Raw genomic sequence first — 57,671 nt, 5'->3', positions numbered from 1 at the left:
TAAAAAAGGGGAAGTGTATTCACGCTCGCGCTTGCTGGATTTTCAGCGCAGCTTGCAAAACTCGGCTTATTTTGCGACTGTGGCGGTAGGCATTGATCCTGACCCTGACAAAGCCGATGCCATACCAGTGGACGTGACAGTGCTAGAACGCCAGGCCCGTGACTTGAGCTTTGGCCTGGGTTATAGCACCAATACCGGCTACCGTAGTGAGATTGCTTATCGCGACCGCAATATACTTGACCCGGCCTGGGATTTGCGCAGTGCCCTCAGGCTGGAGCAACGTCGACAACTGGGTTATGCAGATATTTACCTGCCACCGAGGGAAAGCAATGTCCTTGATTCTTTTGGGGTGCTGGTAGAGCGCGAGAATATTGCCGGTGTGCGTTCAAGCCGTAATGCTCTCGGCGTCAAACGTACCAGCACTCGTGGACATCTGGAGCAGCGCCTGGGCTTGAATATGGTCAGGGAAAAAATTGCTTCAGAGGGCGAAGCGGAAGAAGTCAGCAAAGCCTTGGTTGCCAGCATAGGCTGGACCTGGCGTGATGTTGACCAGGCCTTGGATCCACGCAAAGGCGAGATTTTGCAATTTGATCTTGCAGCCTCGGAAAAAGCTTTGTTGTCTGACCAGCGTTTCATACGCAGCTATGCGAAATATCAGCGCTGGATACCAGTTCGCAAAACCGATACCGTCATCTTGCGTGCAGAACTTGGTGCCGTTTTTTCCAAGGATGAAGAAGGCATTCCTGAAGATTACTTGTTCCGCACAGGCGGCAGTACGACAGTGCGTGGTTATGGCTACCAGACTCTGGGCATACAGCATATAGGCAGCACCCGTGGCGGGCGTGTCATGGCAACGGCCAGCGCAGAATATGTACACTGGCTGAACCAGTCCTGGGGCGCGGCCACCTTCCTGGACGTGGGTAATGCGGCAGACAACTGGCGTGAATTGAGCTTGAAGCAAGGCATGGGAGTAGGTGCCAGGTATAAGACCCCGGCAGGTCCGATCGCGCTAGACCTGGCCTATGGTCGCCAGACCAAGAAAGTGCGCCTGGATTTCTCCATCGCGATTGCGTTCTAAGATGAGCACAGAAGAAAAACAAGTCGAACAAAAACCAGCCGCGAAAAAAAAACGGCACCCTTTGTCACGCCTGTTTTTTTTCATAGTGAAGCTTGTATTGCTGCTTGTCGTCTTGTGCAGCATCGTACTGGTATGGGCTTGCAAGACTGAAACCGGAACACGTAGCCTGTTCACCCTGGCAGAAAAATTGAGTGCAGGCAGCCTCAAGTTTGACGGCGTGCAGGGTACGATAGGCGATGAACTCAGGCTTGAGCAATTCAGTTTCATCTCCCATGATTTGCATATAGATGCCAGCACGGTTGCTTTGCAATGGCATCCAGCCGCATTGTGGCAAAAGCAGGTGGATATTACTGCGCTGGAGATAAGCGCACTGAACATAGCCAGCCGTCCAGGCAAACAGGCTGCCAGCGTGCCCACAGACTTGAGCCTGCCTGTAGGCGTGAATGCACCCAGGTTGGCACTGGGACGCTTGCACATCGCAACATTGAGCGAGCATGGCAAACAAGTAGAAAACTTAAAACTCAGCGCGCTGACAGGCAGTTTTGCCTATCAAAACCAGCAATTCAAAGCACAGGCTGCAGCAAGCAGCCCCTGGGGTGATTTAAAGGCTGTGGCCGACATGGGCAGTCTTAGCCCATTCAAACTGAATAGCCAGTTGAGTCTGCAAGGCCAGGTCCAGGAAGGGATACCGCCTGTCATCTTGCAAGGCAAAGTCTCTGGTAGCTTGCATGATATGCAAGTGGCAGTAGAGGCTGCCCTCGATCATACCGCCGACAAAACTCTGCAAAATAAAAACCTGCAAGGTCATGCCAAGGCTGGTATCAGCGCATTTACTGCGCCCTATGTCAAAGAGCTGGATATCGATGTCCAGAATTTCGATCCATCTGCCTGGCAGGCGGGCGCACCGCAAGCAAACTTGCGCATATTGATGCAATTAAAACCAGTCGGTGAAGACAAGAAAAAGACGGCGGCATTCGGTTTGGCTGGCCCCATTCAGATACACAATGCTCAGGCTACCAGCATAGACAAGCATGGTTTGCCAGTGCAGTCGCTGACCACCAGTTTATTCTGGCAAGGCCAGCACCTGAGTTTGAAAGACCTGGCAGTGCAACTGGCAGGTAATGGCAAGTTACAGGGTGATGCAGACATCAACTGGCAAGCAGCGCAGGTGCAGGCAGATTTAAAACTGAACCTGGTGAACATAGACTTGCATCAAATTGATCAGCGCCTGCATGCCAGTAATATACAGGGCAAATTCTCTGCGCAGACAGCCAGAGATAAAAGCATCAATCTGCAAGCACAATTGCAAGATACCCGTGCCAGCCTGAAAGCAGAAGCCAGTTACCATCATGAGAAACTGCTGCTGGATTTGCATAAATTTGAGTTGCAAGCTGAAGACGCACATCTGCAAGGCGCGGGTGATATCAGCTTTGCGGGCAAGCAGGCATTCAAGCTCAAAGCCAGCCTCAAGGACTTTGATCCGGCACGCTGGGTAGCGACACCTGCTGGTCGTATCCAGGCAGAATTCAGCGCCTATGGCCAACTCTCGCCGCGCCTTGATGTGCAAGTCAGCTTGCAGCAATTGCAAGGGCAATATGCCGGGCAGACTGTGCAAGCTGGCATGGATGTGCGCTGGCTGCAAGACCAGCAAATACAGGTCAGGCAACTCGACCTGCATCTGGGTAAAAATACCCTGACAGGGCAAGGCAGTTGGGGTGGCGCAGATGACGTTTTAAAACTCAATCTGGATGCCCAGGACCTGAGTCACCTGAACCCCTTGCTCAGCAATTGGCAACTGGCCCTGGGCGGCAATATGAAAGCCGATGCCACTTTACGTGGCCGTTTCAATGAACCTGCAGGCAATCTTGAAGCTCTGGCACAACAAGTCAGTATCAAGCGTGGTGGCCAACAATTCAGCATAGCGCGCTTGAAGTCCAGCCTGAATCTTGCCAATGGTGCCAAAGGACAATTTGACGGCGAGATTGTGGCCCAGCATGTCGGCGGTGATTTGCCTGCATTAAGTAGCGCGGCCAGCACTACCAACAACAACCCAGACAAGCTCGAGCAACTGAGCTTGAAATTACAGGGTAGGCGTGACGCGCATAAACTGAGCCTGGAAACCATCTTTCCTGGCAAACAAACACTGAGCCTGGTCGCCAATGGCAGCATGCAGTCGGATGCGAAAAACGACACTGCCTGGTCATGGAATGGCCAGTTGCAGGCCTTGAATTTAAATGGCCAACCTGATTTGCGCTTGCAAAGTTCGGCACCCTTGCAAGTATCTGCACAATCGGTGCGCCTGGGCAGCCTGTCAATACAAAGCACACTAGGCAAGTTGAAACTTGATGAACTGGAATGGACACCTGCCGCACTTAAAACCAGCGGACAGCTCAGTGATGTCCATGTGCTGGAAATCGCTAATCTGGTTTACCCTCAGCATGCCGTCAGCGGCAATCTGCGCTTGAACGCGCAATGGAAATTACAATTAAAAGACAGTGCGCAAGGCGAGATCAAGTTGCAGCATCAAAGCGGTGATTTGCGCTTTAATGATCCAGAAGGCACAGGTACTTCAGTGGCTCTGGGCATACGGGATGTGCAATTGCAGATGAAGCTGGGTGGCGTGGTCCCCGGTAGTGCAGGTGATAATGTGAGCCTGAATTTGATGGCAGACGGTAGCCGTCTGGGGCAATGGCAAGTCAAGGCCAATACCCAGCTCAGCAAACAAAATGATGCCTGGACCATACTGGCAAGTGCCCCCTTAAACGGACAGGTCACGGCAGCCGTGCCCGACTTGCAATGGCTGGGGCCTTTCATCAATCCTGGCCTGGTATTGAAAGGCAAGCTGAATGTCGATGCCCGTCTGTCTGGCAGCATAGGCAAACCTGGCTATCTGGCCAACCTGGCCGGACGTGAGATGGAGATCGCTTTTGCTTCCGAAGGATTATTATTGCCAAACGGCAGCCTGGATGCGCAGATAGAAGACAAGCATCTGAAAGTGACGAACCTGCAATTCTCCAACACTGTCACCAATATGCCGCGCCATGCACAATTCCGCGATGAAAACTGGATAGGAAAAAAAGGCGAATTCAAAGCCAGTGGCGATATCGACATGGGCAAAGAAACTGGCAGCATACAGGCACAGTGGAACCAATTCCCACTCTTGCAACGCAAGGATAGATGGCTGGTGGTTTCCGGCCAGGCGAATATCGTTGAAGCCAATAATATCTGGAGCCTGACCGGCAAGGTACTGGCTGATGGCGCCTACTTCAAGTTACCTAAATTGCCACCTCCCAGCCTTTCCAGTGATGTCGTGGTGATACGCAAGACAGATAAGGCCGTGGCGAAAGCTGCAGAAGCAGACAGTAACCGTAAAGGCTTGAAAACCCGCGTCGATGTCAGTTTTGACATGGGGCCACGTTTTGTTTTCGTTGGCCGTGGCCTTGATACTGGCCTGGAAGGTAGCCTGCGCTTGCGTTCCAGCGATGGCAGCCCCTTGCAGGCAAATGGCTCAATACGCACCGTGAAAGGGGCGTATGAAGGCTATGGCCAGCAATTGGCCATAGAGCGTGGTATCTTGAATTTCCAGGGGCCGCCATCCAATCCAGGCTTGAACATACGCGCCTTGCGCAAGGGTTTGCCGGTTGAGGCAGGCGTGGAAGTTGTCGGTACTGTCAGTGCACCACAAGTCCGCCTGGTGTCAGAACCTGCCGTGCCAGATGCAGAAAAACTCTCGTGGCTGGTATTGGGGCGTGGTTCGGATCAGCTCGCCAGTGGCGATGCCTCGTTGCTGATGTCCGCTGCCACAGCTATCTTTGGTGGCGATGGCAGCCGCAATGTGCCACGTGACATAGTGCAAGGCCTGGGCTTTGACGAATTCTCCATAGGCTCGTCATCGAATGGTTCCTCCAGCCGTTTGCCCGGGCAAACCATCGCCGGTTCCACAGGCACCAGCAATGCCACTACTGACCAGGTTGTCAGTGTCGGCAAGCGCCTCATGCCTGGTCTGGTATTGTCGGTAGAGCGCGGTTTGTCAGACGCCAGTGGTGGCATCAAACTCAGTTGGCAGTTGACGCGCCGTATCAGCATCATAGGCCGTACCGGCACTGAGTCAGCGGTGGATGTGAATTACACTTTCTCTTTTAATTAGCACCATATTAATAGCAAGCTGATAAGATCAAGGGGAGCTCATCTTGCTACAGATGAGCTCCCCTTGATGGTGATGGCGGGTCTTATTTACTTTCTTGTTTTTGCTCAGGATACATGACGATCTGCGCATAATTCTGGAAGTTGAAATAACGCTGGGCAGCTTCCTTGATTTGTGCCGGTGTGATTGCCTTGATGCGTTTTTCTACCGTCAATATAGACTCAGCTTCAGTCTTGTAATAAATGGCATTTTGCAAGTGATTCAACCAGTTCTCATTGCTGAGCAATTCTTGCTGGTGCTCTTTTAACCAAGACTGCTTTACCTTGTTCAAGTCTTCCACTTGTGGGCCAGATTGCTGCAACTTTTTGATCTCGGCAAACAGGGCTGCGATGACCTTGTCGACATTCTCAGGGCTACAGGGCAATTCTGCATCTATGCTATATCTATCCTTGGGTATGCGTTCAAAAGAACCACTCATGCCGCCGCTGTAAATCAAACCCTGTTTTTCGCGCAACACATCAATGATCTTCAGGTTCAGAATATCCACCATGGCATGGAAGCGGCCATTTTCTTCCCGTGTATAAGTCGAAGGTCCGTTGAAACTCAGTACTACGGTACTCTTCTCTTCATTGCCAGCGCGCACTTCTTTCTTGACCACCCCCTGTACCGGGTCGATATGCAAGTCCTGATAGGTGGTTTTGATATCCGTGTTTGGCAAGCTGCCCAGATAAGTGGCGATCAGCGGTTTGATTTTGTCCAAATCAAAACTGCCAACGAAGATGAAATGCATATCCTTGGCGCTGCCATAGCGTGACTGATAAATCTCCATGCTGCGGTCTAGCGAGATCTTGTCAAAATCCTCAACCCTCGCCTGATGTGGCACTCGTGGATTATCTTTATAGATCGTCGTTGTAATTGCTTCAGAGAAGACCGCTTCAGGACGCGCCCAGTTATTCCTGGCCATTTCCTTTTGTGCGCTAATCAGGGTCTGGAACATCACCTCATCCTTGCGTGGAGCGGTCAGGCGCAGATACAGTAATTGCAGCATGGTTTCTATATCGCTGCTGCTCGACGCTCCGCCTATGCTCTCAGAATAATTGTCCATGCTGGTTCTGACATTGGCGGATTTGCCTGCCAGTGTTTCCTGCAAGTCCTTTTGGCTGAAATTAGCCATGCCCATGCCCCATACTACCGGATTGCTGTAATAACTATTGAAATAGTCAGCATCGGCGAACATAGACAAACCGCCAGCGCGGCGTGCACTCATCAGGACTTGGTCATTCTTGAAATCCGTTTTCTTCAGCGTGACTTTGACGCCGTTGGATAAAGTCAACTCCACCAGGCCGAGTAGCTTGTTTTCTTTATCATCAACGATCTTCCCAGGTTTGGGCAGTGTCGTCATGAGGTTTGCCGTGGCTACTTTTTCTACTCTGGCTTGCACGGTTTGTTGCTCTGCCTTGGCAGCCATGCCCAGCAAATCTGCAGTACTGGGTATGGCTTCGCCTTCCTTGTTTGAACCCACATAAAACATCAGTTTGACACTGTCATCCGGCGTCGCCTGTCTGGCGAAGCGGTTCATTTCTTCCAGCGAAATACCGTCGGCGAATTCCTTGAAATACAGGTATTCATTCTTGATGCCAGGTATAGGTTCATTTGTCAGGAAATTGCGTATATATTCTGCAGCAAAAGTGGCAGAGTTGGATTTGCTGCGCTCGTTGAACATGCTCTCATATTCACGCGCTTCAATTTTTTTTGCACGCTCAAATTCGGCAGCTGTAAAACCAAATTGACGTATGCTGTTTTTCTCTTGCATCAGGGCATCCAGGGCTGGCTGTATGCCTGCCTGCGACAACATGGCAGTCGAAATAAAAGAATCATAGCCTGCCACCACCTGTTCGTTGCCGGCAGACGCACCGAGGAAAGGTGGTTTGGCCTGCTCAGTCAGGGCACCCAGGCGGCGGTTCAGCATGGATTTGTAGAAGCCGCGGATAATATCCTGACGGTAGTCGGCAATGACATCATGTGCAGGCTGTTTTTCCAGAGGATAGCGCAGCATCAGCAAATTATTGCCAGCTTCCTTGTCAGTAATCACCATCGCCTTGGATGCGGTATTCTTGGGGATATTGATTTCTGGCCTGGCGCGCTCAGGCTGGGGATTTTGCAGGCCTGAGAAATACTTGCGCAGCATTTTCTCCGCTTCTGCTGGCTGTACATCACCAATGACCACGACCGCCATCAAGTCTGGCCTGTACCAGTCTTTGTAAAAACGGCGCAGCGCATCATGCTTGAATTGCTTGATGGTGTCTTCCTTGCCTATGGGCAGGCGCTCGGCATATTTGGAACCATTGAATACCTCAGGCAGCAACTGGCGTGTCATGCGGTCACTGGCACCTTTGCCCAGGCGCGCTTCTTCCAGAATAATGCCACGTTCCTTGTCGATATCGATGCCTTTCATTTCCACGCCTTGCGCCCAGTCGGCCAGTACCTGAAAACCTGTTTTCAGGTAGGCAGGTTTGTCGGTAGGGATGGGCAGGATATACACGGTTTCATCAAAACTGGTGTAAGCATTCAAGTCAGCACCAAATTTCACACCTATGGATTGCAGGTAAGAAATCAGTTGATGCTTTTTGAAATGCTTGGAACCATTGAAAGCCATATGCTCAGTGAAATGCGCCAGGCCTTGCTGATCATCATCTTCCAGCACCGAACCGGCTTTTACCACCAGACGCAGTTCCACTTTCTTGCGCGGCGTATCGTTCTTTTGGATATAGTAAGTCAGGCCATTTTCCAGTTTACCCATTTTTAAATCAGGGTTGATCGGTATGGGGTCGTTCAGGCGTATCTCTGCCAGGGCTGGCAAGCTCAAGGGCAGGCTGATGGCTAGCAAAACCAGGCTGGCGATCAGTCTTTTACCCGGTGTGGATGATTTTATGGTCAAAGTAGGTAGGGTATTCGGCATAAATAGCGGTGCAGGCTAGATAAAAATGCCAGTGTACCCTGTTGGCGAGATACAGGTGGAACGGGCTTTGTATCGATTTGCTACAAAAAGCGTCTGGTCGGCAGATACCAGATGCTTAACCACCACAACCTCCGCCACAGCCACCACCGCAACTGCTGCCGCAGCCAGATCCGCCCCCATCGCAGCCACCGCTGTCGGCGCTGCCGCCACCGCCACAACTGCTGCCGCCACATGAAGAACCGGATTTGGCTGCCTGTGCTTGTTTACTCAGCATCTCTTCATAAACCAAAGCTGTTATCAAGCCGGCGGCCAACAGCTGGCTGGCGTCAAAGCTCGCGGGGTAGTGGGGTTTTCCTATAGCCACGCCGCGTGCGTTCATATTTTGAAAGCCTATATTAACGGTATTGGCGAAGTAGGCATAACCGTTGGGCATATGCAATTGGCGGTCCAGGGCAAACAGGCGAGGGACAGACGGCCTGCCTGGCCATATACCTTCTGCTCTTTGCGCAGTGACCAGACAATTGGCCAAGGCGACGTCGATACCGCTAGCCATATTTTCTGCTTCCACATGCGGTATCGTGCTACCGAAATGCTTGCCACAGAAGTTGTCCAGATTGATGGAAGACCAGCTGTTCCAGGCATGCCAGACAGAGTCTGCTGCCTTTGAAGGCAGGGCACAAGCCAGCTTGCTGCGGCTGATGCAACTGAAAAACATCATCAAACCTTCTGCCGCACGGATAAAAAAAACGGCATCACTAGGGATGCCGGGAAATTCAACTTTTGCTGTTGCCTGCCAATGCAAGAATACTGCATTCGGTATATCAACCAACTGACGCCTGTAGTCGGAAAATTTAGTAATATTCCTCGCCCGCATCATTTGGTATTTTTGTTTTAATTTACTTAACATCGTCTTTAATCTCCTTTTCTCTTTTGTTTTGATGATTTCATCTTAGAGAGGATTTATGACAAATGCATGACAAAAATGATGAGGGGAAATACGTATATGGCTTAGCTCCAACTTAATAGAAAATTCTGTTTTATGCCCTGGCTAAAACTGCAGGTGCAATAACTTTGTGCGCTGGCCCCACAAAAAACATATACGCTCGGCCCAGATTATTATGCACATGTACCACGGTGCTGAGTGCAATAAAAGCCTGGCCATCTCGGTTTTGTTTGGATACCGATACCTTGACATCCAGATGCTTGTCAGAATCGCAGAGTATGACTTCCTCATCTGACTTGTACACCAGAGAAAATATACCCGCCTTATCACCTACCTGGTAGGTTTCTGGAGGTTTGCTCTTGTCCATATTCTTCATCCTGCCCACATTTTTTAAGCCAAATAATGTCACCACGCGATTACGTATGCCCATCAAGGCATTCACCCAGTCTGGCGTTTTAGCAAAAGTATCCATATAGATTTGCATGGCGCTCAAATCTTCATGAGGGAAGGGCGTTTGGTAGCAGTCGTAAAAATAGGCACCGGGCACATCTTCAGCGATTTTGCTATTGGCTGGGATTGCGGTTTCTTTCACTTTGGAGTTCATGATCATGTTGTCACCGGGCTGAATGTGAAGCTACGGAATATCAAGGCGAACGCTGGGGGAAATGCCAGCCAAAAACCAGAGTTGGGCATGAGTATGACGCCGACCACGCTGAGTAATAAAATGCTCCAGTCCAGCTTATTGCTAGTGTCGAAATTACCTGATTTTTCCAGACGCGTAATCGCCGCGCCCAGCATCGCGAGAACAGGCCCGAATAGCAGAAACCAGACAGCCAAACCTATCATAGGATCTCTGCCTACCGAATTGAACAATCCTTTTTGCCACATCCTGATGAATACATCACCAAAAAATATACCCGATGCAATGGTATGCAAGCCTGCGACGGCAATCAGCCAATAGCCAGTCCATGGTTGGCCAGATTTAGTGTTCATTTGTATTTCTCCCTTTGGTCCAGGCTATTTCGGTGTTGACGACAGCTCCCATTCTCCTGAGCATATTCATCAGCCCCAGGTAGGCGCGATCAAAATAAGGTACATCTTCATGCCAGCCCGCCAGGATGCCTGACAGCAGCTTGCTATGTTCTGCGTTGATGGTCTTGGGGTAGGGCGATTTATTGCTGAAGTCAAACTGGCTGCTTTGAAATGCTTCCATCTTCCAGGCATGCAAGTCGGCAAGTGCAGTCATGACGCTATGATCAAATTCATCTTGCGTGACTGCATCAGAAAACAGGCCCAGATCGATATAAGCCAGGCGCAAGAGGCGATTACGCTCCACTTGATCCTTCATCAAAAGGGCGTGCCAGCTACCTGCCATGGCATGACAAAAACGATAAGACATTTTATTCGTACAACCAAAGTCCAGCACCGCCAAACGCCCATCTGGCATGAACAAAAAATTACCAGGATGCGGGTCTGCATGCACGCGGCCCAGTTCACAAACGCTGTACCAGAACCAGTCAAACAGCAATTGCCCGAAGTGATTGCGCTGGGCCTGGTCAGGCGCGGTTGCCAGCCAGGCATCCAGGTGAAGGCCTTCGATTTTTTCCATCGTCAAGACCCGCGCGCTTGACAACTCGTCCAGGCATTTGGGAATGACAATGCCAGGCAAATTCACATTGGCATGAAACCAGGTAAGCTGCATGGCCTCGTGCTCATAATCGAGTTCTTCTCCCATCTTGACTTCCAGCTCACTCATAAAGCGGTCTATGACCTCTTTGCGCGGCAAGATGGTGTTACCTATGGCCAGGGTCTGAAAAATGCCACGCAACATACGCAAATCACTGCCTATGGCAGAGGCTATGCCAGGGTATTGCACCTTGACGGCCAGTTGCTGGCCATCAGCCAGCTGTGCATGATGGACCTGGCCCAGGCTGGCTGCGGCAAAAGCATGCGCATCAAATTGCGCATACAAATGTTCTGGCGCTTTGCCAAATTCACGTTGAAAGACTTTATGTATCAGGGCGCGATTCAAAGGCGTGACCTGATGGCAGCCTTTGGCCAGTTCGCGGCGTATGCCTTCTGGTAAAAAATCGGCTTCCATACTCAGCAACTGCGATACCTTGAGGGCACTGCCTTTTAACTGATTGAGTGCCTTGAAAAGTATGCGGCCCAGCTCGGCTTCATGCCTTTCTTGCGCAGCCTGCTTGTCATCATCGCTGCGCAACATCTGGCGCGCCTTGTGTCTCAGCTTGCTGGCTCCGGCATGTGCCAGAGCCAGGCCAGTGATGGTGCTTCTACCCAGCTTGCTGGCTGGTGGAGCCTTGTTCATCGCGCATCCCCCAGGCCACGTCCCAATCCATTCTGCACGAGCTTGACCATCTCCAGCAAACCAGAGCCATTTTGCATGATACGCGACAACTGGTTGCGCAGCATGAAGCTGGCCAGCTCAGATACTTTATTGACGATGCCACTCTTCAATGCCAACACCAGTATCGCCAGCGTCATATCCACCAGTTGCGTGGTATTTGAAAATTCGTCTGACTCATCCTTGAGCCAGTAGGCGATGACAGCAAACAGATAATCACCAAACAAACCACTGATCAGATTCTTGAAATCGCAAGGCGCAATGTCACCACGCTGTTCTGCCTCTTCCAGCAAGTTAAGAATTTCCAGCTTCAGGGTTTGCTGGCCAGGCATATTGTCACGCATCATCAAGAGCGGCGATTTGCCAAAGATATCGCGTGTGATTTCTACAAACTCACGATCACCCAGTAAAAGCTCCAGCAAGGCATCGACCAGTCTTTGCAGTTTTTCTTGCAGGGTGAACTCGTCCCAGCCCGGCGTTTCTTGCGCCACTTCGAGAGTGATTTCTATGCTTAGCTCATAATAAGCCAGCAGGATTTTCTCCTTACTGGGGAAATACTTGTAGATCGTCGCATCACCTATACCCGCCTCACGGGCAATCTGCTTCATGGTTGCGGCGTCATAGCCTTTTTCCGTAATCAGATCAACGGCAGTACGTATCAGCGTGCGCCTAGTTTGCTCTTGCTGGGACTTGGAAGTTTTCATAATCGAGACCAACTTCTATAAAAATGGTGATTGAGTTCCATTAATATATACATTGTTTCGTTAAATAACAAGGTTTACTTGTTTAATGGAGGGTTTGTGTTGATTGTGGGCGGGGCGAGGTGCAAGAGACGTAGGTTGGGCTACGCTTCACCAGCCCAACACTCAGCGTTTAAATAGCGTATACGTTTGCAGAGGCCCAGTGTTGGGCTGATGCCCCGTAGCCCAACCTACGAAGGGTAGCCTAGCGAGGCCCGGCCCAACCTACGAGAAGCCCAAACTACAAGGCACGATACAGCTACCTCACCGCCCACCATCCCGGCAACAAAGCCCGCACATCCCCACGCGCAAAGCGGTCATCAATCAAATACACCACACCCTTATCATCCGTCTGCCGTATCACCCGCCCCGCAGCCTGCACCACCTTTTGCAAACCAGGGTAAAGATAAGCATAGTCATAACCCGCCCCAAAAATCTTATCCATGCGCAGCTTGATCTGTTCATTGATGGGATTGAGTTGCGGCAGACCCAGCGTAGCAATAAAAGCACCAATCAGCCGCGCACCTGGCAAATCTATACCCTCACCAAATGAGCCACCCAGAACTGCAAAGGCAATCCCCTGGCTATCCTCAGTAAATTGCGCCAGGAAATCTTCACGATCCGCTTCATGCATACGCCGGGTTTGCAAACGCACAGGTATATCAGGATGCGCATTGATAAAGCTGCGACTGACCTGTTCCAAATAATCAAAGCTGCTGAAGAAGGCCAAGTAATTGCCAGGCTGGGTCTGATATTGCCACGCCATCAACGCGACGATGGGTGCAACTGAACGCGCACGATCGGCATAGCGGGTTGAGACACTATCCACCACATGCACCTGCAACTGATCCGCAGAGAAGGGCGACTCCACGTCCACCCAGGCCGTGCCCTCTGGCAGGCCCAGAGTATCGCAATAATAATTCCAGGGGCTGAGCGTGGCTGAGAACAAGGCCGTCGTATGGCTGGCCGCAAAACGTGGTGTCAAAAAAGCTGCGGGCACGATATTACGTATGCATAGCGTCGATGTACCATGCGCTTTGCTAATATCAAACAGTGAGTGATCAGCAATGCTTTCTGCCAGACGGATGAACAGCAATGTATCCAGGTAAAACTGCTGTAAATCTGGTGCCAACTGACTGGGGTTGTCAGAAAAATAAAGCCCAATTTCTGTACAAAGCCGCGTCAATGCAGCCTGCAGTTTTTCAGGTATTTCTGTATGGGCCTGGTAATCAGCTTCCTGCTCTTTTTCTAGTTGCAGCCAAGCGCGATATAAGCTGTCCAGAGGTTTTTTGAGAGCAGGTGGCGGAGCTTTTCTTAAACGTTTCAGGCTGTCACGCTGCAACTCTGCGCTATACATTTGGCGCGCCCGCGTCACCATATTGTGCGCCTCGTCCACCAGCACAGCGACACGCCAGTTGTTGACTATCGTTAAGCCATGCAGCAAAGCGTAGAGATCAAAATAATAGTTATAGTCACCGATGATGACATCGGCCCAGCGTGCCATTTCTATGCCCAGATAATAAGGGCAAACCTGGTGTGCCAGAGCGACACTGCGCAAGCCTTCTTTATCCAGCAATTGCTGCTCAACCGCGGCAGCACGCGCAGCAGGTAGACGATCATAAAAGCCCTTGGCCAGCAGGCAGGCATCACCGTGACAAGCGGCCTCCGGGTATTCACATGCCTTGGTTTTTGCTACCAGCTCCAGCGTGCGCAAACCCAGGCTGGGCGTACTGTTTTGAATATTGCCCAGCGCATGCAAAGCCAGTTGCCGCCCCGATGTTTTTGCCGCCAGATAAAAAATCTTGTCCAGCTTATGCTCTGCAGCAGCCTTTAACAGGGGGAACAAAGAGCCTATGGTTTTGCCTATACCCGTCGGTGCTTGCGCCAGCAGGCAACAGCTGCGCTTGCTGGCCTTGTACATCGCTTCAGCCAATTGCCTTTGCCCTGACCGGAATGTCGCATGCGGAAAAACCATATCCGTTAAAGCCAGATCCCGCGCAGCACGATGTACCACTTCCTGCTCTGCCCAGGCAATAAAGCGGCCACACAGCAAAGCAAAAAAATCTGACAATTCAGCAGCCAGCAACTCTTGCTGCAACACCGTTTCTTTCTGGCTTTGTATATTGAAATACACCAGCGCCACACTAATCTTTTGCAAGCCCAGTTTCTGGCATAGCAAATGCCCATACACCTTGGCCTGTGCCCAATGCAGATGCCTGTGATTGTCTGGCATGGCATGCAAATCACCCAAGTAAGTTTTGATTTCTTCTATTTGCTGCAAGTCAGGGTCATAACCGTCGGCGCGGCCACGCACATGCAAGCCGCCATGCTGGCCTTCCAGCGTCACTTCACGCTCATAACTGCTGTTTCTGCGCAAGGCCACCGTCGCATGCCCGGCCATGCCTTGCTCGGCTGTGGGGGAGGGGGTAAAACGCAAATCCAGATCACCTTGCTTGGCCGTGAATTCACACAGGGCACGTACAGCGACGGTATAGCTGCCGGTGCTTACGGTGCTCACTGTTCAGCCTCTTGCCATTCCAGGTAACAAACAGCCACCGGCATATCATGCTTGGCACAAAAGTCCAGCCAGCGTTTCTGGTTATCCTGCAACTTGTCGCCCGGCCCTTTGACCTCTATCATTTGATAACGCTGCTCTTGCGGCCAAAACTGTATCAAGTCAGGAAAGCCATTGCGGTTGGCACGTATGTCGAGCAAGATGCGCTCGAAACTATGCTTCAAATGCTGTGCAGGTATGCAGGCCAGCGCCATCTCCAGCAAATCTTCTGATAGAGCACTCCAAAACACAAAGGGCGATTGCAAACCAGACTTGGCCGCATAAGTTTGCCGTATGGTCTGGCGATAAGCTCCCGTGTCCAGTTGCGCAAAACAGGCAGCAAAATCATCCGCCCGCCGCGTCTGAAAATCGGCACTCAATAAATCCGCAGGCCCACGCTGGAAGGGGTGAAAAAACGCCCCCGGTATCGCCTTGAAAATCACAGGCCAGCACAACAAGCCAAACAGCGAATTGATGAGCGCATTCTCCACATAAAACACAGGCGCATCATCTGTATGCAAATGGTCACGCACTACATATTCGACCACATAATCTTCTTGCGGGAAGGGCAGGCGCAAGCCCAGTTCTATCGGCGGCGTACTAGTCACTTTGGCGGCTTTGGCTAACCCCAGCTTGCGGGCAAGTCGCGGCTCAATACGCCTGATCTGCTGATGTTCTGCCTCACTCTCAGGCGCTTGCTGCGCCAGCGTCAGCAAATCATAGGCAGCCTGCGTCTGCTCGCTTTTCTCCAGCACACGTATAGCCCGCAAGCGCGCACCAGGGTAAGTGCAGCCCGCATACACCTGCTGCGCCAGCGCCCAGTCTTTTTGCTTTTCCAGGTATTCACCAATCTGGTACAGCAAACGGTTACGGCGGCTGGCAATCCAGGCATTGTCCATTGCATGCAAATCTGTCGCAGCCAGTTGCGCCAGCACCTCAGGCACAGGCTGCTCCGCATGAAAAGCCTCACGACAGACATGCAAAGCCAGATAAGCCTCAATATCCGCACGACAGCCAAAGCCACGCGAGGCTGCAGAAAACTCCACCTTCTCATACTGAAAAATACCCAGGTCAGACAACACAAACTCAGACCAGTCTTGATACAGATTGCCAAAAAATAGCAAACGCAAACGGTCACACAAATCCTTGTTCAGCACCTGGTAAGCCACATCATCCACAGAATCGGAACACCAGGCAGAAAACGCCTGGCTACTCGTATGCCGCAAACCAAACAATCCCAGTTGCTCAGGCTTGGGCAATTTCTTTTCAGCAGGCGTCATCGCCAACACCAGCGCCAGCTCAGGTTTTTGCAGCAAATCAAACAAGCCAGCAATATCGAGCTCAGGATCAGCCTGCACCCAGCCCACATCCACCAGCGCCTGCATGGCTGCACAGGTATCACCAATCTCGCCATACACCAGCTTGCTGGCCCTGAACACGCAACCCTTGCGCATCACCATCCGCACAAACAAAGCCCGCGAGGCCTGCGGCAGGCTGCCAAACTGGGCTATAAACGCCTGCTCATCACCAGCCAATAAATCCGCATACCGCCCGCCCACCCAGTCCAGCACGGCCTGAAAGTTTTCAAGGTAATAGAAGGGATTATCCAGATTGGCAAGCATGGGACAGGGCGCACGTTTAAATAACTGTATATGCATACAGTTTAACGCAATGTATGACGGACAGTAAACCAACGAAGCTAAAAGCCTGGCTTAAGGTTTACAATAACGCCTTGAAACTCCTTCCCCTTCAAGGGGAAGGCAGGGATGGGGATGGGTTTTCATCGCAGACCCAGTAGCAATTTAACCACTGAACCCCACCCAAACGCCAAAGAAGACAAAAAAATGAACAAAGCCGAAGCCATCCAAATCGCTAACGATTCCCTGCAAGCCAACGTCCTCAACGAAGGTAACACCCAATTCTCCCAAGTCGTCCGCTACGGCAACGACGAAGGCTGGTGGCTCAACATCCCCCTGACCAACTTCAGAAAAGAAAACCACTTCCTTATCTGCAGCGAAAAAGCCAAAATCATCCGCCACTTGATGATCAAAGCTAACAACATCCTCAGCCCCGCCACCAAGTTCCGCGTCAAAGACGGCATCGCCGACATCTTCATCTCATCCGCCAACCCCAAACGCCTGACCGATGTGCTGCAAGGTGGTAGCAAGTACAGTTTTAATAAGCATTTGGTGGATGAGCATAGGTATTGAGGGGGGAGGACTTCATAAGATCCATGCTCTCCTCCTTACTTGTGGAATGTGCATGGAAGAGCAATACCAGATCGCTGGCGGTTGATTAACTGAACTTACACATTCTCACCCTCAAAGTAATCAGAATCTATACGTTTTAGTTCAAACCGGCTGACTGATGACACCCCGACATTGTGGTCAACCATGAACGTGGCCAATTGTTCACCAGTAATAAGGATGATCTTGGATGCAATGCTATTGGCGTATTCTTCTGCCTCTTTTGAAAAACTGGAAGTCGTAATGAACACGCCCTTATTGGCTCGCTGGCCTAACAGTGCTCCTGCAAATTTTTGAATATCGGGGCGACCAACCGTACCTTCCCAGCGTTTTGCCTGAACATAAATTACGTCCAGGCCCAGTTTATCTTCTTTAATCATGCCATCTATGCCGCCGTCACCACTGCGGCCAATTGCTTTTCCTGCATCCTGCCGAGAGCCACCATAGCCCATGCTTACTAACAGATCGATAACAAGGCGCTCAAAAAAAGCAGGGGATGAAGCTTTGACCTGCTCAAGTAATTCAGACTCCAGATTGTTTCGCAAACGTTGATAGGCTTGCGTAAATAATTCCTCTGGTGTTTGCTCTGCTTGTTCTATTGCCATATTTGCTATCCCGCTATTGATTGGTAGCAGCGACGCATTGGCAGGTTTGTCTTCATTCCGCCTTAATTTAAAAGCGAGATATTCGGGGTATTTTTCGAGGACTGAATTGTCTATTCGATTCGGATTGCTGGCTAACAATTCTTTTCCTCGGGTCGTAATCATGAAAAAACCGCGTTTTCTTGATTCAAGCAGGGCTGCTTGTTTTAAATAGGTTCTAGCCCATCCAACCCTGTTATCAAACAATGGCGCTGTCCCGCTCGGCAGCATGGTGTTGCGCTCTTCGTCACTGATAGTAAACTCCAGAGCCAGTTTTTCTACTGCATCACGAAACCGATGCTCTTCTTGATCTGCTGCAATGCGCAGTAAAGGCAGCATCAGTGTTTGATAGTCAGGTATAGTCATAATAGAATTGATCAGGTAAAGTGCTTTAGCTGAATCTTGTACGGCATAAAAAGTGGCTGTAGTAATGCGTATAAACTTTTTAAATTATTTCTGTCAATGAGTCCAGCTTTCACTTAACACTTCAGCCTGTTTCAAGCATAACTCGACCGCGTCATCCGCCTTGTCAGGTGGATACTTCCATTTTCTTAGCGCACGCCTGACCAGATTACGCAATTTTGCCCTGACGCTTTCACGTACTTGCCAATCCACCGTTGTTGAGCTGCGCAGTTGCTCGGTCACGTATTTTGCCAATTCACGTAAATTATTGTCCCCCAGCTCCTTTACCGCTGATTCGTTTTGTATCAAGGCGCGGTAGAAAGCAATCTCGTCTGAATTCAAGCCCATCTTTTCTGCCTGTTCGGCATCGGCGGCCATTTCCTTGGCCATCTTGATGAGTTCTTCAATCACTTGTGCCGTTTCAATGGCGCGGTTATGGTATTTGCGCAGCGTTTCCAGAATACGGTCTGAGTATTTTTTCTCAGAAATAACATCGGTTTTCATACGGGCTTTGACTTCGTCGCGCAATAGCTTTTCCAGCAATTCCACCGCCAGATTTTTTTGCGGCATACGCGCTACATCTTCCAGAAACTCTGGTGACAATAGACCGATATTGGGTTTATCCAAACCGACCATCTGGAAAATGTCGTCAACACCACCTGCAATGATGGCATTATCGATAATCTGTTTTAGTGCAGTATTTTTCTCTTCGTCCGTGCGGCGTTTGTCTATGGTGGTAAATTTAGTGATGGCGCTTCTTACCGCGCTCAAGAATGCAATTTCTTTCTTGTATGGTTCCACCTCATCGAGAGTACTGCATAAGGAATATGCCTTACCCAAAGCCGCCACCACATCCAGGTAGCGTTTCTTACCGTCCAACTCACCATTTGCACCCTGCAAACCTAGCAAATGGTTCATCGCGCCAGGTAAGAGCTGCAATGCCTTGGTTTCATAGGCACTGTAATCAAAGCCATGGAACATGCCACGCACCATGTCGACTTTTTCTAATAAAAGCGCGTAGGCTTCATCGGTATTGTGAGTAGGCTGCCCTTTACCGTTTGAGCTAGCATAGATTTTCAGTGCCTTTTTCAATTCATTGGCAATGCCTATATAGTCAACTACCAAGCCGCCGGGTTTATCTTTAAATACCCGGTTCACCCTGGCAATCGCCTGCATCAAATTATGCCCCGTCATCGGTTTGTCGATGTACATGGTGTGGCAATTAGGTGCATCAAAACCTGTCAGCCACATATCGCGCACAATCACCAGTTGCAAAGGGTCGTTGACATCTTTAAAGCGTTTTTCAAATAGCTTCTTCGTTTCTTTACTATATATATGCGGCTGCAACTTGGCATCGTCTGAGGCCGAACCCGTCATCACAATTTTAATACTGCCTTTGGCCGGGTCAAGGTCATGCCATTCAGGCTTAAGTTTGACGATGGCATCGTACATGTCCACGCAAATAAGGCGGCTCATGCAAACGACCATGCCTTTACCTGGCATACTGGCAATGCGAGTTTCAAAATGGGCCACTAGGTCTTTGCACACCTGCTTGATACGCGGGTCACTACCGACCAGTTTTTCCAGCGTTGCCCAGTGTGACTTGGTGCTTTCCCGCGTGGCTGTGTCTTCCTCATCTTCGATGACTTCATCGACATCCTCATTCAAGGATTCAATCTCAGCCTTGTTGATGTCCAGTTTCGCCAGGCGTGACTCATAAAAAATAGGCACTGTTGCGCCATCATCAACTGCATCCTGAATATCATAGATAGACACATATTCGCCAAACACCGCTTGCGTGTCTTTGTCGCTGCTATCTATTGGCGTGCCGGTAAAGCCGATGAAAGTCGCCTGCGGCAAGGCGTCGCGCATGTGCTTGGAATAACCGAAAGTGTATTTACCGGTTTTGCTATTGAATTTTGCCTTGTCGCCATACTGGCTGCGATGTGCTTCATCACTGATCACCACAATATTGTGACGTTGACTTAAGACGGGGTGGGCGATTTCATTGGTCAACAACGCAAACTTTTGCACCGTCGTAAAAATGATACCGCCTGCCTGGAGGGACGACAGCAGTTCGCGCAAATCGTCCCGATCGCCTGCTTGCACTGGCGTTTGTTTCAAGGCATCGGTGGACATGCTAAAGGTATTAAACAACTGCCCGTCCAGGTCATTCCTGTCTGTCACCACGACGATGGTCGGGTTCTGCATTTCAGGCTGCGCCAGCAACTTGGCGGCATAACACACCATGGAGATAGACTTGCCCGACCCCTGTGTATGCCACACCACCCCCGCCTTGCCAGAGCCGGGCTGCACTCGGTCAGCATAATTGGCGCGTGCCTCGGCAATGCCTGGCAAGGTGGGCCGTTGCGCCGCAATCACCGTAGCCCGCACCGCCTCACGCACCGCGTGAAACTGGTGATAACCGGCGATTTTTTTAACGATGGTATCGCCATCCTGTTCAAACAAAATGAAGTAACGCAGATAGTCGATCAACAGCTCAGGCTTGAAGAAACCTTTTACTATCGTTTCTAACTGAAATTCAAACAGTGGCTTATCATTTTCATTGGCTACCGTGCGCCAGGGCAAAAACCGCTCTTTATTGGCAGTGAGCGAACCCACTCGCGCCACCACGCCATCGCTGACGACGACCGCCTCATTAAAAATAAACAGGTCGGGTATTTCTTCTTTATACGTTTGCAATTGCTGGTAGGCTTGCCAGATATCGGCATGCTTATCTGCCGGATTCTTCAATTCCAGCACCGCCAGCGGCAAACCATTAATGAACACCAGCACATCCGGGCGGCGGTTACCCTTGCTGCCGACCAAAGTGAATTGATTGACGACCAGGAATTGATTATTGTGAACATGGGCAAAGTCGATCAAGTGCACATAATCGGTCTTCGACTCCGCCTGCCCATTGGCACTAGTTACCTTATATTCTACCTTCACGCCTTCCAGCAAAAGCTGGTGAAAAGCCTTGTTATTCTTGATCAGCACCGGTGTTTCTGCCTTGTTGATCTGCACTGCCACTTGCTCTAGGGTTGCAACAGGGATGTGCGGGTTAATCGCCTGCAAGGCAGTCAGCAAGCGCCCCTGCAAAACAATCTGGCGGTAATCGCTACGTTCCGGGCTGCTGGCATCAGGCGCAATGTCGTAGCCGCAGACATAGTCATAACCTATGGCTTGGAACCAGTCCAGGCAGAGTTGTTCGAGTTGATCTTCTGTAACCATCATTACCTCAAATTCAAGCGATGCTCTGCAACATCAGTGGCTAATTCAACTAGTAAAGGCAGCATTTCGTGGTAATTTTTGTCTGGATACCAGATAGGACGAATATTCAGAGTCAGTAAGCGGTCTTCCGTCGCCTGCTTTTTATGTGCATCGCTTACGTCAGGTAAAAAGGCAAAATGATCAGGGATGTCAAAAGCGCGGCTCGTTTTTACTTCTTGGAATAATTCCAGTGTTTTGTCTTGCTCCAAAGAGCAGCCAAGGAACAGCAAAGAGTTACTGATATAAATTTGACGCAATGCCCTGGGCAATTGCTTGCTATAGTCTATGGGGCTGCCATAGGCATGCTGATATTGGTCTTCAGTAAAAACATACGTGCCAGGCTGACTGGCGTCACCGTGTAACTTTAGGATGCAGCGATCACCTTTTAACAGCCTTTGTACGAAATTGTTACCAGCTTGAATACCATACATATAAGCATCGTTCAGCGGAGCTCCCTTAATTTTGAAAGTCTCTTCAATGAGTGCGTCAAAATTTGTGGTGATAATGCAGCCGCTGGATAGCCTCGGCAATAATCTGAATATCTGTGGAATTTTTCCTCGTTCTGCGTCATCGTCAAAAATGGCCCTGAACGTTGTTTTGACGTAGTTTTCAAGTTGGACTGATGACGCATTGGCTATAGCTTGTGCTGCTTCCAGATACTGATTTTTATATAGCAAATTGGAGATCAGATTTTCTTCAAGGGTCTTAATGCGTTCACTTAAGGCCAGAAGGGCTTCCCCCCACATTGGATAGCCAGCAGATTTAGAAATGCCTGCACCCAAAAATGGGGCTATTTTTTTTCGGCGTATGAGTTCCACTAAATCAAAAAACACAGATTTTTGTTGCGAGGTATGGAGAAAATCCAAGCACTCCGAATATTTTTCTTTGATTTGCAATCCATTCCAACTATCAAATTCGTCCCAGTATGCACTACGATCTACCCAATACAAAATTTCGCTGGCATCGTAGCTGAAAGTAGTTTCCGGGTCTTTTATGCTGCGGATTGTAAAAGGTTCAGTGCCATTGATAGCGTCATTGAATTCTTGATTGGCAGAAAATCCGGTCTGTAAAAATTGTTCTACAGTTTCAATTAAGTCTGTGCTTTTTTTTACTTTTTCAATTGACATTGCTGACCTTTATTTCGCCGGATAATAATTTAGGTAACAACGAATCTCGTAGTTCAGCCAGCGCTATAGTCTCTTTTAACGCGGAACTTATTTTTTCGTATAAATTACCAACAACTCTCGAATAGGATTGAACAAGTGCGTCCTTTGGAACGAGCACCTTAATCACTCTAAAATTCCTTTTGCTGATTTCTGCAAATGTAGTACCACTTGCGCGTTGCTGGATTTCATCTATTACGGATTGCGCCCACTGTACTACGTACTCAGGAGTGAGAACATCGTTGCATTTCATTGCAATATAACCTTGATTGATTGCCACAGGAATTTTTGTAATAGCCAAATATCCGACAGGGGCACGTGAGGACATCAATACCGTATTTATGGGAAGTAGTCCTGAGCTAATTTTTTTTAAACCAGAATCTGTAACTTTTCGCTCTGTTTGCAGCAAAATTTTATCTGTTAAGTTGGACATATCTTTTGGTGTGGTCCAGTGATGATCGCCATCTTCCCAAAATTCAGAGTTTGTCGTGCTTGGCGTTCCTCCGCCGACAATATCCACCTCATTACCAATTTCACTTAATTTCCACCCCTCCGGCACTTCCCCCAACTCAGATTCCACCAAAGCATCAGGAAATAATGCGGCGGTGACTTTTAGTTGTTGCAGCACTTCAGGGGCGAGTTGATCTAGTTCTTCATCAGTTTTTCCACTGATGGAGCACATGGCTGCGCGTTCGACTTCTTTGGCTGTTGCGCCTGCTTCAATGGCGGCGATTTTGGCGCGTGTCGGTTCAAAATCGACAAACCAGTTTTTGAACATGGCTTGGGCGATTTGCTCCAGGGTCTGGTTGGTTTGGCGGTTGAGTTCGATTTTGTCGTCAAGGCTTTTGAGTATATTTGCAACTTTCCATTGATAGTCCAATGGAGGCAACTGAATGTTTAATTCCGATAGCGCTTTACCTGTTAAGTGCTTAATTGTTGTACCGGTAAAAAATGGCTCTAACTTACCCAATTGATGAGATAACTTGAACCAATAGTAAAGGTAATAGTTATTCAACTGATTTTTTGGTCTAATGCGATGCAATGCTTTTTGAAATTTCATATTAGGAATATTATTTTTCCAAATAGCACAGCGGCCAGGTTCTCCGCCTTCGCACACCAGCAAATCACCATCTTTTAAGCCATATCGAAGAAACTCAGTTTCCTCAAATTTCATCTTTGCTAGATTTGAAAGATCAAAACTTCCCCATCGAACATTGCTGTTGCCAAGATACGGATAAAATTCTCCTTTATTTTTATTTTGATCTAGCATTTTTCCTAAACAAGACTCAACGACAATTCCTAACTTAACAGTGACCCAATTTGCGCTCATAACTCAATTCTCGCGTTGAGTGTGTCAGGAAGCGTATAAAGCAACCATTGCGTAGTTGCCTGCTTCGCAACCAAGGTACGGGTGTTTTTATTAGAGTTCATAACCCAAGCCCGCCAAATTCTTCTTAATCTCCGCTTCCAGCCGTTCAGACTCTGCAAACTGCGTTTTCAACTGCGCCGTCAGTCTTGCCATTTTGTCGGCGAAAGCTTCGCCGTCGTCAGCCACTTCTGCTGCGCCGACGTAGCGGCCCGGTGTCAGTACATAGTCATGCTTTTTTACCTCTGCCAGGCTGGCGGCGTAGCAAAAACCTGCCACATTGTCATAGGCTTTGCCGGTTTGCCAGGCGTGGTAGGTGTCGGCGACTCTGTCGATGTCTGTCTGTGTAAAGTCGCGCAAGACGCGGTCTTTCATATACCCCAGGTTGCGGGCGTCGATGAAGAGTATTTCATGGCTGCGCTTGCGCAGTTTTCTGCCACTGGCGGCGGTGCGGGCCAGTTTGTTTTTGCTTAAAAACCAGATGCAGGCGGGGATTTGGGTGTTGGTGAATAACTGGCCGGGCAGGGCGACCATGCATTCGACCAGGTCATGGTCAATCAGGGCTTGGCGTATGTCGCCTTCGCCGCTGGTGTTGGAACTCATGGAGCCGTTCGCCAGCAACAAGCCCATGGTGCCATTGGGGGCTAAGTGATACAACATATGCTGCAACCAGGCAAAGTTGGCATTGCCGGACGGTGGGTTGCCATAGACCCAGCGTGGGTCGTTGTCGCTGACGCCGGTGTCCCATTCTTTCATGTTGAAGGGTGGGTTGGCCATGACGAAGTCGGCGCGTAAATCGGGGTGCTGGTCGTTGGTGTAGGTGCTGGCGGGCTCTTTGCCAAAATTAAAGTCGATGCCGCGTATGGCCATGTTCATGGCGGCCAGTTGCCAGGTGGTGTGGTTGGCTTCTTGCCCGTAGATAGAGACATCACCTATCTTGCCCTTGTGCGCGGTGATGAAATGTTCTGATTGTACAAAGAAGCCACCAGACCCCATGGCCGGGTCATACACGCGGCCTTTGTAGGGTTCCATCATTTGCACGATGAGGCTGACGATGGATTTGGGAGTGTAGAATTGGCCGCCCTTTTTACCCTCCGCCAGGGCGAACTGACCCAGGAAATACTCATACACATGACCGAGTATGTCTTTGCTGGACATTGAGGCATGGTGAAAAGGGATGGTAGAGATCAGGTCTATCAATTCACCGAGCTTGGACTGGTCTATCTGCAACTGGGTATAGCGTTTGTTGAGTACGCCCTTAAGCTTGCTGTTCTCTGCCTCTATCGCTTCCAACGCATAGTCGATCAAGTGGCCGACTGAGCTGATTTTGACTTTTTTTTGCTCGCCCTTGATCGTGACAGGTATGGTCGCGCCGCCTATGGCGCTTTTATTATTGTCTCGTAAAAACTGCCAGCGGGCGACAGGCGGCACCCAGAACACATTGGTTTCTATGTAGTAATCGCGGCCTTCCAGTTCTGACTCTATTTCTTCATGGTAGGCTTGCCCGTCTGCACCGCCTTCAAAATCTGCTGGGTCTAAAAAGTAGTCGTCATCAGGATTTTTGAATTGCGTGATCAGTTCGTCACGGCGTATGTCGAAGGCGTCGGACACATATTTTAAAAACACCAGGCCCAGCATGACATGCTTGTATTGCGAAGCATCGAGCGACGGTAGCAGTTTATTGGCACTGGTCCAGAGCTTTTTTTCTAGATTATTGAGAAATTCTTGTTCTTCTTGACTGGTCATGGTTTTGCTGGCTCTTTATCAGGTGTTGCAACTTGCCGTAATCAATAGGCAGGTTTGCTATTTTTGTACGTCTTATTAGAGCACAATTATGAGTGCTGGATTGATTGCAGCGCAATTGAATGCATGATTTTATTTTGTCGATGTACAGTTTTGAAAAATGGAGGCATTGCGTCGTGCGAACGTAAGCTAGCGAGAAAACTGGACGCAGAAAAGCAAAAAGGCTCTCACATGGAGAGCCTTGCAAATGCTTTTGGTGCCGAGAGCCGGAATCGAACCGGCACGCCTTGCGGCGCGGGATTTTGAGTCCCGTGCGTCTACCTATTCCGCCATCTCGGCAACGCAGAACAAAATTATGACAGAGCCGTCAGGATTTTGCAAGTGGCTTGCCACTTTTGCTGTGTTTGTCATTCATGGGGTGCGGTCTGTCTGTTCAAAATTTACGTTCCTGCGCCACATGGCGGGGGTAGGGAAGCGTTTCTGGACGATGCGCAAGTAGTACCACAGGCTGAAGGCGACGATGGCGAGGCTGGTGCTGTTGGCCATCCAGAAGCCTGCTGCGCCGTGCAGGAAGGCGGGGCTGATGTTGTACGGGTCGAGGCCCAGGATGAAGCCGCCGCCCAGGCCGCAGCCCCATAGGGCAAAGGCGTAGAGGATGGTGGGGACGATGGCGATTTTATAGGCGCGCAGGATGAAGGCGGTGGTGACTTGTATCGCATCAAAAATCTGGTACACCGAAATAAAGGTGAACAGCGGGAAGGCTGCCGCGATGATGATGGGGTTGGATGTGTAGGCATGCAAAATCAGGTCGCGGGCGAACCAGATGGTGATGCCTATAGGCACTGCCAGCATGGCGGCCAGGATGATGCCTGCATTGCCGGTGACGCGGGCGGCCTGCATTTGTTTGGCACCTATGGCTTGCGCGACCAGGGTGCCGGTGGCGCTGGCAATCGACAGCGGCAGCATGTACAGGATGGTGCCAAAGTTGGCGGTGAGCTGGTGGCCGGATACGGCCACTTCACCCAGGCGTGCGATGAACAGGGCCATGAAGGCGAATGCGGTGACTTCGATGAGGTAGCTCAGGCCCATGGGTATGCCCAGGTGCAGCAGGCTGCGCAGGGCTTTCCAGTTGGGCTTGACGAAGCCTGTGCCAAACAGGGCAAACAATTCATAATATTTGACGTGCTTGAGCATGAGCCAGCCGGTGATGAGCATGAGCCAGGCATTGACGGCGGTGGCAGCAGCGCAACCGGGGCCGCCCATGGCGGGTATGCCCAGTCCACCAAATATGAACAGGGTGTTGAGCGGGATTTTAAGCGACAGCGCAGCCAGTTGTATGGCCATGACCATCTTGGGGCGGCCAACCGCGTTATTGAGTGCGCCATAGATCCTGAAGCCCAGGGTGGCGGGCAGGGCGATGGCCAGTATTTGCAGATATTGCGCAGCCTTGTCATTCAAGGTGGGCGAAGCCTGGGCGATGGAGAGCAAGCTATTTGGGAATAATAAAATCAAGCAGCCTATGCAGGCGAGGAAGCCACCCAGCCATACGCCTTGCTTGATTTCTGCGCCTATCTTTTTGAATTTGCGTGCGCCAAACAATTGGCCGACGACGGGGGAGATGGCTTGCAAAATACCGTTGAGGCCAACGAAGATGCTGACGTAAATCGAGATACCGATGGAGAGTGCCGCCAGGTCAGTCGCCGAAAAGCGCGAAGTCATGGCGGTATCTATCACCCCGTTGCCCACCACTGCCATCTGGCCCACCATCATGGGCCATGAGAGTGAGGCGATGCGTTTGATGTTGCCGCGCAGCGTGCTGGGGTGTTCTGTCTTCATCGCTGCTTGCGCTGGTACAGGGTAAACAATTCATCATGGTCGGCGGCGCGATGGCCAGACCAGATGGCGGTCCATTGTTCTTGTTTGTATTCTGCTGGCAGGGCACTTTCATGCAGGGATGTTTTACTGTCTTGTACCAGCAAAAGCCGACAATCATGATCAGAGAAACCGGCAAACTGCAGCTTGCCAAAATAAGCAAATGACGCGCGTTGGGATGGGCCTATGTGGGCTTGTATGCAGCCCATATTGGGCGGCACTTTTTGTGCGAGTTCTTTGGACAATGGGGCATAGCTGACTTTTTGGTCTATCCACGGCAAGCCCAGGCTTTGCACCAGGAGCCAGCATAAAATGACACCACCACTGGACAACACCACGGCGCGCCACAAGACGGCCGGCTGCCTGGAGATTCGCCAGTACACCAGGCGGAACCAGGCTACTGTCGCAGCCAGGGCGATGATAAAGACAAAGATATTGAAACTGGACTGATAGCCCGGCACCAGGTTGGCGGCTCTTTTTGCCATGCCAGGTGGCCAGCCAGTCTGGTCAGCCAGCCAGTACAGCCAGATAAATGCTGCTACTGCAGTGAAGACGATCACAGAGAACCAGTCCACTGCATTGATGGCGCTGCGTTTCATGGTCGGCAAGCCAAATGCGGCGAGTATGGCCAGAGGCGGCAGTATAGGCAGGAGCAATGCTTCTTCTGACTGGTGGTTAACCAGGGCCAGCACACCAAAACAGATCAGGAAGCTGACTGGCAAGGAAATGTGCATGGCTTTTTCTTGCTTGCGCCAGGCAAAGATGGCCCAGGCAGCAAATGGCCAGGCGGGCCAGCTAAACCAGATGCCATAGCGGAACAGGTAGCTGATGCTATCCACATTGGGGAAATTGAATTGGCGGTAATTCCACAGCATCCAGCCCTGATAGGGTGAGCTGTCATACGGGTGTGCCAGACTGATGGCGAGCAGCCACAGGCCTGCAACGATGACGGCAACAGGCAGGGTGATGCTGAGCAAGGCTTTAAGTTGCGGGCGTTGCTGACGATAAACGCATACTGCCAGCAGGCTGACGCCCAGGGCGATGGGCAGTACCCAGCCGCGTGTCAGCACCAGCAAGCCAAGTACGCCACCTATTTTGGCGGCGGTCAGTTTGCTGGATTCATCCAGCAGGCGCACGCATAAATACAGGGTGCTGGCGATCAGGGATATCTGCAGGGCTTCGGCGCTGGTTTCATGGCTGCGCAATAAGAGGCCCAGGCAACCCAGGTAAATCAACAGGGCACCGTCGGCCAGGGTGCGGCCAAAGTCGCGTGCTTCGGGCTGGCCACCAAAGGCCAGTTTCAATGGTTGTGCTTCTGGTCTGCGACCGAGCAGGTAAGTGGCATACCAGACTGAGAGTGAACCCAGCAAGAAGCAAAAGCCAGTACTCAGGCGAGCGGCCATGGGCTCACCGACTAACCAGCCAAATAATTTAATGCATATGGCACCGAACCAGAATGCCAGCGGGCCTTCTTCTGGCATGGGCAGGCCGACGATGTGCGGCCATAGCCAGTCAGCCAGGTTGCCATGCGCCATGGTCCACATGATACCAAAACCGGCGGCGTCGTCGCCTTTCCATGGGTCTCGACCTATCAGGCCAGGCAGGATATACAGGAGACAGAGGGCGATGATTCCCCAGCGCGGTAGCGCAACTGTTGCAGCAGCAGGAAGTCGGACTGGCTTCATATCTGGATGGTGGAGGGAAAGGATGCTTATTGTAGGATAAAGCTTTAGCAAAAAAGGCAGCCTGAGCTGCCTTTTTTGCTAAAAACTCTTGGGAACCACAGACGGTCTTGCATACTCTGCAATTTTGTATTAGCAAGGATAAGCTTGCTAACGCATGAGACTGTGCTACTTGAGACGGGTCTGTGTTTCCCTGGCCGATTAGTTGGCGACAGAAGTCTTGGAACCGACTTTGCCGAACTTTTGGCGGAATTTTTCAACGCGACCGGCTGTATCCACGATTTTGTGTTTGCCAGTGTAGAAAGGATGAGATTCTGCAGAAACCTCGATCTTTACCAGTGGGTATTCTTTACCTTCAAACTCACCTTTGTCTTTGGTGTTGATAGTTGAACGTGTGATGAATTTGAAATCGCAAGAAACGTCGTGGAACAGAACTTCGCGATAATTTGGGTGGATGCCATCTCTCATGCTTGCCTCGAAAATAGTGTAGGTAGCCAATAAGCACTTCGTCGGTCGTCTTGCTTCTTGACCCGATTGCATTATCACTTGCCAAAGGTTAAATAATTGTCTGGATTTTGGACGCCCAAAATGCCAAGCCGATGATTATACAATGAAAATTGGGGTTTTTGCGATGGGGTGTCGTCGTGGTGATAGGGTAACACTGTTTAAATGCCGTGATTTAGGGGGCGGTTTGGGTGCTGCCCTCAGAAATATTGTGTTTGATACATGCTTTTATGAGCTATTTTAGTTTGCTACGAACGCCGCTGGGCTCCTGCCTGCGCAGGAGCGACGAATTTAAGGTTGTTTTCTTGCATATACTTCTTGGCCTTTGGTGGTTTTTCTTGGTTTTTCTTGGTTTTTCTTGGTTTTTCTTGTTTTTCTTGTTTTTCTCTGTGTCTCTGTGTCTCTGTGGTGAGAGGTCTTGATTTTCACACGCACAAACATCAACCCTAAAACCTTGCCTAACTTGATAAAATTCCCATTTTTGCACCAAATCCTGAAGGAGAAACATGACGACGAGCTATCTAGGTATGAGTTCGATGCTGCATACCATTGAAGTCGCCGGGATACTGGCATTTGCCAGTTCAGGGTTTATTGAGGCGCGGCGCAAGCGTATGGATGTGGTGGGAGTGTTCACTGTGGCGTTTATCACGGCCTTTGGTGGTGGCACTCTGCGTGATTTGTTGTTGGACCGCAGGCCGCTGTTCTGGGTAGAGAATCAGGAATATCCTATTATTATTTTTGCCATGTCCATCATCGCCATTCCGTTTTTACGGCATTTGCGCAATGCCTGGACAGAAAATGCGATTGTCCTGGCTGATGCCCTGGGGCTGGGTTTGTTCAGCGTGACAGGGGCTTCACTGGCGCAGGAGGCTGAGATGCCCATGTTTGTCTGTGCCATGATGGGGGTCATCACCGGCATATTTGGCGGGGTTTTGCGCGATATTATCTGTAATGAAATACCGCTGGTATTCAGGCGCAGTCACTTATATGCGACTTGCGCCTTTGTCGGTTGCTGGATTTACCTGATCCTGAACTGGCTGCAGGTCAGTGAAGTGGCTGCACTGGGTTTTGGCGTGGGCATATGCTTCGTGTTGCGCATGATGGCGGTGCGCTTCGACTGGAAGCTGCCGGTCTAGTCATGCTGCTCTGCCATGTGCAGGCTGCACTCTTGTTGTGGTGACTTTGATTTTTTGAGTGGCGGGCGCGCCACCATGCCGGCAATGAACATGTCCACCATGTCTTCTGCATGCTGGATCAGGCAATAGGCTGAGGTGTCTTCCAGCCATTCATGGACTATGCCTATGACATAGGCATGGATGGCTTGCATGGCTATCCAGGTGTCGGTATTGGCAGGCAGGCTGCCCTGGTCAACTGCTTGCTGTATCAGTGCCTGGACTTTGGCCAGGCATTCATTGCGCTTCTCGCTTTCAGCGCGGAAAAAAATCAACTCGTTGGATTTTTCACAGCGGTGAAAGATGATGTCGAAGACATTGCGCTGTCTCTCATTGCCAGTAACGAGTTTGAGGAAGTGTACGTTTAATTGTTTGATGCCCGCCAGCGGATCTATATGTGGTGTGGAAACAATCTCATTGAGCAAGGCTTCCATGGGCAGGAAGGCGCGGTCACACATGGCTTGAAAGAGGGCACTCTTGTCCTTGAAGTGCCAGTAAATTGCGCCACGCGTCATGCCAGCCGCCGTCGCAACTTCATTGAGTGTGGTACTGGTGACACCTTTTGCGGCGAATACTTTTTCAGCCGCATCGAGCAGGGTATTATAGGTTTCCTGCGCTTCTTCTTTCGTCTTTCTGACCATTCTGTTTCCTTCGTGCACGTAGCAAGCTTGTTGCTGCGTACAAATTTTTTGCTGTCTCTTCGTATTGTAAGTGAACGTTGCAGAGTGAACCCGGTCTAAAGCCGAGGTTTGCTACTAATCACTCTGCATGAGTAAGACTTGTATTTCGGTTTATACCGTTTTTAAGTTTTTTAAACCTGCATTGTTACGCATTGATACTGCTCTATTTTTTAAAAAACGAGCTGTTGTAGATCAAATTTGTTGCCTCGCAGCAGGAATTTCTTGTCTGCTTTATACTTGTTTACTTGCCTATCTTGCTAGCCCTCATCTACCCACGAGATCGGGATGTCATGAAGCTTTCATTGGGCTGCTTTATAAAGCATTTAAATGCCGCGCCAGTCATTCGTGACACTGATTGCAGCGGCCATCCTGTTAATTAAAAACTGGCTCACGAAGAGTCTTGTAAAAGTCTTATAAAAATTCTTGCATAAAAATTCTTGCATAAAAATTCTTGCAAATAAGGCTAGTGAAGAATCACCTCTGTTGCACTCAAATAGTGGTGGTTTTCATGGGCTGATAAGTATCTGGATCTCACCCAAAATCCCTGTAATACGATAGGGCTGTATAAAAACCTTATTTACAAACATTCGTGAATGTATATAATAGCATACCGCCTTTCCTTTTAGAAGAAAGAATCTCCTATGCGCTCCCCTGCAAAACCAATAACAAATGTATTTAAGCTATCTTCCATCACCAGCCAGATGACGCAGGCTCTGCCTGCCTTGCGCATTGCTGCCATCAGCCTGCCTTTGCTGGTGCTGGCCGCCTGCGGCGATAAAGGGGCTGCCAATGCGGCGGGCCCGGGCAAGATGCCGCCACCAGAAGTGAATGTCGTGACCGTACAGCCACGCAACCTGGGTATGGATTTTGAATATGCGGCGCAAACCGCAGGCTCACGCGAAACTGAAGTGCGTGCGCGCGTTGCCGGTATTCTGGAAAACCGCTTGTATGAAGAGGGTTCTCGCGTCAAGGCTGGCACGGTCTTGTTCCAGATTGACCAGGGCGCCTACCGCACGCAACTGGCATCTGCCGAAGCTGCTGCTGGCGTGGCCGAAGCCAAGCTGAACCAGGCCAAGCGCGAATTTGCCCGCCTGACACCGCTGGTCGCAGAAAAAGCTATCAGCCAGAAAGAATTTGACGATGCCAAATCCGGGCTGGAAACAGCAGAAGCCAGCTACAAGCAAGTGCAGGCCCAGGTCAATGAAGCCAAGTTGAATCTTGGTTACACCCGCGTAGTGGCACCTATCGATGGTGTGACCGGTGTTGCTGCCAAATCCAACGGCAGCCTGGTGACTGCGGCTGATAGCCTGCTGACGACTATCGTGCAGACTGATCCTGTCTATGTCAACTTCAGCGTTCCAGAAGCGGATTACCTGAAACTGAGCAAGGATGTAGGCGCAGGCAAGATTGCCCTGCCTGGCAAGAAATCCAATAACGGTAGCCTGGCTTTTGATGTGCAGTTGAAACTGGCAGATGGCAGCACGTCTCCACTTACAGGCAAGATGAATTTTGTCAGCGAAAAAATCAACCCTAACACGGGTGGTTTTGATGCTCGTGCCCAGGTGCCTAATCCTGACGGTACTTTGCGCCCTGGCCAGTTCGTGCGTGTGATACTTAGTGGCGCTACCCGTAGTGCTGCCATTGCAGTGCCGCAACGTGCTGTGATAGACAGCCCCATGGGCAAGATCGTGTTCACGGTGTCGCCTGATAACAAGCTGGTACCCAAGCCGATTGAGCTCGATGGCTGGTCCCATGGCGAATGGATAGTGACCAAGGGTTTGCAAGGTGGTGACCGTGTATTGGTGGATGGTTTCATCAAGGCGCATGATCCAGGCATGACGGTCACGCCAATAGCGATTACCGCCAAGGCTGCTGCTGTGCCAGCGCCAGCGGGTGCACCGGGCGGTGCTCATGGCGCAGAAGGCAAAGCAGCAGCATCCAGTGCATCTGCACCAGCAGCAAGTGCGGCCAGCGCGGCAAGCTCGGCCAGCGCCGAAGCAAAACACTAAGCCCTATATTTAAGCCAAAGTATCAAGCTGAAAATTTGCTGCATAACAAAGCTAAAGGCTACAAGGAATAATTCATGTTCTCAAAATTCTTTATTAACCGGCCGATCTTCGCGACTGTCTTGTCGCTGATCATCGTGCTGGCCGGTCTGGCCGCATTGCGCGTCCTGCCGATTTCGCGCTACCCGGAGATCTCTCCGCCGGTAGTGAACGTGACTGCTTTTTATCCAGGCGCATCTGCCGAGGTGATAGAACGCACAGTGGCCGCACCTATTGAAGAACAAATCAATGGTGTTGAGCATATGCTGTATATGGATTCGGTCTCGTCTGCCGATGGTCGCGTTTCCATCAACGTGACTTTTGAAGTAGGCACCAATCTGGATATTGCAGCAGTTAACGTCAATAACCGTGTGCGCCAGGCTGATGCCAAATTGCCGCAAGAGGTAAGGCGTCAGGGTGTGACTGTGTCCAAGAGCTCGTCCAACTTCCTTGTGGTTGCGGCCTTGTTTTCGCCAGACAATCGTTACGATGCCTTGTTCCTGTCCAACTATGCCACCCAGAATGTGCTGGATGCATTGAAACGCGTGCCAGGTACAACCAACGTACAGATTTTTGGTGCCAAAGATTATGCAATGCGTATCTGGATGCGTCCTGACCGCATGGCGCAATTGGGCGTGACGGTTGCCGATATCTCCAATGCAGTGACCGAGCAAAATGCCCAGTACGCTGCAGGTAAAGTAGGTGCGCCACCAAACAACACCGAAGAATTGACGATGACAGTGACGGCCAAGGGCCGCTTGCTGGAACCGTCTGAGTTTGCCAATATCATCATCAAGTCTGCCAAAGGTGGCTCTGCCGTCCGTATCAGTGATGTGGCACGGGTAGAGCTGGGTTCCAAGGATTACAACCTGTATGGCCGCGTCAATGGTCACCCTTCAGCCAACATCGGTGTGTTCTTGCAAACCGGCGCGAATGCGCTGGAAACCCGCAAGGCAGTGGAACAGACCCTGAAAGACTTGAAAGCCAAGTTCCCGGAAGGCATGGAATATGCCACACCGTATGACACCACACCTTTCGTCACCGAGTCGATTGCTGAGGTATTGAAAACCCTGGCAGAGGCGATGGTACTGGTATTCATCGTGGTGTATTTGTTCCTGCAAAGCTGGCGCGCAACCATCATCCCTACACTGGCAGTGCCGGTATCCTTGATCGGTACCATGGCGGGTCTGCATTTGCTGGGCTACAGTATCAATACCCTGACCTTGTTCGGTATGGTGTTGGCGATCGGTATCGTGGTGGATGATGCCATCGTGGTGCTCGAAAACGTTGAGCGTCTGATGAATGAAGAAGGCATGTCACCAAAAGATGCAGCGATTGAAGCCATGCATGAAGTAACAGGTCCGGTTATCGCGATTGTGCTGGTGCTGGTTGCTGCCTTTGGTCCTATCGCTTTCCTGGGTGGCCTGGCGGGTGAATTGTATCGCCAGTTCTCGGTGACGATTTCTATCGCTGTGGTCTTGTCCGGTATCGTTGCTTTGACTTTGACACCAGCCTTGTGTGCGATCCTGCTCAAACCGGGTTCAGAAAATCATAACCGTTTCTTTACCTGGTTTAATGCGGCTTTCCTGCGTTTGACCAAGCGTTATACCAATGGCGTGACCTTCTTCATGAAGCGTGCAGTATTGGGTGTGGCACTAGTATTGGGCATGGTTGCCCTGACTGGCTTGTTGTGGAAAAACGTGCCTGGTGGTTTGGTGCCGGATGAAGATCAGGGTTATTTCATTGGTGCAGCCATCATGCCTGATGGTGCTTCGCTGGATCGTACTGATGCGATGGTGCGTGAAGTTGAATCCATCATGAAAACCAACAAGAATATCGATACTACCTTTGCCCTGGTTGGTCTGGATTTCCTGGGTGGTGGCGGTTTGAAATCTTCTGCTGCAACCATGTTCTTCCCGCTGAAGCCTTGGGAAGAACGTCACCAGTCTGCACAGCAACTGGTGGGTGAAAGCTATATGAAAACTGGCCGTATCAAAGAAGGCTTGCCTTTGTTCTTTGCTCCTCCTGCGATTCAGGGCCTGGGTCAGACCGGTGGCTTTGAGTTCTATCTGCAAAATGCCGGTGAAGGTGGCGTCAAGCGTCTGGCGCAGCTCTTGCCTTTGCTGATTGCTGAAGCCAACAAGCAGCCAGAATTGGCTGGTGTTAAAACCTTGTGGCAAGCTAACTCCCCACAATTGTTTGTTGATGTGGATAATGAAAAAGCACGTTCCATGGGTGTGGCCTTGTCCGATGTCTATAACACCTTGGCAGCGACCATGGGTAGTTACTATGTCAATGACTTCAACAAGAACGGTCGTATCTATACTGTGCAGTTGCAGGCCGAAGGCCAGTATCGCGCCAAGCCAGAAGACATAGGCAGCATGTATGTGCGTTCTGCCACGGGGCAGATGATACCTGTGCGTGCTTTCACGACCATCAAGTTCATTACTGGTCCTGATTCTGTACAGCGTTTCAATGCTCTGCCTTCGATCAAATTGCTGGGTGATGCCAAGCCAGGTTTCAGTTCTGGTCAGGCAATTGCAGCGATGGAAAGAGCCGCCAAAAAAGTCTTGCCTGCTGATGTAGTGTATGACTGGGGTGGTGCATCCTTCCAGGAAAAACGCAGCAGCAACGCGGCTGGTCTGGCCCTGGGTGCTGGTGTCTTGATGATTTTCCTGATCCTGGCTGCCCAGTATGAAAAATGGTCTTTGCCATTCTCGGTCTTGCTGGCTATGCCTTTTGGTATTTTTGGTGCCTTGCTGGCGGTGTATCTGCGTCACTTCAATAATGACGTCTACTTCCAGATCGGTCTGGTGACGTTGTTGGGGCTGTCGGCGAAGAATGCGATTCTGATTGTGGAATTTGCGGTCATGAAAGTGCATGAAGGTTATGCGCCAGTGGCTGCGGCGCTGGAAGCAGCACGCTTGCGTTTCCGTCCTATTCTGATGACATCGCTGGCCTTTATCCTCGGTGTGGTGCCACTGGCTTTCTCGCACGGTGCAGGTGCTGCGGCACGTCAATCCCTGGGTACGGGTGTATTGGGCGGTATGCTGGCAGCGACTTTCCTGGCGATCTTCTTCGTGCCTTTGTTCTTCAAGCTGATCAATGACAAACGCTTGAAAACCACAGAGCAAGATTTTGAGCACCCTGTCCACGTCTTGAACAATGCAGCTCATACAGATGTGAAGGAAAAATAATGTCTGGAACAAAATTTATATTAACAACGCTGGTCGCCAGCATGGTGCTGGCAGGCTGCGCTTCGGTGGGGCCTGATTACCAGCGCCCTGCGCTGGAAACACCCGTCAGCCTGGGCGTTGTCGCGACACAAAACAAGCAGGTCGCGGTTGACTATGCTGCCTGGTGGAAAAGTTTTCAAGACCCGGTGCTGGATGGTTTGCTGGATGAAGCAGCAAAAAATAATCAGGACCTGGTCCTGGCTGCTGCCCGCATAGAAGAAGCGCGTGCCGTTGCTGTAGGTGCCAATTCGAACCGTTATCCCAGTGTTGACGCTAACTTGGGCGCAACCCGTACCCGCACCAGTGAAAATGCAGGCAAGCTGGGTACCGGTGTCAGCCCGTACAGCAAAGACTTTCAACTGAGCCTGACAGCTTCCTATGAAGTCGATTTCTGGGGCAAGCTGGCGCGTGCGGATGAAGCAGCCCGCGCCCGTCTGCTGGCGCAGGAAGCCAGCCGTGGTCTGGTGCAGAGCAGCCTGTATGCGAATGTGGCGCAGACTTATTTCGCCATGCGCGCAGCAGATGCACAACTGGCCCTGGCTGATTCGACCCTGAAAACCCGCCAGGAAAACCTGCGTTTGCAACAGCGCCGTTTCAAGGCAGGTGCAACCAGCGAACTTGATTTGCATGTAGCTGAATCTGAAGCGGCCGCATCGGACATCAGTTATGCTCAAGCCAAGCAAGCCTTGTCAAACATAGAATCCACACTGGCAGTCTTGCTGGGCCGTTCTGCCAGCGCCATCGCACAGCCTGTGATTGCCCGTGGTAACGAGATAGACAACCTGCATCAGCAACTGGTCATGCCAGCAGACTTACCGTCAGATTTGCTGAACCGCCGCCCGGATATCTTGTCGGCAGAGCAGGCACTGGTCGCTGCCAATGCCGATATCGGCCAGGCCAAGTCGCAATATTTCCCTAGCGTCAAATTGACGACGACGGCTGGTTATGAATCCCGTGTATTCCAGGACTTGCTGAACCCGGCTTCACTGTTGTGGAGCCTGGGCAGTAGTCTGGCGCAACCAGTTTTCCGTGCTGGTGCAATTGGCGCGGTAGTGCAAGGGGCTGAAGCGCGCAAGAACCAGGCGCTGGCACAATATGTGCAGGCAGTGCAGGGTGCTTTCCGCGATGTGCACGATGCCTTGAACAATACGGCTGCCAATGAGCAGGTCAATGCAGCTTCCGAGCGCAGGGTCACTGCCTTGAAAGATTCCTTGCGTCTGGCCGATTTGCGCTACAAGAATGGCTATAGCAGCTATCTGGAAGTCTTGAATGCACAACGTGATCTGTTCCAGGCACAAGCCAGTCTTATAGACAGCAAGCGTGCGCAATTGTCTGCTGTGGTCAGCATCTACAAGGCAGTTGGTGGCGGTTGGAGCAAGCCTGAGGCTCTGGCCAGCAAGTAAGTCCAGAGGCAGTCAGGTAAAAGAAGTAAAACGCGGGCCGGTCTCAAGACTGGCCCGTTTTTTTGTTTGCAATTCTCGGGAATGTTACATTTCGCTACTTACGCTTGTTACGCTCTCTTACAGCTTTGCTGTCATCGGCACTTTCTGATGAGTCGTTATAAGCATGTGACTAGCACAAGTAACTTAACACCACATAAGGATTGCATCATGAAAACAAAATTTATCCCCTTGTTATTGGCTGGTTTGCTGACAGGTTCCGTATTCGCGCAAGGCGTCAGTAGCGACGTGCAGCGTAATGTGAGCCAGCAAACACGTATAGAAGACGGCTTGAAAACCGGGCAGCTGACGACTAAGGAAGCCGGTAAACTGGAGCGAGAGCAGGCAGCAATAGCGCATGAAGAACACAAGGCCTTGAAAGATGGCAAGCTGAACCAGCAAGAGAAAAACAAATTGGCGAGAATGCAGGACAAGGCCAGCGCTGATATTTATGCGGAGAAGCATGATGCCCAGGTCGGTAATCCCAACTCAGTATCCAGCAAACGCATGCAGGCTGATGTACAAAGAAACGTGAACCAGCAACAACGTGTCGAAAATGGCGTCAAGTCTGGTGAGCTGACCAATCATGAAGTGGCAAAGCTGGAAAAAGGCCAGGCAAGCGTTGATCACAAAGAAGCTGTTGCGGCCAGAAATGGTCATGTCGGCGCAGCTGAACAGCGTAACATCCAGCATGCTGAAAACCATCAGTCCAAGAAAATTCACAAGGAAAAAACGGATGATCAGGTACGTGGCTGATCTGCAAGACTGTTAATTTAAAAGCCGGGTACCTGGCGCCTGTTGGTGGCCCGGCTTTTTTCCTTTATCTCAATTGTAGATTTGTACCTGCTCAATCCAATTCATTTAATGTGCGGGAGCAGCAGTGCTCGCATCCAGGCCTTTGAGTGCGAGTTTTACCTTCTGCAAGAATTCATCATCAACCGATCCCAGCGTGCCGCTACGGGCGAGTATGCGACCATTTTTATCCAGCAAAATGAGGGCGCTGGTATGGTTGAATTCACCGGTGTCCATTTGCCGGTATTGAATATTTAATACCGCAGCCAGTTGTCTTACAGATTTTTCACTGGTGCGTGCGAGTACCCAGTGCTGGGCATCCAGTTCCCTGGCTTTGGCGATGGATTGCAAAGTGGCGACCTTGTCCCTGGCCGGATCGAGTGTCACCAACAGGACAGATAGATGGGATTTTTCTTTTTCATCCAGCTTTTTCTCCAGCATCCGTATGGTGTCTATCAGCATGGGGCAAACATATTCACACGAGTTGTAGAACATGCTGGTGATGACGATATTACCGGCCTGGTCTGCCAGTTTAAAATTTTGGGCTTGCTGATTTTCCAGGTCGATAGTCAAGCGGTAAACAGAGTCACCTGGTATTGGCTGTATTTTTGGCTGTACTTTTGTTGTTGCTACTGCTTCGCTGCTACCTGCATGTGCATGCAGTGCAAGCATTAGAAAAGAGGCCGCAATGGCCTTCCATGTGTTCAAAGTTAATTTCATTTTTTTTCTTCCTTGAGGTCACGCGCGCAGCGGAAACCCAGATTGTCGGTCGTGCTTGCGCCGGTCAGCGATGACAGCAGGGCTACCCGCATCAGGATCGCGTAGTTTTCCTTGTTTTGCAGGCTTATGGCACCTGCACCGCAGAATTGCAGTTTGTCCGGATCACCCTGGGTACGGCTGTCTGCGCTGATCAGCAGGGCATTAAAGTCACTGACCCATTCCCATATCAGGCCATGCATATCCCTGACACCATAATAATTTGGCGCATGGCTCATGTTGGCTGACGACTGGGCTGGTGATTCTGAATACCAAGAGAGTATGTGTGCTCGCCAGGCCGGGTCACTGCGGGCATCGGCATGTTGCTCATCTGCGGCTGCCACGAGCTCCCACTCATACCAACTGGGCAAGCGTGCATCTTCCGATTCGCAATAAGCCTGGGCTGCATGCCAGCTGACGCTGGTGACTGCCTGCGTTGATTTTGTTTCATTACCCACATCGCTTGTTGAGGTCCAGGCATGTAAATAGCTGGCATCTGCAAAGATAGAGGCGATCTGATCCCGCTGCCATTCAGGATGTGTGCGTAGGAATTGCTGGTATTCACCCGTTGTTACCGGGCTGGTGCGCATGGAAAAGGATGGGACCCTGGCCATGTCCTTTACATCTGGGCCAGACAATACACTGGCGAACTGCTTGCCCGGAATGGCAATATATTCAGCGGCACAGATGATCGCTGGAGTCAGCAAGAAGACTGCTCCCAGCAAAGCCTGCCCTAACTTTGATTTGCTGCCACGCCTGTTACAGTTCGCCATATGTTGATCTATTGACCGATGGATCGTTTAGTTGATGAGATTTAATGCGCTGCAGCTTTGGCAGGCACAGCCATGGCACGCTCAGCCTTGACTTCACTGGCCAGTATGCGTCCGCCCTTGTTGCCCCAACTATTCAGTACATAAGTCAGGATATTGGCGACTTCATCATCATTCAACTGGTTCATGGCTGGCATGACGGACTCAAAATCTTTTCCATTGACGCTGACTTTGCCACTTAAACCACGCAACAGTACACCTATCGATCTTTGTGGGTCAGCATTGAGGTAGTCAGACTGCGCCAATGGCGGGAATACGCCTGGCAAGCCCGCGCCATTTGCCTGATGGCAGACTGAGCAGGTACCCGCAAACAATTGTCCGCCTGCATTAACCTGGTCCTGCACTGTCAGCGTGCCACTCTCTGCTGCCTTGGCTGCTGTGCTGACCGCAGACAGATTGGCTTGCGCACGGTCACCCAGATAAACTGAATCCAGTTCCTTGCCTGAATAGATATCCTTCTTCTCGGCACCATCGACTTTCATGATAGCCAGTGCGCCTTTATTGAATGCACGGAAAATTGAGTGATCGACCAGTACGTAGCTGCCTGGTACCTTGGTCTGGTATTCAACCACTGCTGCGCCGCCAGCCGGGATGAGTGTGGTTTGTACATTTTTCTGGAAATTGCTGCCGCCTTCAAAACGCACCTTATCGAAGATGGCACCAATCACGTGGAAGCTCGATACCAGATTGGGGCCGCCATTACCGACGAACAGGCGAATTTTTTCATCTGTTTTGGCAGTCAGGGCTTTGTCGCCGGTCATGGAGCCTTCTGCACCATTGAACAGGACATAAGTTGGTTTTTCATCGATGGCTTTTTCCATGTCGAAAGGCTGGTAACCTTTTTCACGGTATTTGCCGGTTGTGTAGAAATCCCCTTGCATGACATAGTATTCACGATCTACGGGTGGCAGGCCTTGTGGTGGTTCAACCAGGATCAGGCCATACATACCGTTGGCAACATGCATGCCCACAGGTGCGGTTGCGCAGTGATAAACATAGATGCCTTCATTGAGTGCCTTGAAAGTGAATTGTGATTCATGGCCAGGCGCTGTGAAACTGGAAGATGCACCACCACCAGGGCCAGTTACGCCATGCAAGTCAATATTGTGTGGCATTTTGCTGCTGGGGTGATTCTTGAGGTGGAATTCAACCGTATCACCCTGGCGCACACGAATGAAGCTGCCTGGTACCGTGCCGCCGAAGGTCCAGAACATGTATTTCACACCTTCAGAGATAGCCATTTCCTTTTCCACGACTTCCAGCTCGACTATGACTTTTGCCGGATGGTTGCGCTTTATTGGCGGGGGAACAAATGGTGGGCTGGTCAGTACCGCGTGTATGACTGGCCCCTGAGGAGGGCCAAAGTCGCCAGCACCTTTGTTGTTTTTACTATCTTTAGTCTCCGCCGCGTGTGCTGACACAGTCAGGAACAGCGAAACGAACAAGATGCGTGCAAGCAGGGATGCGGAAAATCCTCTGAAAATGTCTTTCATTTGAACACCTTTTGTATGTGTAGGCCAGAAAACCAGGGAAATTACTTTGCTGTTCACAATACTGGTGTATTTCTCAAAAATCCTTGATATGAAATAAGAAGCTGGAAACTTTTACCGGCAGGACATGGTTTTTCAATGCAGAGTGCCTGATAACAACAGATTGATGGCAGGAGCGTATGTCATATCCGCTTTATTTTCTTGCCAGCAAAAAGCTGGATTTTGCCAATGCTGTTTTTTTGCGCGACCAGGTCGGCCAGTGTCACTGCATCAAGCACCGATAGATAGGAATCTGTAGCACGGCTCAGTACGCCTTTTAAAATACAGGCACCTGAGTAGGAGCAAGTATTGCTGTCACGGTCAAAGCACTCGGCCATATCGAAATCAGATTCGGCGTTGCGTACTACATCACCTATATTAATTTTTTCCGGCGGCAGATTCAGTTTCAGACCACCGTTGCGACCACGTATGGTTTCTACCATATTCGACATTCCCAGTTGATGTACCACCTTGGTCAGGTGGCTTTTCGAGATGCTGTGCAACTCGGCAATCTCCTGTATGGTCACCAGCCTGTCCTCATGTTGTGCCAGATACATCAGGGTGCGCAAGGTGTAGTCGGTAAATGCGGTCAGTCTCATCATGGTTCCTAAGTGCTGTGCATGCAATGGGAGGCATGAGCACTCCGCATTAGCTCGTTAAGATGCATATAGTATAGATGTTTATAAACCTGGCCTTATAAATCTCATAAAATTGATCTTCATCAAGGGTTTTTCATTAAACATGTATTTTCTTTGTATCTTCAAATACATACATATAAAATGAATCTTTAATGAATCAGACTTGTTTCTGTCGCAGCATCGCTGCAGGTAAAACAGGTTTTGTATCAGGAAACTCTTTCAATTCACCAATAAGGAATCACGCCATGCATGCCACGCGTAAACTCTGGACTTGGCTCGCTGTCATCTGTGTTCTGTCATTTACCGTCCTTGGCTGGGTGGGCACAGAAATTTACTTGACTGCGCCGCCTATTCCCAAACAAGTCGTCAGTGCTGATGGCACTGTCATATTTTCAGAAGGACAGGTGCTGCTCGGTCAGGAAGCATGGCTATCTGCGGGTGGGCAGCAGCTTGGCACGGTATGGGGCCATGGTAGTTATGTCGCACCTGATTGGTCCGCTGACTGGTTGCACCGCGAATCACTGGCTCTGCTCGACATCTGGGCGCAAAAAGAGGCGCAGACATCTTATGAACAACTCAGTCCGGGTCGCCAGGCCGAGTTGAAGGCCCGCCTCAAAGAAGAAATGCGGCGCAATACCTACGATGCCTCTGGCAATGTGATTACTGTGAGTGTGGGCCGTGCCAAGGCTATACAAAGTGTGGCGCAGCATTATATGGCCTTGTTTGGCAATGATCCTTCATTGGAAAAATTGCGTGAGCAATATGCGATGAATCGCGGTAGCCTGCCAGAAATCAAGGACTTGCAAGCCTTGCCGGCATTCTTTTTCTGGTCAGCCTGGGCCGCCGCTACAGACAGGCCGGGCGCTGCTGACCTCAGCTATACCAGCAACTGGCCGCATGAGCCCCTGGTCAATAATACACCGACTGCAGGAGCTGGTATATGGTCCATCGCCAGTGTCATACTGATGATCGCTGCCATTGCCGGTATGATTTTCTATCATTCCATCAGCAAGGAGGAGGGGGACCCTGTACCACCCAAGGCTGACCCTTTGTTTGACCTGAAGCCTACTCCTTCCATGCGTGCAACCAGGAAGTATTTCTATGTCGTCATAGGCTTGATACTGGCGCAAGTTTGCATGGGCGTGATTACTGCCCATTATGCAGTCGAAGGCCACAGCTTCTTTGGTTTTCCGCTGGCTGACATATTGCCGTTCACTGTCAGCCGCACCATACATACGCAATTTGCCGTCCTGTGGATAGCCACAGCCTGGCTGGCGACGGGCCTGTATATTGCGCCCGCCATTTCTGGTCATGAGCCTAAGTTCCAGAAGCTTGGTGTCAATGTGCTGTTTTATGCCTTGCTGTTTATCGTGGTCGGCTCCACCGCATTTGGCTGGCTGGGCAGCCTGCAACACAAAGGTAATGAGTTCAGTTTCTGGATAGGCAACCAGGGGCTGGAATTCACCAGCATGGGCCGGGTCTGGCAAATACTCTTGTTCGTCGGCCTGTTGTTCTGGGTGACCTTGCTGGGACGTGGTTTGATGCCTGCACTGAAAAAACCATCCGAGAGTCGTGGCTTGATTGCCATGGTATTCCTGGCTGCCATGTGCATAGGCGGTTTCTATGCCACCTCACTGACCTGGGGGCCACATACCCATTACTCCATGATTGAATACTGGCGCTGGTGGCTGGTGCATCTGTGGGTAGAAGGCTTCTTTGAAGTGTTTGCTACCGCAGTCATTGCCCTGCTGTTCACCCGCCTGGGCCTGATACGCGCAGCAACGGCAAATAGTGCGATTATCCTGGAAACCATCGTCTTCCTGTTTGGCGGCATCCTGGGGACTTTGCATCATCTGTATTTCACCGGCACACCAACTTTTGTCATCGCCATTGGTGCCATGTTCTCTGCGCTTGAAGTTGTGCCGCTGGCCATGATAGGTGTAGAGGCTTTCCGTAACTATCAGCGCTCAAAAGCAGCAGCCTGGGTGCAGGCCTACAAGTGGTCGATACTGTGTTTTATTGCAGTTGGTTTCTGGAACACTGTTGGTGCGGGTTTGCTGGGTTTTTCCATCAATACCCCTATTGCCCTGTACTACATGCAAGGCTTGAACATGACGGCTGCGCACGGCCATGCTGCCTTGTTTGGTGTCTACGGCATGCTGGGTATAGGTTTGTTGCTGTTCTGCCTGAGAGGCTTGTCTGAGCGCGCGCTGTGGTCTGATAAATTGTTGCAGGCAATGTTCTGGCTGCTCAATATTGGCCTGGCGATGATGGTGTTCATGTCGTTGGTGCCTGCCGGGATTTACCAGGCTGTGGCAAGCATCAGCAAGGGCATGTGGTATGCGCGTTCACCCGAGGTCATCCATTCACACTTCATGGAAACCCTGGTCTGGTTGCGGGTTCCTGGTGACGTCGTGTTCTCTGTTGGTGTCGTCTGTCTGGCTATATTTGCCTTGCGCCTGCTGTTTGGTAAAAAGCGCATGCGGGCAAGTGCGCTTGATATGACTTATGCCAAGGCTTCCAACAAGCTTTAGTTATTTATTCAGGGGGGAATGACTCCCCCCTGTGTTTTTTGCTTATTCTCATCTATATTTAAAGGAGTTTCATCATGGCTCATGATTGTTCCATTCCCGTTTTGGCCGATGGCGTATATGAATTTGATGCACGCGGCGTTGCCAAGCGTTTTCGCCATGCTGCGATCTTTGGCGCCTTGTCAGCATTAAGGCCGGGAGAAACCATGCGTTTTTGTAATGACCATAATCCCTTACCCTTGCTCGCTCAGATCGCACAACACTTTGGCACGGGTGTAAAAGTGGCCTATGTTTCGCAAGAGCCAGGTGAAATCATTATTGATTTTCATGTGGCAACATAATTCTGCGCTACTCAAGCCGTCAGGCCTGGTTGCACTAAAGGAGAGATAACATGGCCACGCCCCATTTGCGTTCAGGAGAAATGGCTAATTTGTTGTTGCCGGAGGCACAATTGCTGAAAGTGCCAGCGCACGCCTTGTTTAAAGACGAGCATCTGGAAGTCATACGCATGCATCTGGTGCAGGGCAGGAGCTTGCCTTCACATCATGTTCAGGGCCCCATCACCATACAATGCCTGAGTGGTGAGGTACAAATCGAACTGCAGGCTGGGCCGATGATCATGCATGCAGGCGATCTACTGTATCTGGAGGCTGGTTTGCCGCATGCTGTAACGGCGGTCAGCGATACTTCATTTTTGGTGACGATAGTATTGTTGAAAGCCGCGAGCTAGCAAACCAATGAACAAAAAAAAGCCGTCACAAAAGTGACGGCTTTTTAGCCTGAAAACAGGAGGGGAGTTTAACCGCCTCTGCGCATCATTTCAAAAAACTCTGCGTTGTTTTTCGTGGCTTTCATCTTGTCGAGGATGAACTCCATTGCTTCGATTTCGTCCATGCTATACAGCAACTTGCGCAAAATCCAGATCTTTTGCAGCTGATCCGGTTTGATCAGCAATTCTTCACGACGGGTGCCGGATTTATTCAGGTTGATGGCTGGGTAGACGCGTTTTTCAGCAAGGCGGCGTTCCAGATGAACTTCCATATTGCCCGTGCCTTTGAACTCTTCGTAGATCACATCATCCATACGGCTGCCGGTTTCGATCAGGGCAGTTGCGATGATGGTCAGTGAGCCGCCCTCTTCTACATTACGTGCTGCGCCGAAAAAGCGTTTTGGACGTTGCAGTGCGTTTGCATCCACACCACCAGTCAAGACCTTGCCAGAAGCAGGGATGACAGTATTGTAGGCACGTGCCAGACGGGTGATGGAATCCAGCAGGATGACCACGTCTTTTTTCATTTCGACGAGGCGCTTGGCTTTTTCCAGCACCATTTCAGCAACTTGTACGTGACGGGTAGCTGGTTCATCGAAAGTCGATGCGACCACTTCACCGCGTACCGAACGCTGCATCTCGGTCACTTCTTCCGGACGTTCATCGATCAGCAAAACGATCAAAGTAACGTCAGGGTGATTGGTGGTAATCGCGTGTGCTACGTGTTGCAGCATGACGGACTTACCGGATTTTGGTGACGCTACCAGCAAACCGCGTTGGCCACGACCGATAGGGGCGATCATGTCGATGATACGGCCTGTGGTATTTTCTTCGCCGCGCATTTCGCGTTCGAGTGTCAATACCTTGTTCGGGTGCAGCGGCGTCAGATTTTCAAACAGGATGCGGTGCTTGGAGGCTTCTGGCGATTCGCCATTGACCTTGTCCACCTTCACCAATGCAAAATAACGTTCACCGTCTTTTGGCGTGCGCACTTCACCTTCGATGGAATCGCCAGTATGCAGATTGAAACGGCGGATTTGTGAAGGAGAAATATAGATGTCATCAGTCGAGGCCATGTAGCTGGCATCTGGTGAGCGCAGGAAGCCAAAGCCGTCAGGCAGGACTTCAAGGGCGCCATCGCCAAAAATTTGTTCGCCTGATTTTGCACGTTTTTTAAGGATCGCGAACATCAATTCCTGCTTGCGCATACGCGCAGCATTATCAATATCGAGTCCTATGGCCATTTCCAATAAAGCGGATACGTGTAAGGCCTTTAGTTCAGATAGATGCATGGTGAGTGTCCCGGGATGGGATTATGGGGTGGGGGAGTGAGCAGAGGAACTACGGATTAAACAGGATAGAAAGAATTTCTGTCTTGGTTTTCGTTTTAATTAATATTATTCAATATTGGTCTGAGTGCTTGCCTTGCTTATGGGAATCAATTCTCCGTCAGCTCAGGTCGCCTGTCTCCTGATTTAAAGCTGCAAACAATTTTGTTGTTTGCAGCTTTAAAGTTTCAGACCGCAATAATACCTTAAATATTACTGTCAATGAAAGAGGTTAATTGGCCTTTTGCCAATGCACCTACTTTTTGTGCTGCGGCAGCACCGTCTTTGAACAAGATCAGGGTAGGAATGCCACGGATACCAAACTTGGCAGGAATTGCCTGGTTTGCATCTACATCCATCTTGGCGATGACGATCTTGCCATTGTATTCTTTGGCAACTTCTTCCAGGATAGGGGCGATCATTTTGCAAGGACCACACCATTCAGCCCAAAAATCGACCAATACTGGTACGTTAGATTTCAATACGTCTGCTTCGAATGAAGCATCGCTTACATATTTGATGTTTTCGCTCATGGAATCCTCAACGAGAGGGAAAAATTAAGGGGTAACAGCGCCACTGAATGTCGGAATTTTTGGACAGCGCCGCATTCTGATTTGAATCTGGGGGTGATAGTCACGAATTCAATGGTGTTGAATAGTGCTGCACCGTGACTAAAGCAAAATGAGTCAGGCGTGGTTAGCTATGCGGTAGATAATAACCTATTTTTTAGAAAAGTGTCATGCTTGAGCCTAAAATGGCAGGGCCGTCGCATAGTATACTTGCTCTACCGGCAAAACCACCACTTTCTCCATGCTACATAATCCCCAACTGATACCCGCTGGCCCTCTATTCTGGCAACAGGCTGCCCAGGCTTTTTTGCGCGCGGCCAGGGAGCAAGGCTGGGGACGTCAACAAGAGCGTGATTTTTCTGCTGTGAGGGTCATCGTACCAACATATCAGCATGCCCACCTCTTACTAAGAGCACTGGGAACGGTATTGCAGGGCAATTTCATCCCGCCGCGCATACAAACCCTGTTTGCCTTGCTGGAAATGCAGGTGCCGGATATTGCGCTGCAAAATAGCACGGGAGGGGATGCGAGCGAAAGACTGATGGGGCTGTATGCAGAATTGCGCCAGCACCCCTGGTTAAAGAAATTATTTGGTGCGCGTCGCAATACAGATTTATTGCCGCTGGCGCAAACCCTGTTGATGCTGTCCGATGAGCTGACTGCGGTCTTATTGCCCACCGTAGGCAAAGACAAAAGCAAGCTGGAAAAAGACTGGCAAGCGGCGCTGGCACAACTGCCCGCGCCTGCACAAGCCTTATTGTCAGAAGAAACGCAATTGGTATGGTCAGTCTGGCAGAGCCAGCTTGATGGTAATGACCCGCAGGTAAAACGCTATGCGCAATTGCTGCAAATTGCCGCACAGGCCAGCGAGCCTTTGCTGTGGATAGCCCCCACCTTGCCCAATCCCATGGAAAACGCTTTTTTGCAAGCCTGGGCCAAAAAACAAAGCGTGTTGCAAATCAGCCTGGACTGGCGCGCGCATACCTTGCCGCAGCCTTATTACCATGCCTGGCCGGGTTTGCAGGATACCGGCAGCCAGCATCAGCAAGCCCTGACTGAGTATGTAGACACCTCCCACATACGCCTGTGCCGCGCCACTTCGCTGGAAGATGAGGCCGTGCAGGGTGCGCAAACCATCATCAACTGGCTGCAGGCAGGCAAGCAAAGCGTGGCCGTAGTCGCGCAAGACCGCGTCGTCTCCCGTCGCATACGCGCCTTGCTGGAACGCGCGCAGATCATGGTGGCCGATGAAACCGGCTGGAAGCTGTCCACCACCCGTGCTGCGGCAGCTATTGCCGCCTGGCTGGAAGTGGTGACCACGCGGGCAGATACCATGGCCTTGCTGGATTTTTTGAAGTCACCTTATCTGCAGTGGAAAGACCCGGATAATACTGAGCCTGAGCAGGATGCCATCGCCGCTAAGGCCGACCTGGTCATGCGCATAGAACTGGTCTTGCGCCGCGCCAATGTGCTGGGCGGCTGGGAATCTGTCCTGGCTGCACTGGATGCGGGCAAGGATACAGGGCCAGCCAGCCGCTGGATCAGGTCCATGTCCCGGCAGGCGGGCAATTTCAGTGGCAGGCGCAGCTTGTCTGAATGGAGTGCACTGAGCCTGCAGGTGTTCTTTGATCTCTCCATGTTCAATGCCTTCCAGGCAGACCCGGCTGGCGCACAAATCATACAATTGCTACAGAAATTGCAGCTCGCCTGCCAGGATTTGAAAACCCCATTCACCTTTGCTGAATGGCGTGCCCTGATAAATCTGCAACTGGAAAGCACGGCATTTGTGTTCGCACATACTGACAAGCGCGTGGTCATGTTGCCGCTGAATGGTGCGCGTTTGCGTCCCTTTGATGCAGTGTTACTGGTGGGGGCGGATGCTTCCCACCTGCCATCGCAAGCCAGCGAGATTTTGTTTTTTGCCAATGCAGTCAGGCGTGAATGTGGGCTGGAAACCCGCGAGTCGCGCCAGCAACAGCAATTGCGTGACTTTGCCGAGCTATTGCTGAGTAATGCGGACATTGTTCTATCCTGGCAGGGCAGCCTGAATGGTGAACATAATCCCGTCAGCCCCTGGCTGGAACAACTGGGACTGACACTGGAGCGTACCCAGCAAGGCGTGCTGGATAGCCACCCCCTGGATTTGCCAGTCAGGACCTTGCAAGTCAGTACTCAACACATGCCCGCGCCCTCTGCGGCTGCGCTGTTGCCAGCGACTTTATCTGCCAGTGCCTACACCAGTCTGGTGGTGTGTCCTTATCAGTTTTTTGCCGGGCGCATGCTGGGTTTGAGTGCGCTTGATGAACTGTCTGACATGCCGGAAAAGCGCGACTATGGTGACTGGTTGCATGCCATCCTCAAGCGTTACCATGAGGAGTTGAAGCTAGCGCAAGCCACGCAACCTGGTGTAGATAAAGAAGCCTTGTTGCGCAGCATATCCGCTGATTTTTTTGCTGATGTCTTGCAAAAAAGCCCGGCGGCACTAGCTTATAGCGTGCGCTGGGATAAAGTCATCCCCGCCTATTTCGCCTGGATGCAGGCACATGAAGAAGCTGGCTGGCAGTTTGACATGGGTGAAATCAAGAATGAAAAGACGCTGGAATGGCAAGGCGGCCAGATCATGCTCAAAGGTCGCATAGACCGCATAGACAGAAATATGAATGGTGAAGTGGCAGTACTCGATTACAAGACTAAAAACCTGATAGATCTGCGCCGAAGGCTGAAGGAAGGTGAAGATCATCAATTGCCATTTTATGGCTTGCTGACGGATTTACCTGTCAGCTCAGGCAATTATGTGGCACTGGAACTCAGCCAGGGCAAGGCTGGTGATGTCGCTGCCGACGATTTTGAACGCTGGGTTTCTGAACTGGCACTGGCGATTAAAACCAGCATGTTCGCGATACAGAAAGGTGCAAGCTTGCCAGCCCATGGGGTAGAAGCAAATTGCCAGTATTGTGAAATGCGTGGGCTATGCCGCAAGGGGGCATGGTGATGAACGAATCTCCTCAATACTCACAGGCTTATGAAGTCAATGGCCAGGCTGTCAGCCATGCCCACTTTACGGCAACTGCCTGTGACCCGCGTCATAGCGTCGTCGTCGAAGCTTGTGCCGGTAGCGGCAAGACCTGGCTGCTGGTATCACGCATGTTGCGCCTATTGCTGGCCGGGGCAGAACCGGCTGAATTATTGGCGATTACCTTTACTCGCAAGGCTGCGCAGGAAATGCGCGAACGTCTCATGGATTTGCTGCATGAACTGGCACTGGCAGATATCGCCCATGTGCGGCAATTGCTGACTGAGCGCGGCATAGCCGAGGCTGATTTACAGAACGTCATACCGCTGGCACGCGGCCTGTATGAAAAGGTCTTGTCCAGCCCGCAGTCGCTATCACTGGATACCTTCCATAGCTGGTTTGGCCGACTGATACAACTGGCACCGCTGGCATCTGGCGTGCCACATGGCTTTACGCTAGTCGAGGCCAGTGGCGATATACAGCGCGAAGCCTATGGCCAGCTCATGCAGATGCTGGCGCAGGAAGAGCATGCAGAGATCAAGGAGGCACTGCTATTCCTGTATCAGGAAATTGGTGACTTCAATGCCCGTGAAATGCTGGAAGCCTTCCTCGATAAGCGGGCAGAATGGTGGGCCAGTAACCAGCAAATCGAACTGGGTGGCCCGCTGGACTGGTTACGTGATTTATGCGGCGCAGACCTGTACCAGGATGCGCGCCTCAGCATTTGGGATGATGCCCAGCTATACCAGCGCATTGCCCATATGGCCCTGGTATTGGGCCAGGGTTCAAAGAATAACCAGACCAATGCCAGCAAGATAGAGCAGGGTTTGACGGATGGCCCCAGCCTGGACGCTTTTGCCATGATTTGTGATGGCTTCATCAATGGTCAGGGTAATATTCGCTCGCACAATGTCAAGGTCAAGGCCCTGGTCGCATCCATAGAAAAACACCTGGGCCTGGACCAGATCAATGCCTTTGAAGATGAATGTGTAGCGATAGTGCAGGCGCTGCTTCAACTGCAAAAACGCAGCGCTGAAAAAATGGTCATGCAAGTCAATGAAGCCCTGTTCTCGGTTGGCACGGCTTATCTTGAATGCTATCAAAGCCTCAAGGCTGACCAGCGGGTATTTGATTTTGCTGATCTCGAATGGCAGGCATATAGACTGCTCAGCAATGAAGAATATGCAGCCTATCTGCATAGCCGCCTTGATGCGCGTTACAAGCATATTTTGCTGGATGAATTCCAGGATACCAATCCCCTGCAATGGGGCATAGTGCAAGCCTGGCTGGAAGCCTATGGGGATGATGGTGCCAAGCCCAGCGTGTTTGTGGTGGGCGACCCAAAGCAATCTATTTATCGTTTTCGCCGTGCTGAACCGAGAGTGTTTACTGCTGCACAAAACATGCTGGCAGCGCAGGGTGCACGGGTTTTACGTACCAACCAGACACGCAGGAATGCACCAGCGATTGTTGATGTACTCAATGTCAGCATGCACGGCAACCCGCTGTTTCATGCGCAGACTACGGCTTCTGACGCAGAGGGCGCAGTCTGGCGTTTGCCATTGATAGGTACGGTCGTGTCCGGCGATACTGAAGAGATTAGTGAGGAGGAAGTTGCGCCTTCACGCTTTCCCCTGCGCAATTCACTGACGACTCCGCTGGAAGAAGCAGAAAACCAGCAGCGCTATGAAGAAGGCAAGCAAGTCGCGCAAGCCTTATTGGGCATACGTGCCGGGCAGGGCGCAGATAGCTGGCACTGGAGTGATGTGATGTTGCTGGTCAAGCGCCGCACCCATTTGTCCGCCTATGAAAAAGCCTTGCGCGAAGCAGGCATCCCCTTTGTCTCCAGCCGCCGTGGTGGCTTGCTGGATGCACTGGAAGTGCTGGACTTGATCGCGCTATTAAATTTCCTGATGACGCCGGGTGACAACCGCGCGCTGGCGCATGTCTTGAAATCACCCATCATGGCAGCCAGTGATGAGGACTTGATTGCGCTGGCCATGCGCGATGAAGCGACTTGGTGGAAGCGCCTGCAAGCCTTGGAGGGTGGGTCTTATCCAGTTTTGCAACGAGCCGCCAGCTTGCTGCAGAAATGGATGGAGGCATCTTATTATTTACCCGTGCATGATTTGCTGGACCGCATCCTGCATCAGGGCGAGGTCTTGCAACACTATGCGCAAATATCTTCAGTCGCACAGCGTGGCCAGGTCGTGGGCAATATCCATAGTTTTACTGAGCTGGCTTTGAGCCTGGATGCCGGGCGTTACCCCAGCTTGCCAAAATTCATCGCTGCGCTGAGTGCCTTGCGTCGTGGCGGCGATAGTGATGCCCCAGACGAATCTGCTGTCGATAGTGCGGCGGACGCTGTGCGTATTCTTACCATTCATAGCGCCAAGGGGCTGGAAGCAAAGATAGTCGTCATGCTCGACGCGAATCATAGTGAATCGATGAAAGACAGAATAGGTGTACTGTGCCAGTGGCCTTTGCAGGCAGGTGAAGAGCGACATTTTTCTGTCTTTGGTAAAAAAGACCAGCGCGGCGCTGCTCGTGATCGGTTTTTTGCACAGGAAGAAGCACAGGCGACGCAAGAAAACTGGAATCTCTTATATGTTGCCATCACCCGTGCCAAGCAGGTATTGATACTCAGCGGCGTACAGAATGCAAAAAAACAGCCTGTCCCCAGCTGGTATGGATATCTGGATCATGTAGAGGAAAAATTGTCGCTTGCTGCCAGCTTTGCGCCGGAAGCAGGGGAAACCAAGGAGTTTAGTCTGGCGGTGTTTGAGCCGCCAGCCATGCCTGTTGAGCAGCCTATCGTGGAAGAAAGCAGCGATGAGCAAATAGAAGGTATAGCCCTGCACACCTTGATGGAGCGTTTAAGCAATAACGCAAAGACCTGGCCTGTTACCGTCCCGGATGCAGAAATCATCGCTGCCTGGTTGCCCTGTTCCAGCACCGTCGCAGCGGTCATACGCAAACAAGCTGAGTGTATATTCAGTAATTCTGCAATGCAAAAATTCTATGACCCTGCCGCCTATATATATGCGCGCAATGAAATGGATGTGCTGGTAGAGCAAAAATTATTTCGCCTGGACAGGGTTGTGGTTTTTTCGCATGAAGTCTGGATATTGGACTACAAGCGCCAGCTGTTACCTCATCAGGAAGCGGGCTATCGCCAGCAGTTGCTAGCTTATGCGGATGCTTTACATCAGGTATTTTCTGATAAAACTGTCCATGCTGCACTTATTTTGAGCAATGGCAGCCTGATAGACCTGCTCTGAGAGAAAATTTGCTCGTATAATTAAAGACTGAGTTGTATCCCCCCCTTAAACTGAGACATGATGATTTCCGAATTCGAATTGCTAGCTGAAAAAGTAATGCAGCTTTCAGTGCTGGCACATAGCCTGCGCACTGAAAATGCCAGATTACGTAACGATGTAACGTCCATGATGACGAAAAATACAGACTTGCAACAGCGCATGCAGCAAGCACATGATCGCGTCTCCGCCTTGCTGGCCCAATTGCCTGCAGAAGTATTGAACGACAAGGAAGCGGCATGAGCGAAGCAAAAGTGATACAGGTCGATGTCAATATCATGGGCCAAAGTTATAAGCTTAGTTGCAAAGAAGGTGAAGACCGCGCTTTGCGTGAGGCTGCCGCCTATCTTGATGGCAAAATGTCGGCCATACGGGACGCAGCCAAAGTCAAAGGCACGGACAGGATCGCCGTCATGGCTGCGCTGAGCATGACAACAGAGTTGCTGGCAACCAAGTCACCGGAAGGTCCTTTATCCGGTTTGTCACTAGCAGAAGTCAAGCAAAAAATCCAGGATATGCATGACACCATGGATGAGGCGTTGACGCCGCAAGAAAAACTATTTTGATCTGCAATCTTATTATTTAATTTAATCAAAATAGCTAGCGAACTCAGGGCATTTCGAGGTACACTTTAGATCCCTGCCGTGTTCGCCAATGCCATATATTCCTTGAACCATTTTAGTGCATAGGCTGTGGAACATTATTCGATAGGTGTGAGCGTCGCTAGTCCGATGAACCCGAAATTGAATTGACCGTGGCCAACTTGAACCGCTCAGGTTCAGGATGCCGGCATAGCGGCATCGGTGGGGACTTATTCTGGACGGCTGTCATGTTTATGACAGCCGTTTTTTTATGCCTCGCCCATCTGTCTGCTTGTATTGATAATGCCGTCATTAAGTAAATGTGCGACAATTTCCTTTTGACTTTGCAGGTGTTCAACATGGCCTATTGGTTGATGAAGTCTGAGCCGGATGAAATTAGCATTGATGACGTCCTGGCTTTGCCCAGCATCCCCTGGTTTGGCGTACGCAATTATCAGGCGCGCAATTTCATGCGCGATGGCATGAAGGTCGGCGATGGCGTCCTGTTCTACCATTCCAGTTGTCCCGAGCCTGGCATTGCCGGTCTGGCCGAAGTAGTAAGCACACCTTATCCTGATCACACCCAGTTTGAGAAAGACAGCAAATACTTTGACCCCAAGGCGACCCAGGAAACTCCACGCTGGATGATGGTGGATGTCCAGGCCAAACGCAAAACCCGCTTATTGAGTCTGGCAGAAATAAGGACTTATCCCGAACTTGCTGATATGACTGTATTGCAAAAAGGTAGCCGGCTGTCTATCACGCCAGTGAAGCCAGATGAATGGCGTTTTATCCAGAAACTGCTAAAGGCTTAAGTTTGAAATTCTCCCCATTTACAATAAATCCTGCTACTGACTTTACTGAGTCTTTAGCCGCCGCCAAATTCATCAAGGAAATAGGGCGCGGCAAAGATGGTGCGCGCAGCATGACGCAGGCCGATGCGGCGACACTGTATACAGCCATGCTGGCCGGACGGGTCTCGGACCTTGAGCTCGGCGGTATCTTGCTGTCCATGCGTATCAAAGGCGAATCCATAGAAGAAATCTCAGGCTTTATGGAGGCAGCACAGCCGTATATTTTGCCACTGCAAGTGCCAGTTGATGGCCTGTATGCACCGGTGGTCATTCCCACTTATAACGGTGCCCGCAAGAAGGCTAATCTGACACCCTTGCTGGCCTTGCTGTTGGCAAGGCGTGGCGTGCCTGTACTGGTACATGGTGTACGCACAGATGCGGGTCGTGTCGCCACGGCTGAGATATTCCAGGCCCTGGGTTTGCCATTGGTAACTAGCGCAGAACAGGTGCTGGAGCAGATGCAGCAACAGCAGCCATCCTTTATTTCGATAGATGCCTTATCGCCAGCAATGGCTCATTTACTGAGCCTGCGCCGTATTTTGGGTGTGCGCAATTCCACCCATACCCTGGTCAAACTCTTGCAACCTTTCGCCGTGCCTGCCTTGCGTCTGAGTTCTTATACCCACCCAGAATATCTGTTGATGCTGCAAGACTATTTTGCCCGTTGCGCACCGTCTGAGGCTGGAGATGTGTTCCTCATGCGCGGCACGGAAGGGGAGGCTGTTGCCAGTACTGGCCGTGCCCAGCAGATAGACTGGTTCCATGCCGGACAGGGTACTACCCTGGTGCCTGCACAGCAAGAGCCTTTGGCTGAAGTGCCAGCGGTCCCTGACAGTATAGATGCAGCTACGACCGCTCAATGGATACGCTCGGTACTGGCTGGTGATATTGCTGTACCTGAAAATATTGCTGCACAAGTTGAGCATTGTGTCAGCATTGCCCGGCGTTTGCGGCAATAAGCCTAAGGCTATATCCATCATGGAAACCGATCTGGCAGAAAGCAATCACAGTGTGTGCGAAGACCCGCGTTTGCATAAGGTATTGCATTTTCTTGACAGTATCGGCATCACTGTCATTGAACGTGAACTGACACATGCTACTTTTTTGCCTGGACTTGATCTCGGGCCTGGTTGTATATATGTCGATTACGGCAAACTCAAATATCCCGGCGACATGGTGCATGAAGCAGGGCATCTGGCGGTAACGCCATCTGCGAATCGTGCGCTTATAGGTAGTGAACAGCAGGATAAGGACTGGCCACCACAAGGTGAAGAAATTGCTGCCATTCTGTGGTCACTGGCCGTGGCCAGGGAACTCGATTTGCCGCTGGATTTTGTATTTCATGCTAATGGATATAAAGACGATGCCAACTGGTTGATAGAGACTTTTGAATCGGGTAATTTTATAGGTCTACCATTTCTGGAATGGGCGGGTTTGAGTTTGGGGCCTGTGCGAGCGGAGAAAGAGGGTAAGCCAGCGTTTCCGAAGATGTTGAGGTGGATGCGGGAGTAGCATGGGGTTTATTTTGCTGTGTCCGGTGAAATTGAGCATCAAAGTCATAGTCCGTGATCTTATGTTGGGGGACTTCACAGAATTAGATGGCTAGTAAATCTGGAGCAATCTCATTATTCGTCATTCCTGCGCAGGCAGGAATCTAGTGGCGTTCGTAGAATGCCGTGAAGCTTTTGAGGTCTGACTTTTTCGATTTTACGCTTAGACTTTCAAATACCTGTGCGCGCAATTTGAGATTGAAGGCCGGTGGTAGACCGGCAGCTACGCCCTTTTCTTGCTCGCTGTATAGAACAGGGACATAGGTTACAGGTGTATTGAGACATAGGTAACACATTTAAACGGATTTCTTTTGCGTTCGCAAATCAATTTGCAGGATTTTTTGACGGCAATAAAACACATCAAAAA

The 57,671-nt window shown here is 50.7% G+C and carries 41 protein-coding genes, 1 tRNA gene and 1 other RNA gene (1 of these 43 running past the window's edge); 19 read left to right on the top strand and 24 right to left on the bottom strand.

Annotated elements, in window-relative coordinates; genetic code table 11:
* A protein-coding gene (locus ACO0LC_RS26420) for an autotransporter assembly complex protein TamA (RefSeq protein ID WP_423008798.1) crosses the window boundary here: on the top strand, window positions 1–1,078 show its 3' portion. It extends 764 nt beyond the left edge of the window; the window shows 1,078 of its 1,842 coding nt (coding positions 765–1,842); its start codon lies off the left edge, out of view; the stop codon is at window positions 1,076–1,078.
* Window position 1,079: 1 nt separating this feature from the next.
* On the top strand, window positions 1,080–5,225 hold the full coding sequence (locus tag ACO0LC_RS26415) for a translocation/assembly module TamB domain-containing protein (RefSeq protein WP_423008796.1): 4,146 nt from the start codon (window positions 1,080–1,082) through the stop codon (window positions 5,223–5,225).
* A gap of 82 nt (window positions 5,226–5,307) precedes the next feature.
* Here the strand turns inward: ACO0LC_RS26415 and ACO0LC_RS26410 are convergent, their stop codons facing one another.
* The 8 genes from ACO0LC_RS26410 to ACO0LC_RS26375 form a co-directional block, all read right to left on the bottom strand.
* The gene (locus tag ACO0LC_RS26410; RefSeq protein ID WP_423008794.1) at window positions 5,308–8,160 is read right to left on the bottom strand and encodes a M16 family metallopeptidase; all 2,853 of its coding nucleotides are present in this window, start codon (window positions 8,158–8,160) and stop codon (window positions 5,308–5,310) included.
* Between the two features lie 136 nt (window positions 8,161–8,296).
* The gene (locus ACO0LC_RS26405) at window positions 8,297–9,088 is read right to left on the bottom strand and encodes a hypothetical protein (protein WP_423008792.1); all 792 of its coding nucleotides are present in this window, start codon (window positions 9,086–9,088) and stop codon (window positions 8,297–8,299) included.
* 130 nt (window positions 9,089–9,218) lie between these two features.
* Window positions 9,219–9,734: a DUF2867 domain-containing protein gene (locus ACO0LC_RS26400; protein WP_423008790.1), complete on the bottom strand. Its 516-nt coding sequence runs from the start codon at window positions 9,732–9,734 to the stop codon at window positions 9,219–9,221.
* The gene (locus ACO0LC_RS26395; RefSeq protein WP_423008788.1) at window positions 9,731–10,117 is read right to left on the bottom strand and encodes a DUF6463 family protein; all 387 of its coding nucleotides are present in this window, start codon (window positions 10,115–10,117) and stop codon (window positions 9,731–9,733) included. The genes ACO0LC_RS26400 and ACO0LC_RS26395 overlap by 4 nt, the downstream gene beginning before the upstream one ends.
* A complete protein-coding gene (locus tag ACO0LC_RS26390) occupies window positions 10,107–11,453 on the bottom strand; it encodes an ABC1 kinase family protein (RefSeq protein WP_423008786.1) in 1,347 nt (448 codons plus the stop codon). Before ACO0LC_RS26390 ends, ACO0LC_RS26395 begins: the two co-directional genes overlap by 11 nt.
* A complete protein-coding gene (locus ACO0LC_RS26385) occupies window positions 11,450–12,193 on the bottom strand; it encodes a TetR/AcrR family transcriptional regulator (RefSeq protein ID WP_423008784.1) in 744 nt (247 codons plus the stop codon). The genes ACO0LC_RS26390 and ACO0LC_RS26385 overlap by 4 nt, the downstream gene beginning before the upstream one ends.
* Window positions 12,194–12,488: 295 nt before the next feature.
* Window positions 12,489–14,747, bottom strand: coding sequence for a helicase C-terminal domain-containing protein (locus ACO0LC_RS26380; protein WP_423008782.1), 2,259 nt, complete (start codon window positions 14,745–14,747; stop codon window positions 12,489–12,491).
* Window positions 14,744–16,441 (bottom strand): VRR-NUC domain-containing protein, encoded by a 1,698-nt coding sequence (locus tag ACO0LC_RS26375; protein WP_423008780.1) that lies wholly within the window; start codon window positions 16,439–16,441, stop codon window positions 14,744–14,746. The genes ACO0LC_RS26380 and ACO0LC_RS26375 overlap by 4 nt, the downstream gene beginning before the upstream one ends.
* 186 nt (window positions 16,442–16,627) lie before the next feature.
* Here ACO0LC_RS26375 and ACO0LC_RS26370 point away from each other — a divergent pair, with 186 nt between their 5' ends.
* Window positions 16,628–16,993 carry a hypothetical protein gene (locus tag ACO0LC_RS26370; protein WP_110257271.1) on the top strand — a complete coding sequence of 122 codons (366 nt, stop codon included), beginning with the start codon at window positions 16,628–16,630 and terminating at the stop codon, window positions 16,991–16,993.
* A gap of 95 nt (window positions 16,994–17,088) precedes the next feature.
* Here ACO0LC_RS26370 and ACO0LC_RS26365 read toward each other — a convergent pair whose 3' ends face one another.
* The 9 genes from ACO0LC_RS26365 to ACO0LC_RS26325 all read right to left on the bottom strand — a co-directional run bounded on the left by ACO0LC_RS26365 (window position 17,089) and on the right by ACO0LC_RS26325 (window position 29,639).
* On the bottom strand, window positions 17,089–18,036 hold the full coding sequence (locus tag ACO0LC_RS26365; RefSeq protein ID WP_423008778.1) for a restriction endonuclease: 948 nt from the start codon (window positions 18,034–18,036) through the stop codon (window positions 17,089–17,091).
* Between the two features lie 93 nt (window positions 18,037–18,129).
* Window positions 18,130–21,309 (bottom strand): type I restriction endonuclease subunit R, encoded by a 3,180-nt coding sequence (locus ACO0LC_RS26360; protein ID WP_423008776.1) that lies wholly within the window; start codon window positions 21,307–21,309, stop codon window positions 18,130–18,132.
* Window positions 21,309–22,472 (bottom strand): SIR2 family NAD-dependent protein deacylase, encoded by a 1,164-nt coding sequence (locus ACO0LC_RS26355; protein WP_423008774.1) that lies wholly within the window; start codon window positions 22,470–22,472, stop codon window positions 21,309–21,311. Before ACO0LC_RS26355 ends, ACO0LC_RS26360 begins: the two co-directional genes overlap by 1 nt.
* Window positions 22,462–23,838, bottom strand: coding sequence for a restriction endonuclease subunit S (locus ACO0LC_RS26350; protein ID WP_423008772.1), 1,377 nt, complete (start codon window positions 23,836–23,838; stop codon window positions 22,462–22,464). Before ACO0LC_RS26350 ends, ACO0LC_RS26355 begins: the two co-directional genes overlap by 11 nt.
* 90 nt (window positions 23,839–23,928) lie before the next feature.
* Window positions 23,929–25,620 (bottom strand): type I restriction-modification system subunit M, encoded by a 1,692-nt coding sequence (locus ACO0LC_RS26345; protein ID WP_423008770.1) that lies wholly within the window; start codon window positions 25,618–25,620, stop codon window positions 23,929–23,931.
* A 251-nt stretch (window positions 25,621–25,871) separates the two neighbouring features.
* Window positions 25,872–25,956 (bottom strand) — tRNA-Leu (locus tag ACO0LC_RS26340).
* Between the two features lie 72 nt (window positions 25,957–26,028).
* A complete protein-coding gene (locus ACO0LC_RS26335) occupies window positions 26,029–27,453 on the bottom strand; it encodes an MATE family efflux transporter (protein WP_423008768.1) in 1,425 nt (474 codons plus the stop codon).
* A complete protein-coding gene (locus ACO0LC_RS26330) occupies window positions 27,450–29,174 on the bottom strand; it encodes an ArnT family glycosyltransferase (RefSeq protein ID WP_423008766.1) in 1,725 nt (574 codons plus the stop codon). Before ACO0LC_RS26330 ends, ACO0LC_RS26335 begins: the two co-directional genes overlap by 4 nt.
* Before the next feature lie 198 nt (window positions 29,175–29,372).
* Entirely contained in the window at window positions 29,373–29,639 is a 267-nt protein-coding gene (locus ACO0LC_RS26325) for a type B 50S ribosomal protein L31 (protein ID WP_186955279.1), read from the bottom strand.
* Window positions 29,640–30,181: 542 nt separating this feature from the next.
* Here ACO0LC_RS26325 and ACO0LC_RS26320 point away from each other — a divergent pair.
* Complete coding sequence (locus ACO0LC_RS26320; protein WP_423008763.1) at window positions 30,182–30,811, top strand: trimeric intracellular cation channel family protein; 630 nt, start codon at window positions 30,182–30,184, stop codon at window positions 30,809–30,811.
* Here the strand turns inward: ACO0LC_RS26320 and ACO0LC_RS26315 are convergent.
* The gene (locus ACO0LC_RS26315) at window positions 30,808–31,488 is read right to left on the bottom strand and encodes a TetR family transcriptional regulator (RefSeq protein ID WP_423008761.1); all 681 of its coding nucleotides are present in this window, start codon (window positions 31,486–31,488) and stop codon (window positions 30,808–30,810) included. The two genes, ACO0LC_RS26320 and ACO0LC_RS26315, sit on opposite strands and share 4 nt — an antisense overlap.
* Window positions 31,489–32,168: 680 nt before the next feature.
* On the opposite strand from ACO0LC_RS26315, the gene ACO0LC_RS26310 reads away from it, so the two are divergent.
* From ACO0LC_RS26310 to ACO0LC_RS26295, 4 genes are all read left to right on the top strand, one after another.
* On the top strand, window positions 32,169–33,536 hold the full coding sequence (locus ACO0LC_RS26310; RefSeq protein WP_423008759.1) for an efflux RND transporter periplasmic adaptor subunit: 1,368 nt from the start codon (window positions 32,169–32,171) through the stop codon (window positions 33,534–33,536).
* Between the two features lie 74 nt (window positions 33,537–33,610).
* Window positions 33,611–36,769 carry an efflux RND transporter permease subunit gene (locus ACO0LC_RS26305; protein ID WP_423008757.1) on the top strand — a complete coding sequence of 1,053 codons (3,159 nt, stop codon included), beginning with the start codon at window positions 33,611–33,613 and terminating at the stop codon, window positions 36,767–36,769.
* The gene (locus ACO0LC_RS26300) at window positions 36,769–38,211 is read left to right on the top strand and encodes an efflux transporter outer membrane subunit (protein ID WP_423008755.1); all 1,443 of its coding nucleotides are present in this window, start codon (window positions 36,769–36,771) and stop codon (window positions 38,209–38,211) included. The genes ACO0LC_RS26305 and ACO0LC_RS26300 overlap by 1 nt, the downstream gene beginning before the upstream one ends.
* A 207-nt stretch (window positions 38,212–38,418) precedes the next feature.
* Window positions 38,419–39,003: a hypothetical protein gene (locus tag ACO0LC_RS26295; RefSeq protein ID WP_423008753.1), complete on the top strand. Its 585-nt coding sequence runs from the start codon at window positions 38,419–38,421 to the stop codon at window positions 39,001–39,003.
* A 105-nt stretch (window positions 39,004–39,108) separates the two neighbouring features.
* Here ACO0LC_RS26295 and ACO0LC_RS26290 read toward each other — a convergent pair whose 3' ends face one another.
* The 4 genes from ACO0LC_RS26290 to ACO0LC_RS26275 all read right to left on the bottom strand — a co-directional run bounded on the left by ACO0LC_RS26290 (window position 39,109) and on the right by ACO0LC_RS26275 (window position 42,753).
* On the bottom strand, window positions 39,109–39,759 hold the full coding sequence (locus ACO0LC_RS26290; RefSeq protein WP_423008751.1) for an SCO family protein: 651 nt from the start codon (window positions 39,757–39,759) through the stop codon (window positions 39,109–39,111).
* The gene (locus tag ACO0LC_RS26285; RefSeq protein ID WP_423008749.1) at window positions 39,756–40,568 is read right to left on the bottom strand and encodes a formylglycine-generating enzyme family protein; all 813 of its coding nucleotides are present in this window, start codon (window positions 40,566–40,568) and stop codon (window positions 39,756–39,758) included. The genes ACO0LC_RS26290 and ACO0LC_RS26285 overlap by 4 nt, the downstream gene beginning before the upstream one ends.
* Window positions 40,569–40,609: 41 nt before the next feature.
* Window positions 40,610–42,118, bottom strand: coding sequence for a copper-containing nitrite reductase (gene nirK / locus ACO0LC_RS26280; RefSeq protein ID WP_423008747.1), 1,509 nt, complete (start codon window positions 42,116–42,118; stop codon window positions 40,610–40,612).
* 179 nt (window positions 42,119–42,297) lie between these two features.
* The gene (locus tag ACO0LC_RS26275; protein ID WP_423008745.1) at window positions 42,298–42,753 is read right to left on the bottom strand and encodes an RrF2 family transcriptional regulator; all 456 of its coding nucleotides are present in this window, start codon (window positions 42,751–42,753) and stop codon (window positions 42,298–42,300) included.
* A gap of 284 nt (window positions 42,754–43,037) precedes the next feature.
* Here ACO0LC_RS26275 and ACO0LC_RS26270 point away from each other — a divergent pair, with 284 nt between their 5' ends.
* From ACO0LC_RS26270 to ACO0LC_RS26260, 3 genes are all read left to right on the top strand, one after another.
* Window positions 43,038–45,326: a nitric-oxide reductase large subunit gene (locus tag ACO0LC_RS26270; RefSeq protein ID WP_423008743.1), complete on the top strand. Its 2,289-nt coding sequence runs from the start codon at window positions 43,038–43,040 to the stop codon at window positions 45,324–45,326.
* A 74-nt stretch (window positions 45,327–45,400) separates the two neighbouring features.
* Window positions 45,401–45,664, top strand: a complete 264-nt coding sequence (locus ACO0LC_RS26265; RefSeq protein WP_162040408.1) for a DUF2249 domain-containing protein — start codon at window positions 45,401–45,403, stop codon at window positions 45,662–45,664.
* 50 nt (window positions 45,665–45,714) lie between these two features.
* Window positions 45,715–46,053: a cupin domain-containing protein gene (locus tag ACO0LC_RS26260; protein WP_423008741.1), complete on the top strand. Its 339-nt coding sequence runs from the start codon at window positions 45,715–45,717 to the stop codon at window positions 46,051–46,053.
* A 68-nt stretch (window positions 46,054–46,121) separates the two neighbouring features.
* Here ACO0LC_RS26260 and rho read toward each other — a convergent pair whose 3' ends face one another.
* Entirely contained in the window at window positions 46,122–47,384 is a 1,263-nt protein-coding gene (rho, locus tag ACO0LC_RS26255; RefSeq protein WP_110257254.1) for a transcription termination factor Rho, read from the bottom strand.
* A gap of 242 nt (window positions 47,385–47,626) precedes the next feature.
* On the bottom strand, window positions 47,627–47,953 hold the full coding sequence (gene trxA, locus ACO0LC_RS26250; protein ID WP_423008739.1) for a thioredoxin TrxA: 327 nt from the start codon (window positions 47,951–47,953) through the stop codon (window positions 47,627–47,629).
* A 277-nt stretch (window positions 47,954–48,230) separates the two neighbouring features.
* Between trxA and ACO0LC_RS26245 the strand changes: the two genes are divergently transcribed.
* From ACO0LC_RS26245 to ACO0LC_RS26210, 8 genes are all read left to right on the top strand, one after another.
* Window positions 48,231–50,981, top strand: a complete 2,751-nt coding sequence (locus ACO0LC_RS26245; RefSeq protein WP_423008737.1) for a PD-(D/E)XK nuclease family protein — start codon at window positions 48,231–48,233, stop codon at window positions 50,979–50,981.
* The gene (locus tag ACO0LC_RS26240) at window positions 50,981–54,283 is read left to right on the top strand and encodes a UvrD-helicase domain-containing protein (protein ID WP_423008735.1); all 3,303 of its coding nucleotides are present in this window, start codon (window positions 50,981–50,983) and stop codon (window positions 54,281–54,283) included. Before ACO0LC_RS26245 ends, ACO0LC_RS26240 begins: the two co-directional genes overlap by 1 nt.
* Before the next feature lie 60 nt (window positions 54,284–54,343).
* Entirely contained in the window at window positions 54,344–54,562 is a 219-nt protein-coding gene (locus tag ACO0LC_RS26235; RefSeq protein WP_423008733.1) for a DUF904 domain-containing protein, read from the top strand.
* Window positions 54,563–54,573: 11 nt separating this feature from the next.
* A complete protein-coding gene (locus tag ACO0LC_RS26230) occupies window positions 54,574–54,885 on the top strand; it encodes a cell division protein ZapA (protein WP_423008814.1) in 312 nt (103 codons plus the stop codon).
* A gap of 67 nt (window positions 54,886–54,952) precedes the next feature.
* Window positions 54,953–55,133: non-coding RNA, 6S RNA (ssrS, locus tag ACO0LC_RS26225), on the top strand.
* A gap of 126 nt (window positions 55,134–55,259) precedes the next feature.
* The gene (locus ACO0LC_RS26220) at window positions 55,260–55,715 is read left to right on the top strand and encodes an EVE domain-containing protein (protein WP_423008731.1); all 456 of its coding nucleotides are present in this window, start codon (window positions 55,260–55,262) and stop codon (window positions 55,713–55,715) included.
* A 2-nt stretch (window positions 55,716–55,717) separates the two neighbouring features.
* On the top strand, window positions 55,718–56,713 hold the full coding sequence (gene ybiB / locus ACO0LC_RS26215; RefSeq protein ID WP_423008729.1) for a DNA-binding protein YbiB: 996 nt from the start codon (window positions 55,718–55,720) through the stop codon (window positions 56,711–56,713).
* Window positions 56,714–56,732: 19 nt separating this feature from the next.
* Entirely contained in the window at window positions 56,733–57,266 is a 534-nt protein-coding gene (locus ACO0LC_RS26210) for a hypothetical protein (RefSeq protein ID WP_423008727.1), read from the top strand.
* Window positions 57,267–57,671 lie beyond the last annotated feature (405 nt).

The organism is Undibacterium sp. JH2W, assembly GCF_049340425.1.
In the GTDB taxonomy this organism is placed as follows: Bacteria; Pseudomonadota; Gammaproteobacteria; order Burkholderiales; family Burkholderiaceae_D; genus Undibacterium.
This window is presented reverse-complemented; position numbering and strand designations above follow the sequence as displayed.

Bases quoted from the DNA above. Each gene is read 5' to 3' on its own strand.
- ACO0LC_RS26415 (WP_423008796.1), top strand. From the start codon at position 1,080: ATGAGCACAGAAGAAAAACAAGTCGAACAAAAACCAGCCGCGAAAAAA.
- ACO0LC_RS26405 (WP_423008792.1), bottom strand. From the start codon at position 9,088: ATGTTAAGTAAATTAAAACAAAAATACCAAATGATGCGGGCGAGGAAT.
- ACO0LC_RS26400 (WP_423008790.1), bottom strand. From the start codon at position 9,734: ATGATCATGAACTCCAAAGTGAAAGAAACCGCAATCCCAGCCAATAGC.
- ACO0LC_RS26395 (WP_423008788.1), bottom strand. From the start codon at position 10,117: ATGAACACTAAATCTGGCCAACCATGGACTGGCTATTGGCTGATTGCC.
- ACO0LC_RS26390 (WP_423008786.1), bottom strand. From the start codon at position 11,453: ATGAACAAGGCTCCACCAGCCAGCAAGCTGGGTAGAAGCACCATCACT.
- ACO0LC_RS26385 (WP_423008784.1), bottom strand. From the start codon at position 12,193: ATGAAAACTTCCAAGTCCCAGCAAGAGCAAACTAGGCGCACGCTGATA.
- ACO0LC_RS26375 (WP_423008780.1), bottom strand. From the start codon at position 16,441: ATGCATATACAGTTATTTAAACGTGCGCCCTGTCCCATGCTTGCCAAT.
- ACO0LC_RS26370 (WP_110257271.1), top strand. From the start codon at position 16,628: ATGAACAAAGCCGAAGCCATCCAAATCGCTAACGATTCCCTGCAAGCC.
- ACO0LC_RS26365 (WP_423008778.1), bottom strand. From the start codon at position 18,036: ATGACTATACCTGACTATCAAACACTGATGCTGCCTTTACTGCGCATT.
- ACO0LC_RS26360 (WP_423008776.1), bottom strand. From the start codon at position 21,309: ATGATGGTTACAGAAGATCAACTCGAACAACTCTGCCTGGACTGGTTC.
- ACO0LC_RS26355 (WP_423008774.1), bottom strand. From the start codon at position 22,472: ATGTCAATTGAAAAAGTAAAAAAAAGCACAGACTTAATTGAAACTGTA.
- ACO0LC_RS26350 (WP_423008772.1), bottom strand. From the start codon at position 23,838: ATGAGCGCAAATTGGGTCACTGTTAAGTTAGGAATTGTCGTTGAGTCT.
- ACO0LC_RS26345 (WP_423008770.1), bottom strand. From the start codon at position 25,620: ATGACCAGTCAAGAAGAACAAGAATTTCTCAATAATCTAGAAAAAAAG.
- ACO0LC_RS26335 (WP_423008768.1), bottom strand. From the start codon at position 27,453: ATGAAGACAGAACACCCCAGCACGCTGCGCGGCAACATCAAACGCATC.
- ACO0LC_RS26330 (WP_423008766.1), bottom strand. From the start codon at position 29,174: ATGAAGCCAGTCCGACTTCCTGCTGCTGCAACAGTTGCGCTACCGCGC.
- ACO0LC_RS26325 (WP_186955279.1), bottom strand. From the start codon at position 29,639: ATGAGAGATGGCATCCACCCAAATTATCGCGAAGTTCTGTTCCACGAC.
- ACO0LC_RS26320 (WP_423008763.1), top strand. From the start codon at position 30,182: ATGACGACGAGCTATCTAGGTATGAGTTCGATGCTGCATACCATTGAA.
- ACO0LC_RS26315 (WP_423008761.1), bottom strand. From the start codon at position 31,488: ATGGTCAGAAAGACGAAAGAAGAAGCGCAGGAAACCTATAATACCCTG.
- ACO0LC_RS26310 (WP_423008759.1), top strand. From the start codon at position 32,169: ATGCGCTCCCCTGCAAAACCAATAACAAATGTATTTAAGCTATCTTCC.
- ACO0LC_RS26305 (WP_423008757.1), top strand. From the start codon at position 33,611: ATGTTCTCAAAATTCTTTATTAACCGGCCGATCTTCGCGACTGTCTTG.
- ACO0LC_RS26300 (WP_423008755.1), top strand. From the start codon at position 36,769: ATGTCTGGAACAAAATTTATATTAACAACGCTGGTCGCCAGCATGGTG.
- ACO0LC_RS26295 (WP_423008753.1), top strand. From the start codon at position 38,419: ATGAAAACAAAATTTATCCCCTTGTTATTGGCTGGTTTGCTGACAGGT.
- ACO0LC_RS26290 (WP_423008751.1), bottom strand. From the start codon at position 39,759: ATGAAATTAACTTTGAACACATGGAAGGCCATTGCGGCCTCTTTTCTA.
- ACO0LC_RS26285 (WP_423008749.1), bottom strand. From the start codon at position 40,568: ATGGCGAACTGTAACAGGCGTGGCAGCAAATCAAAGTTAGGGCAGGCT.
- nirK (WP_423008747.1), bottom strand. From the start codon at position 42,118: ATGAAAGACATTTTCAGAGGATTTTCCGCATCCCTGCTTGCACGCATC.
- ACO0LC_RS26275 (WP_423008745.1), bottom strand. From the start codon at position 42,753: ATGAGACTGACCGCATTTACCGACTACACCTTGCGCACCCTGATGTAT.
- ACO0LC_RS26270 (WP_423008743.1), top strand. From the start codon at position 43,038: ATGCATGCCACGCGTAAACTCTGGACTTGGCTCGCTGTCATCTGTGTT.
- ACO0LC_RS26265 (WP_162040408.1), top strand. From the start codon at position 45,401: ATGGCTCATGATTGTTCCATTCCCGTTTTGGCCGATGGCGTATATGAA.
- ACO0LC_RS26260 (WP_423008741.1), top strand. From the start codon at position 45,715: ATGGCCACGCCCCATTTGCGTTCAGGAGAAATGGCTAATTTGTTGTTG.
- rho (WP_110257254.1), bottom strand. From the start codon at position 47,384: ATGCATCTATCTGAACTAAAGGCCTTACACGTATCCGCTTTATTGGAA.
- trxA (WP_423008739.1), bottom strand. From the start codon at position 47,953: ATGAGCGAAAACATCAAATATGTAAGCGATGCTTCATTCGAAGCAGAC.
- ACO0LC_RS26245 (WP_423008737.1), top strand. From the start codon at position 48,231: ATGCTACATAATCCCCAACTGATACCCGCTGGCCCTCTATTCTGGCAA.
- ACO0LC_RS26240 (WP_423008735.1), top strand. From the start codon at position 50,981: ATGAACGAATCTCCTCAATACTCACAGGCTTATGAAGTCAATGGCCAG.
- ACO0LC_RS26235 (WP_423008733.1), top strand. From the start codon at position 54,344: ATGATTTCCGAATTCGAATTGCTAGCTGAAAAAGTAATGCAGCTTTCA.
- ACO0LC_RS26220 (WP_423008731.1), top strand. From the start codon at position 55,260: ATGGCCTATTGGTTGATGAAGTCTGAGCCGGATGAAATTAGCATTGAT.
- ACO0LC_RS26210 (WP_423008727.1), top strand. From the start codon at position 56,733: ATGGAAACCGATCTGGCAGAAAGCAATCACAGTGTGTGCGAAGACCCG.